Source organism: uncultured Rothia sp., assembly GCF_963544205.1.
Taxonomy (GTDB): domain Bacteria; phylum Actinomycetota; class Actinomycetes; order Actinomycetales; family Micrococcaceae; genus Rothia.
This window is the reverse complement of sequence record NZ_CAUUDY010000012.1, coordinates 1-57,671: the sequence shown is the minus strand read 5'-3', so window position 1 is coordinate 57,671 and position 57,671 is coordinate 1. Positions and strand designations below refer to the sequence as shown.

The following is a 57,671-nucleotide window of genomic DNA, read 5'->3' as shown; positions in this document are numbered from 1 at the left end:
CTTTTCTCGGGTCGAGAAATTCTTGAACGCGCTCGGGTGGAATGACCCACAGTCCGTTCGGTTTACTACCGGTGGACGCCATTTTGGCGAGTAGTTTATTGGGCGCCACCCCCGCGGAGGAGGGCAGGGAGAGCTCCTGCACGATGCGGTCGCGAGCGCGCTGCGCCAGGGCGACGGGGTCTTGGCCGTGCAGGTAGGCGCCGGTGAGGTCCACGAAGGCTTCATCCACGCTGACCTGCTCAACGTAGGGGCTCAGGTCATGAAGGATTGCCATGACGGCGCGGGAGTAGTGCCGGTAGTCGCCACGCAGCGGCAGGACGGTGGCGTTGGGGCTGAGGTTCCGGGCGCGGCTGAGCGGCATCCCGGAGCGCACTCCGTGAGCGCGCGCCTCGTAGGAGGCGGAGCATACGACCGAGCGGGGGCCCAGGGGCGCCACGATAATGGGCTCGCCGCGCAGAGCGGGGTTTTCGAGGAGTTCGACGTTGACGAAGAAGGCGTCCATGTCCAGGTGCATAATGACGCGGCCGTTCCTTACGCCGCTATTCTTGCCGGTTCGCGTCTGCCCCATGTCGCCTCCTCTCATAGCTTCTACGCCCGCCTACCGAAAATATAGCACATTTCTACGAACAATAGGGGCAATATATCGTAAACGTGTTCGTAAATGCGTTCTCTTGGGCTTTTCTCCACTAAGCTAGAAGAAGTGCACACCGCACGGCATCAGGACCGTACATAGCGACCATCAGCGAGGATAGTATGACTCCCCCTTCTCCTTCCGGAGCACCCACTCCCCAGGCGACCGAGAGCCTCACCGTAGCGGCACCGAATATCCCGGCGGCTTCTGCGCACCTCGCTGAGCGTATTGCTGAAGAGCAGCGAGCCTACCTGCACGCTTTTGACACTCTCATGGCTGAGTTTTTTACCCGCCAGCGCGAGCTACTTGAGGGTATCTCTTCCGAAACTCTGCCCCTGTTGGAGGCTATTGAGTCCCTCTCCACCGGCGGCAAGCGCCTGCGTGCCCTGCTGAGCTACTGGGGTTGGCGAGGTGCCGGCGGCGCACCCGTAACCGAGAACCGCGCGTCCTGGTCTATTGTGAAGGCCGGCATGGCGGTGGAGCTGTTCCAGACCTCCGCACTGATTCACGATGACATTATCGACCGCTCCGATACCCGCCGCGGCGCTCCCTCCGTGCATAAGCGTTTCGAGGCGGCGCACGAGCAGAATGGTTGGCGCGGCGATGCTTTCAATTACGGTCTGACCGGCGGTATTCTTGCCGGCGATCTGACCCTGGCGTGGTCTGCCGAGGTTTTCGCGTCCCTGGGTGAGGGCGCAATCTATGGCGCTCCGGCGCGCACCATTTTTGACCGGATGCGCACCGAGGTTCTGGCGGGTCAGTACCTGGACGTCTACTCTGAGGTTCTCGAGACCGAGGACGCTCAGGCGGCTCTGCAGCGTGCCCTGAACGTGATTCGCTTCAAGTCCGCCAAGTACTCCTGCGAGCACCCTTTCACGATTGGTGGCGCTCTGGCTTTGCAGGCTGCCGCGCTGGAGAATGGTGCCGGTGCCGTGAGTGAGCAGCACCCGGTACTTGTCGGTTACCGCGCGTTCGGCCTGCCGCTGGGTGAGGGCTTCCAGCTGCGCGATGATGAGCTGGGCGTTTTCGGTCAGCCCGAGGTGACCGGCAAGCCCGCCGGTGATGACCTGCGCGAGGGTAAGCGTACCGTGCTGGTGGCACTCACCTCCGCCGCGCTCAGCGAGCAGGAGGCGGCGCTTCTGCACGATAGCCTGGGCGACCCCGAGCTGAGCGATGAGCAGGTGGAGCGCATCCGCGAGCTGATGGTCTCTTCGGGTGCTTTCGCCAAGCACGAGCAGCTAATCGAGCAGAAGTCTCAGGCGGTGTTTGAGGCGCTGGAGGCGATGAACCTGAACGAGCTGGTGCACGCTGCGCTGACCGATATTGTGGGTCGCGCGCTGCGCCGCAAGGCTTAGAGATTCTACACAGTCATAAACATTAAATAAGTTGAGGCGGCATACCGAAGTATGCCGCCTCAACTCTTGAGTTATAGTACCGAGCCGGTGTTACCAGGCTAGTATTACCAAGCCAGTGCCTGCGCACGGCGACGAATCTCAGTCTTACGACCGTCAATCAGTGCGTCGATCGGGCGGCCGGGCAGAGAGTCGTCGTTGGTGTACAGCCACACGATGGCTTCTTCATCGCTGAAGCCGGAGTCCTTCAGGACCACGAGGGTGCCCTTGAGGGATTCGAGCACGCGCGAGCCGTTCAGGAACAGCGCGGGAACCTTGCGCACGTTGGTTTCCGGGTCGCGCAGAGCGATGAGCGTACCGTCAGAAATCAGGTTGTGAACGCGGGTCACCTTCAGGTCGAGGGCCTGCGCAATTTCGGGGATGGTTACCCACTCGCCGACGAGGGCGAAGGTCTGAGCAATATTTTCGTTAGTCACCTTTTAAGAGTGCCAGAGCTGGCACGTATTTACCACTTTTGACCCGCCGCAGGTTCGGGGCCCATGCCACGTATCTTTCGTTCCTGTGTGTTGCCCGCTGTTCGTGCGTTGGAACCGGAACCGCCAGCACTTCTTAAGAATTCGCTGAGTGTTCACCTGCTCGGCGCTCTTTGGCATCGCGTCTGCCCAGGTGGGCGGGCTAAAATGTTGAGACGTATGAATACTCCCAGCCCACGCCGAATTTCTCCCGTGAACCCCCGTTCTTCTAATACTTCTGTTCCTCCCGCCACTCGTCCCGCTGCCCCGGATACCGCTATTGGTTCTTCGCAGTGGCTCAGTGGCGCCATTATTGAGGGTCACTACCAGGTGGGTTCGCTCATTGGCCGCGGCGGCATGAGCGAGGTGTATTACGCGCTGGACCTGTGGTCGAATAACCCGGTCGCGCTCAAGGTCCTCTCCCCCGCCCTCGCTGAGGATGCGGCAAACCGCCAGAAATTCCACCGTGAAGAGCGTTCGATGCGCCAGGTGGGCGGCGGCGGACATACGGTGGGCGTGATTTCTTCGGGTACCGAGTATTTTTCGGGTCAGATGGTCATGTACATCGTGCTCGAGTACGTACACGGTTGTACCCTGAGCCAGCTGTTGCGTGTGCGTAACGCACTTTCTCTAGGCGAGGCGCTGGACATCCTCATTCCGGTTGTGGAGGCGCTCTCCGAGGTTCACGCCAACCGCTACCTGCACGGCGATATTAAGCCGGGCAATATTCTTCTCGACGCTAACGGCCAGGTAAAGCTCACGGACTTTGGGCTCTCCCGCCGTGACGATCAGGTGGATGCGGGCGCCCCCATGGGTACCCCCGCCTACGTGGCGCCGGAGGTTCTGGATCCGAAGGTGAAGGTCGGCGCGCAGGCTGATATTTTTGCGCTCGGCGTGATGATGTACCGCATGCTTTCCGGCCGCCTGCCCTTTGTGGGCTTGGAGAATGACCAGCAGGTGCTCTACCATAACGCCAATATTGAGATGCCCGCACTGACCGATGTTGCACCGGGGGCGGACCGCGATATTGCGGGGCTGATTTCGTGGTGTACCCGCAAGCAGCCTCACGCCCGCCCCGAGGATGCGACCGAACTTTTCACGGCTCTGCTGGAGATTTCTGAGTCGCTGGGTGAGTCCGAGCGTGCCTGGCGTGCACCCTCGTGCCCGGAGCCGGAGCTTCCTCTCTGGGAGGCTGTTGCCGATATTGCGGAGCGTAGCGGTGCCGCGCAGATGGTGCGTAACACCCCGATTAGCGCGTTTAGCGATGCCCGCGACCTCCTGGCATATGACGTCTACTCCCCCGACAGCCTCGTGTACGATGCTTCGGCGGCGGGTCAGGGCGTGCACCTTGCCGACGTGGACGCGGAGGACTCGGTGCTGAACCGCCAGGGCATTCCGCCGCTGGTGCGTTCCGCCTCCGACGATGACGAATCTGACGCTGACCAGGAGCACGACGGCGCAAAGGGCAAGTCCGGTAAACGAGGCATAGGGTCGTTCATGGGCCGCCGCGCCTCCGCGGCGAAGGGCCCGCTGACTCAGTCCGTCGGCATTGGTCCGCAGACGGAGCAGGAGTTCATCTCGGCTAACGGCGAGTACGCCCCGATTCACGCGGAGCGTTCCTTGAACCCCTCGGGTGCGCGCCGCCCGAAGTCTAAGGGGTCGGCGAGCGCCGCTGAGGCTTCACCGGATGAGGAGACCGTTTCTTCACAGGAATCCGAGCAGTCTTCGCAGAAGGATCCTCGCCTGCCCGCTAAGCAGTTTAGGACTCCGCCCTCTGGTATGGCGGTGGGCGGCTGGGCTCTGGCGCTCATTCTGATGGGTATGGGGTCGAGCTTCACCGGCTGGTGGCTTGCGACCTCGCTCGTGCAGTCGCAGTGGTGGCGCAATATTGAGGCGTTCCTGACCTTCTAAACTTTGTCTTCGCGCTACATACCGCGCGCAGGTTAAAAGCAATTGCCCGGGTCTTCACTCAGTGTGGGTGAAGACCCGGGCATCGTTTTTGCTATTCCCCGCCGACTAGTACCCACCGACTAGTACGGTGAGGCGCATCAACGTTTTATGCGCGGTTCTTGAGGTACTCGGAGACCAGGAACGCGATTTCCAGGGACTGCGAGTGGTTCAGGCGCGGGTCGCACAGGGACTCGTAGCGGTCAGCCAGTGCTGCCTCGTCGATGGCGTCGGAGCCACCCAGGCACTCGGTCACGTCGTCGCCGGTCATTTCCACGTGGATACCGCCGGGGAACGAACCCAGAGCCTCGTGCACCTCGAAGAAGCCGCGAACCTCGTCGAGCACGTCGTCGAAGCGGCGGGTCTTGTAGCCGGAGGGCACGGAGATGGTGTTGCCGTGCATCGGGTCGGTTACCCAAACAACCTTCGCGCCTTCAGCCTGCACGCCCTCAACGATCGAGGGCAGCTTCTCGCGAATGTTCTTCGCGCCCATGCGGGTGATGAAGGTCAGGCGGCCGGGCTCGCGGTTCGGGTCGAGCTTGTCGATCAGTGCGAGTGCATCCTCTGCGGTGGTGGTCGGGCCGAGCTTCACGCCGATGGGGTTGCGGACCTTGGAGAGGAAGTCCACGTGTGCATCGTCGACGCCGCGGGTGCGCTCGCCAATCCACAGGAAGTGTGCGGAGGTGTCGTAGGGCAGCTGGGTGCGCGAGTCGATTCGGGTGAGGGCACGCTCGTAGTCCAGAACCAGTGCCTCGTGACCGACGTACAAGTCGGTGGTCTTGAGAGCTTCGAAGTTCACGCCGCAGGCTTCCATGAACTTGAGGGCGCGACCGATTTCGTTAGCGGTCTTCTCGTAACGCTCGTGCGCGGGGTTGGAGGTGAAGCCGCGGTTCCACTGGTGCACGGCACGCAGGTCTGCGAAGCCGCCCTTGGTGAAGGCGCGCACCAGGTTCAGGGTGGAGGCGCTGGTGTGGTAGCCGCGCAGCATGCGCTTGGGGTCGTGCACGCGGGCTTCGGGGGTGAAGTCGAAACCGTTGACGGTCTCGCCACGGAAGGAGGGCAGAGTAACATCGCCGCGGGTTTCCATGTCTGCGGAACGCGGCTTGGAGAACTGACCCGCCATGCGGCCCATCTTCACCACGGGCATGGAGGCGCCGTAGGTGAGCACTGCAGACATCTGCAGGATGGTCTTGACGCGGCCGGAGATCTTGTCGGCGGTTGCGCCCGCGAAGGTTTCTGCGCAGTCGCCGCCCTGCAGCAGGAATGCGCGGCCTTCAGCAACCTCACCGAGTGCCTGGCGCATTGCGTCGACCTCACCGGCGAAGACGAGCGGCGGTACCGAGTTCAGCTCGGCGATGGTGCTCTCAAAATCTTCGTGCTCGCTCCAGGTGGGCTGCTGGTCAATGTGCAGCTGACGCCAGGTGTCCAGGCCGTGGTCGGGGGCCTGCGAGGTGCTGAGGTTTTGATTGCTCATCTTCACTCCATCGGGATGGTCTTGTGCGTTTTCTGGTTCAGCCTTCGTTTCGGGTGCTCGGCGCGCCGGGTGCGGCGTTCGGGCTTGCGATTCTTCAGGCTGAATAGACCTAATTGTACTCTTGCTTGCTTCAACACCTAACCCTGCAGTCAGGTACATCTCACATGTTTAGATAGCACCCCCTGCCTCAGCGATAAGCGGGTTGAAAAGCACCGTTGCAGAACGGCATACGAAAGGGCGGGATGCGGCGTGTACCGCATCCCGCCCCTTGACGTATGTGCTGGCGTATGTGTGCACCCGAAGGTGCTGTCTCAATGTTTAGTGCTGCAGGTGTGCAATTGCTTCGTCAGCGCTCATGTTCTTATCAGCCATGAGCTTCTTGACGCGGTCGGCGTACACGTCTACGTATTCCTGGCCGCTCAGAGCACGAATCTCAGCACCGATACGGTCGGCGATTTCACGCTGAACGCGGTGGCTCATATCTGCACCGTCGCTGTATTTCTCGAAGGTGAGGGGCTTGCCGATAATGGTGCGCACCTGAATGGGTTTGCCGTCGTGGCGCAGGTGGATACGGTTCGAGCCGGAGGGCTGAATCAGGTCGGTACCAATCTGGCCGACGGGTACTACGGGCACGCCGGTTTCTAGGGCGAGGCGGGCTACACCAACCTTGGGGCGGTAGCCTCGTCCGTCAGGGCTGCGGGTACCTTCAGGGTAGATACCGATCACGCCGCCGTCTTTGAGGACCTGCGCGCCGGTGTTGAGAGATTCCTGGCTCTTCTGGCCGCCGGAGCGGTCCATGGGAAGCTGGCCGACACCGCGGAAGAATGCCGCCATGGTGCGGCCCTTCACGCCGGGAGTGGTGAAGTAGTCGCTCTTGGCGAGGAAGTTTACGGGGCGCGGCATGGCGAGAGGAATAAAAATGGAGTCGCAGAACGCCAGGTGGTTACTGGCAACGATGTAGGGTCCCTCGGGCAGATTTTCGAGGCCCACCACATCATGGTGGTACAGTCCCTGCAGCAGGGGGGAGCCAAGAATCTTGAGCGTTGAGTAGAGGGCGGTGTTAGGCATGGGGTCTCCTCTCTGAATGTTCCCGGCTCAATTCTAGCGTGTCTGGAGAGGCGCGAGAGAACGCGCGATAATTAAAGAAAAGAGAACGATTTTTCTGCGCACCGGTGTATCGGGTGCGCTGGCGGCGATATACCAGCACCGACGCTGTATCTGTGATAGCCGGTCAGGGTACGCTATAGAGCCTCACCTGCACTCACACTCTCGCAGGTTGGCGAAGGAGGACCATGAGCATTTTCGATAATTCGTTGGAACCGCTCAAGCGGATGCGCCGCAAGGCTCGCGAGCGCAGGCTTCTAGCGACCCAGAATGTTAAGGATTCTCTGGCGCGTCGCCTCGAGGGCGACCAGGAGACATTCGATCATTCCCCCGTTTCTTTTAGTCCTGACCCTGCGCAGCATTCTGTGGGTATTCTGCTGGTGCACGGTTTTACGGGTTCGCCGCACAGTATGCGCCCGTTGGCTCAGCATTTTATGGAGCTCGGGTTTGCGGTGGAGATGCCGTTGCTGACCGGTCACGGCACCCGTTGGCAGGATTTGCGTGATAGCACGTACCAGCAGTGGCTGGATTCTGCCGAGCAGGGGTACCGCCGTCTAACCGATCAGGGTCTGCGTGTGGTGGTCATTGGCATGTCGATGGGTGGTACGGTGGCCACTCATCTGTCGGCGCGTCTGCCGGTGGCGGGTACGGTGCTGATCAACCCCTACATGGTGGATGTGAACCCGCTGATGCGCCACGCGGGCAAGGTCTCTAAGGTTCTGCCGATGCTCAAGGCTATTGGTTCCGATATTGCGGTTCCTGGTGTGAGCGAGGGCGCGTATTCTATCGTTCCGACGGCGGCGGTGCATCAGCTGCATCTTTTGGGTGCTGAGACGCGTGCGTTGATTCCGCAGTTGAAGGCGCCGGTTCTGTATGCGCGTTCATTGGGCGATCATACTGTGTCGGATAGCTCCCATAAATATTTTCTCGAACATTGTTCAGTTCCTGTAGAATTTAGGTGGCTGACCCGCAGCTACCATGTGGCAACGCTCGACTACGACGCCGAGTATCTTCTCTCCACCGTTCAAGCTTTTGTCGCATCCCTAAACCACTAAATTCTGAAGGTTCTGCCCGCTATCAACCGGCGACTGCATCACCCGCCGTAGCGTGCAGGGCTTCAGAGAGCCATCACGGCACCTCGAGCCATCGAGGACAGCCCGCGGCACCGGACCGCCACGGGCTCACGCCCTGATTTGAAAGGCGCATTATGAAAGTCTTCTCCACCCCCGCCGAGGTTCTTGTCGACCCCTCCCTTAACCTGACGAGCATTGTTGAGCGCCACCGAGCCGATAGCTCCAACCCTGTGCTGTACCGCCGTCAGATGTCTCCGGGTAACTGGCAGCCGGTTCGCGCTCAGCAGTTCCACCAGATGGTGACCGACCTGGCGAAGGGCATGATTGCTGCGGGTATCCGCCCGGGTGACCGTGTGGGTATTATGAGCCGCACCCGTTTCGAGTGGACTGTTATTGACTTCGCGATTTGGTACGCGGGCGCTATTTCGGTTCCGGTGTATGAGACGAACGCCCCCGCGCAGGCGGCATGGGCGCTCGCGCACTCGGAGGCAACCGCTATCTTTGTTGAGGATGAGAAGCTTCTGGCACGCATCGCCGAGGCTGAGGAGTTCGCCTCCACGACTGACGAGCCCATGCAGCTGAAGCACCACTGGGTTATTGAAAACGGCGACCTTGACACTCTGAGCGCCCGCGCCTCCGAGGTGAGCGATGAGCAGCTGGAGCAGGTGCGTTCCGCCGCCGGCTGCGATGACCTCGCGACCATTGTGTACACCTCCGGCACGACCGGCCGCCCGAAGGGTTGCGCACTGACTCACGGCCACTTCCTGAACCTGAGCGTCAACACCAAGCTGGTTGAGCCCGAGATTGCCAACCCCCGCAACTCCTCCATTCTTTTCTTGCCGCTCGCGCACGTTCTGGCGCGCCTGATTCAGGTTCTGGCGCTGGATGCCGGCCTGGTCATCGGCCACTCCCCCAACATTAAGAACCTCGCTTCTGATCTGGATAGCTTCAAGCCGACCATGCTGCTGGTGGTGCCCCGCGTCTTCGAGAAGGTGTACGAGGGCGCCATGGCTAAGGCGGCTAAGGGCGGCAAGTTCAATAAGGCTCTCTTCGAGCGTTCCACCGACATCGCGGTGCGCTGGTCGCAGGCAAAGGTTGAGGGCCGTGTACCCCTCAAGCTGGCGGCTCAGTACGCCCTGTACGACAAGCTGGTCTACTCGAAGCTGCGTGCCGCCCTGGGTGGCGAGCTTCGCTACGCGGTTTCCGGTGGCGGCCCCCTCGGCGAGCGCCTGGCGCACTTCTTCCACGCGGTGGGTGTGCAGGTGGTCGAGGGTTACGGCCTGACCGAGACCTGCGCCCCGATTGCGGCCGGCCGCATCAACCCGTACCAGATCGGCATGATTGGCCCGTTCATCCCCGGTTCCGAAGGCTACATCGCTGAGGACGGCGAGCTTCTGGTCCGCGGCGTGGGCGTGATTAGCAGCTACTACAAGAACCCCGAAGAGGACGCTCAGGCGTTCACCGAGGACGGCTGGTTCCGCACCGGTGACCTGGCTCGTTTCGATGAGCGGGGCTACCTGAAGATTGTGGGCCGCAAGAAGGAAATCATCGTCACCGCCGGCGGTAAGAACGTGATTCCGGGCATTGCGGAGAACCATCTGCGCACCTCTCCCCTGGTGTCGCAGGCGATGCTGGTTGGCGATGAGAAGCCGTTCATTGCGGCTCTGGTGACCTTGGATCCGGATACTCTGCCCGAGCAGCTGGAGCACCTGGGTCTGCCGCGTTCGCTCTCCATTCCGGAGGCTGCCGTTCACCCGGCGGTGCGTGCCGCGATTCAGAAGCTTGTGGATGAGGCGAACCAGCTGGTTTCCCGCGCCGAGGGTATTCGCGAGTTCCGCATTATGAGCCGTGACCTGACCGAGGAAGACGGCTACCTGACTCCTTCGCAGAAGCTGCGCCGCGCAAAGATTCTGCAGGATTTCTCCTCCTACGTGGATGAGATGTACGGCAAGGTTTCCGATAGCACTTCGGATTCGCTGGCTCGCCTGCAGGAGTACGCGGCGGAGCAGTCCGAGAAGTTCGCTGAGCTGCGTGAGCAGGCGGCGGAACGTCTGCACGAGTACGCTGACCAGCAGACGGAGCGTCTTGCCGAGCTGCGCGAGCAGGCGGCTGAGAAGTTCGAGGAGCTACGCGAGCAGGCGGCGGAGCGTATGCAGAAGCCGCAGGAAGATAAGGCCGAGGCGAAGGAAGATTCCAAGGCTTCGGAAGACTCTTCCGCGGATGTTCCCACGGAGAAGCCCGCTCAGGCTGAGAAGAAGTCTGAAAGCGACAACGCCTAACGGGCTCTGGCTACCGAAACGAGAGGAGGGGGTCGTACCACGTAGGTACGACCCCCTCCTTACGTATTTAACCGTTCAACGCCTCAGCATTTAGGCATTGTGACCCAGTCAGAGTTAGTTGGCGGGCTCGTCGAATTCCAGGCCGAGCAGGGCGTTCTCGACGATCTCGGTCAGTGCCGGGTGGATCCAGTACTGGCCGCGTGCGAGGGTGCGCGCGTCCATGCCGAAGCTCATTGCCTGCAGCAGCGGCTGGATGAGCACGGAGGACTCTTCACCGACCAGGTGCGCGCCGAGCAGCTCGCCGTTATCCTTGCGGGCAATCAGCTTGCACAGGCCGATCTTGTCTTCCATTGCCCAGCCGTAGGCGGTGTCACCAAAGTTCTGTGCCTTGACGGTAATCTCATAGCCTTCACGCTCAGCAGCCTCGCGTGCCTGCTCTTCGGTCATGCCGACCACGGCAATCTGCGGGTTGGTGAAGACAGCACCGGGTACGTAGCGGTGGTCGCTGGCGCGCAGGTCCTCGGGGTGGCTGAGGTTGTGCTGCACGACGCGTGCCTCGTGGTTTGCCACGTGCTTGAGCTGGTAGCGGCTGGACACGTCACCGAGGGCGAAGACGCCGGGTACGGGTGCGCCGTTGTAGAGCACGCGCTGGTACTTGTCGACGCTGAGCTGACCGCCATCCTGCACGTCGAAGTAGTTCTTCGCGTTGAGGGTGTCGGTATTGGGGCGACGACCGGTTGCCACGAGCACGGCATCCGCCGGGATTTCGAGCAGTTCCTCGCCGTTCTCGGTGGTGCGCTTCGCTACGACGGTCACGCTGCCGTCGGCGTTCTCACGGATTTCGGAGAGGCCAGCATTCTTGACGATGTTCCACTGCTTGCTTGCGGCTTCTTCGAAGCGTTCCACGACCTCTTCATCCACGCCGCGCAGCAGGCGGGAGGAGCGGTTCAGCTGGGTTACTTCGGTGCCGAATGCGGAGAAGACGTGGGAGAACTCTGCCGCAATCACGCCGCCGCCGATGACGACCATGCGGGCGGGCAGCTCGTCCATGCGCATGACGTTGTCGTTGGTGTAGACCTTAGAGGAGTCGATACCGGGCACGGGAGGCAGCACGGCGCGGGAGCCTGCCGCAATCACAATCTGGCGGCCCTGTAAGCGGGTGCCGTCGGTCAGCTCGATGGTGTGGGAGCCGACGAAGCGCGCGTACTGGTCGTAGAAGTCGACGTTGGGCAGGCCGGCGCGCCAGTTGCGGCCGCCTTCAGAAATCTGGTCAATGCGGGAGGCAAAGATGCGGTCACGAATCTGTGCCCAGTGCACGGCGTCTACGTGCGCATCGACGCCCAGGTGCTTAACCTCGCGGGTCTTCTGCGCGATAGTCGCCGGGTAGACGTACATCTTGGTGGGGATGCAGCCGACGTTGAGGCAAGTGCCACCGAAGATACCGCCGTCGATGAGGGCGACCTTCTTGTCGTCCCATTCGGGGCCGATGAGGGTGTTGCCGGATCCGGAGCCGATGACGATGAGGTCGTACTGTGCTACGCCGTCAATGCGTTCTACGTTCTCGATGCTCATGTGGTCCTCTCGTTGATGGTGTTGAGGCTGGGCTCGTTCCCAGCATGCCCCCTCGATGGCGGGGTTATTTCTGTTACTGCCACTATAACGCGTGGAAGCTACCGGCTATTCCCACTTCTGGTGTCAATGTTGCCGGATATGCGAAAGTGCGCCATCCCAAAGAACACAGCACTGAGAACACAGCGGTTCTTTGAGAAGACGCACTCAAGCGTTGAGACCTCAAGCGTTGAAACTATGTGAGCCCGCGGATTAGTGACGCGTAGATATCTGCGATTAGAGGTCAGCGCTTAGATATCAGCCATCAGTCCAGCCAGCAGGCGGGTGAAGTCAATGGCGGGATCAACCGACTCTTCGTCGGGCCAAAAATGAATCGGGTACGCGGCGCCCTGGGCGCGCTGCAGCACGGGGCTTTCGGCGAGTACGGGTTCTGCCACGAGCTCGCCAAAGAGGGAGCGCATTTCGTCGCGGCGGTAGCGGTGTTCACTGTCGTTGGGACGCATCTTGTTGATAATGACGCCCGCACCGTCGATGCTGATGCCGCTTTCCTGCTGAAAACGTACGATGGCGCGCAGGGTTCGTTCGGTACCCGCCACGGAGAAGAGGGAAGGCTCAGCAACCGAGAGGATACGCTGGCTGACCGCCCAGCCCATCGAAGATAGGGTGCCGAGGAATGGCGGGCAGTCAATCAGGATGACGTCGTAGGCGTCCGCTGCCGCTTCCACCATGCGCTTGAATCGGCGGATGAACGGCGCGGCTTCTTGCCGGTCCACGAGGGTGGAGCGCGCCGAGCCTCGCGCCACCTTCACGCTACCGGTGGTCACGGGGTTATTGGTCAGCAGGGTGGGTTTGCCGACGAGCGAGTTCCAGGAGGAGCTACCGGCTTCCTCCACGAAGGCGCGCTCATTGGAGCTGGCGATTAGGGAGGCGACGTCGGGGATGGTTTCATCCACTGCCAGGCCGGTGCTGGCGTCGCCGTGGGGGTCGAGGTCAATAACGAGTGTGGAGAGTCCGCTGTGTAATGCCGCGGAGGCGAGCCCCAAAGTGATGGACGTTTTGCCGACGCCACCTTTGAGGCTGCTGATACTGACGATGCGGGGCATGCAGGTCCCTTTTTTGAGTGAGGTGTAATGCCCCTTTATTTTAGCGAATCTTCGCTTTTCTTCCGGCTCTGACAGGGGTGTTCTTAAGTTTTTTCTCAAGTAACCCTTGAACTTTGCATCATGTTTAAAGCTTCTACCCACGCTCACCACCTAGGTTGGCAGCAAACGCGGGCAGATTTACGTTTTATGTTTTATGCCTGTGCGCGGCGGGCACGACGGGCGGCGAGTTCGTCGCCTTCGAAGTTCTCATGCATTTCTTCGCCGGGCTGGCCGTTGAGGTTCATTTCAATTTCGCGCCAGACGCGGCCGATAGCGATACCGAAGACGCCCTGTCCCGCCTGAACCAGGTCAATAACCTCGCTCGGGGAAGTGCATTCGTAGACGGTGGTGCCATCACTCATCAGGGTGATGTTCGCGAGGTCGTCAATGCCGCGGGTACGCAGGTGCTCGATGGAGGTGCGAATCTGCTGCAGGGACACGCCGGTGTCGAGCAGTCGCTTCACAATCTTGAGTACGAGTACGTCGCGGAAGCTGTAGAGGCGCTGGGTACCGGAGCCAGATGCGCCACGCACGGTGGGGACAACCAGGTCGGTGCGTGCCCAGTAGTCGAGCTGACGATAGGTGATGCCGGCTGCCTTGCAGGCGACGGCGCCACGGTAGCCGAGGTTTTCCTCGACCACGGAGACAGGGTCAGTGAAGAGCACGCCCTGCTCACCGCGCGGAGGCGGTGCTACGGGGAAGAGGGTATCGAAGCCGTCCAGGGGCTGGTCAAACCCCTGGGGTGCGTGCGTGGTTGCGGCCTCGCCTGCATTTTCGGCTACATGCTGCTCTAGCACGGTCCCTCCTTTTTCGTTAAACCCTTTTAAGTGCTTCACCGCGCCCTATCAAATGCGGTCGATATCGTTCCGGTGTAGCCCCGATTGTCGGGGTGAGATTCTAGGGTTGAAATCTAGAATCTGCGTCTATGACTCGCGTGGTCCCTCTCGGTTCCGGCGCGGTTTTCAATGCTACACATTGGTTCGACAATACGATTCGCGGAACACGTCTCGATAGTGCGACCGATGCGCGATAGGCGCGGTTGTTCAATCTATTTTAACTGATAGAGGGCTCTACTTAAAATTGAACCCACCGGAGCAAATGATCTTTTCAGATTCATTCTCCTGCATTAACACCGTATGAGGCGAGCCCCTCCCCCGCCATTCGATTCGCTTTCCCCCATCTCCGCTGCGTGGCGGGAGTTTAAAAAGTAAATGCGTACGGATAGGTAGTCCGTACGCATTTACAGCTGAGTTGAGTGAATAGCCTTGGCAGGCCGGGAGCCCCCTGGTGAGAAAGCTCTTCGTGTTGGACGAAGGGGTAGAAATTCCGAGCGTGCCAGCGTCGGCTTCGTCCAAGTCTAGAGGCCGCTACCCGTTGGTGCGAGTAGGGACTATAGAGGGAATCACCGTGGTCAGCAGTGTTTCCCGACAGGAAAACCCCATGTGGGGTGCGGTAGAACCGCAAGAGTTGTGAAGGGTAGACGGTCCGGTTGTCTGGGCCTTCGTTCACCTACTCGTAGGTAGGCATTGCCGATTCAACGAGAGTTGCGTGCAACTGCAGGCACAACTTGCGAATCTTGTCGGCACGTTCCTGCGCCTGAGCCTGGGAGGCTGCGTCGCGGCGCGATGCCAGCGGAGCCACTGCGATTTCCACGAGGGAGATTTCGCGGTCTGCCGCAGACTTGAATGCGCGCAGGTGGCGGGGCTGAATGCCGTGCTGGGTCAGCTCTGCGCTCACGCGGGCAATCAGCACGTCGTAGTCGGTGTATTCAACATCCGAGCCATCTTCGAGCAGTCCGAAATCAATCAGTTCACGGATCAGCTCGGGGGTGGTGTTAGCGTACTCTGCCAGCTCGCGCAGGGTGTAGGTGCGACCTTCCTGCTCATCCGGTCCGAGGACGGTATCCAGGACGTCTTCACTTACGGTGGCGGGCATGGAGTTCAGCACGCGACCAGCTTCCAGGTCCTCCAGATGCTGACGGATAACCTTGAGCGGCATGTAGTGATCGCGCTGCATGGTGAGAATGTAGCGCAGGCGCTCAATGTCCGTCTGGGAGTACTTACGGTAACCGGTTTCGGTACGGCTGGGGTGCACCAGGCCGCGCTCCTCCAGGAAGCGAATCTTGGAGGCGCTAATTCCGGGGAACTCCAGGTCGAGCTGGCTAAGAACCTGACCAATGGTCCGGCTCTTAACGTCACGCGGGTTACGGTCAGAGTCGCCGTTCTCCACGTCCTCTAGTTCAACCTCAGCGTTAGTGAGGTTTTCATCGATGCGTGAGGTCATCTATGTCTTTCGGGTACTTTGTTCAGCCGATGTCGATACGAGCCGAAGTTTGAGTGAGTGGCTCGTTCCTCCGGTTGAGGGTCTCGCTTCGTGCCGAACATCTTTGCTTAGTGTTGAGAGTGTGATAGATAAGTTCAGTTGTTTATCACGAAATGATAAACCGCAAACCTTCGAGACAATCTTATAGCCTCACAAGGCATTTTGCTATTTAGTTCGCCCTTTTCAGGGGCTTTTTGAACCCAAAAATAGCCACACAATCAAACACTATTCTGTAGAGACAATACCAATTTTAGCAAAATTCCAATATTGCTAACACTCATACCCCATATTGGACTGCTTTACAGAGAAAATTTTATCTTCTCGCGATAGTTGAAGTTTTCATCACATTTAACTTGAAAGAGGCCCCCACTAGGGGTTTAGCCATATTTCAAGCCCCTTCGACGGCTTCGGTGACCCTCAAGATGAACCTTACATGCACCCGTTTATTTGCGTTTGTGTGCACTTTAAATGAAAAACGGCGAGACCAATCGGTCTCGCCGTTTTATCAGTACGTACCTCTTATTTTGAGGAACGTCAGGGCTATAGAGTCTATCGACTTAGAGCTTAGCCAGCTCAGCCTTGTATGCCTCTGCATCCAGCAGGTTAGCCAGGTCGTCAGCGTTCTCGGGGCGAATCTCAACGATCCAGCCCTCACCGTAAGGATCGGAGTTAACCAGTGCGGGGTCATCCTCCAGACCCTCGTTGACAGCAACAATCTCACCGGAGATGGGAGCGAAGAGGTCAGAGACAGACTTGGTGGACTCAATCTCACCGAAGCTATCCTCAGCAGCTACAGAGTCGCCAACGGAGGGAAGGTCGACGTAGACGACGTCACCCAGTGCATCCTGAGCGTGGTCGGTAATACCAACACGGACGGTGCCCTCAGCGGTGAGAGCGGAAACCCACTCGTGCTCAGAAGTGTAAGAGAGTTCTGCGGGAACGTTGCTCATAGCAGCGGTGTCCTTTCAGTGTGTTCTTGCGTAGCGCGGACCTTCCCGCGCACGGTTCCGTTCCGCGTGTGGGATTGCGAAACGTCCTACACCAATTATCACATAAGAAGTAACGCGGGGCACGTCTAAACACCCCCGTACCATTTCTATGACGCTATTTTTCCTCTTCTTACCCGTGCACCTAAGCATCCGTCTCTTATCGGCCTCTAGGCGCCTCTCTATTAATCACCTTCACGCCCACAGCCTTGGGCCCACTCCCCTATATCAGGGAGTAGCAGAGACGCAAAAAGCCCAGGACCCCACACCATGAAGGTGCAGGGCCCTGAGCCTTAGGCTAGAGAGCTAAACTCTCACAGCGCCTTAGCGGGAAGAAATGACGCGCTCGGAGAAGCGGTTCGGGTTACCGAAACGGTGTGCGGTAATCGAAACAGCCTGCTCGCGGAGGAAGGGCAGCATCTCGATACGGCCAGCCTCGGTGACCGGTGCGAAGTACACTGCAACATCCGGGCGACCACCCAGTGCCGAGTAGATGGACTTCACATCGTTACCGATGTAGCGGATACGGGTGCCTTCCAGCGGGGTACCAGCCAGTGCGCGAACCGGGGTCTTAGCGTTCGAAGCCAGGTACTCGCGGAACTGAGCGTCCGACTTGACCTCGTACTTGACACCCTTGTTCTCCAGGACGCCACGGACGTCGACCGGCAGGTCCTTACCGACGGACAGAGCAACCGGTGCGTTAGCTGCCAGACCGGCGAGCACAACGCGCAGGGTCTCTGCGGGCGATGCGGACTCGTCTGCACGAACCAGAACCTGGGTGGGTACGTAGCGCAGGATGTTGCGCTCGACGCCCAGCTTCGAGGGATCGTGGCCGAAGCCGAACTCGGTGTCCCAAGCGTGTGCGTCAGAGGAGACACCGCGCTTGATGAATGCGAAGTCCTCGCGCTTGCCCAGCTCGGAGTTCTCGATGGTAGCCAGGGTCTCGCGGACGGTCACCGACTGGGTGGTTGCGGTCGCGGTTGCCTGTGCGGGCTCCCAATCGGACAGAGCGATCAGGTAGCTGGGGCCACCAGCCTTGGTACCGGAACCCACGGTGGACTTCTTCCAACCACCGAAGGGCTGACGCTGAACGATTGCACCGGTAATTGCACGGTTGACGTACAGGTTACCTGCCTGGACCTTGGAGAGCCACAGCTCGAGCTCGTCAGCATCCAGCGAGTGCAGGCCTGCGGTCAGACCGTAGTCGGGTGCGTTCTGCAGCTCGATTGCCTCTTCCAGGGTGTCAGCGGTCATGATGCCCAGGATGGGGCCGAAGTACTCGGTCATGTGGTACTCGGAACCGGGCTTGACGCCTTCGCGAACACCGGGGCTCCAGAGGCGACCGGTCTCGTCCAGTTCCTTGGGCTGAACGAGCCAGCGCTCGCCCGGGCCGAGGGTGGTCAGACCGCGCAGCAGCTTCTCTTCCGGCTTCTGAACAACGGGGCCCATCTGGGACTCGATGTCCTGCGGGTGTGCCACGTGCAGCGAGTTGACGGAGTCAAGCAGCTGACGGCGGAAACGCTCGGACTGTGCCACGGAGCCAACCAGGATAACGGTCGAACCAGCGGAGCACTTCTGACCTGCGTGGCCGAATGCCGAGTAGACGACGTCCTTGACGGCGAGGTCGATGTCAGCGTTCGGGGTGACGATGATGGAGTTCTTACCCGAGGTCTCACCGAACAGGGGCAGGTCATCACGCCAGGAGCGGAAGAGCTCAGCGGTCTCGTAACCACCGGTCAGGATCAGGCGGTCAACCTCGGGGTGCGAGATGAGCAGCTTACCTGCAGCACGGTCAACAACCTTGACGAGCTTCAGAACTTCCTTGGGAACGCCTGCATCCCACATGATCTCTGCGATCAGGGCACCGGTGCGAGCGGTGATGGTTGCGGGCTTGAAGATGACAGCAGAACCTGCAGCCAGACCAGCCAGAACACCACCGGCGGGGATAGCGGTCGGGAAGTTCCACGGGGGAACAACCAGGGTCAGGTCAACGGACTTGGGCTTTGCGCCGTCGATCTTCTCGAGGTCCTCAGCCAGCATTGCGTAGTAGTATGCGAAGTCGATTGCCTCGGAGACCTCGGTGTCACCCTGCTCCAGGGTCTTGCCAGCCTCAGCTGCCATGACCTCCAGCAGGTCGCCACGACGCAGGGCGATAGCCTTACCGACCTTGCGCAGAATCTCTGCACGCTCGTGGCCGGAGAGCTTACCCCATGCCTTGCCAGCCTCTTCGGTTTCCTTGATCAGCTTCTCTGCGTCAGCTTCGCTGGTCAGCTCGTTAGCCTTGAGGGTGTCAATGCCCAGCTTGGTGGTCTTGGAGCGCTCGAGGATTGCGCGGCCCCACTCGCGGTTGCCCGCCAGTGCGGGGTCGGTGTCGGGGGTGTTCTCGAAGCGGCCAGCCGGTACGAAGACGTTGTCCTCGTTCTCGGTCAGACGGTTCTGGGTACGCTTGGATGCGGGAACCTCGTCGGTGACGGAGTTCAGTGCACGCATGAAGCGGTCCTCTTCGCGCTTGAAGATGGACTCGTCGGTTGCCAGGTCGAAGATACCGGACATGAAGTTCTCGGAGGAAGCGTTCTCCTCGAGACGACGGATCAGGTATGCGATAGCAACGTCGAATTCCTTGGGGTTCACGACGGGCACGTACAGCAGCAGGTGGCCAACGCGGCGGCGGATAATCTCTGCCTGCTGCTCAGCCATACCAATCAGCATCTCGAACTCGACGCGGTCCTTGACACCGCGGTCCTCGGACAGCAGCAGTGCGAATGCAACGTCGAAGAGGTTGTGACCTGCAATACCGAGGCGGATGTTCTTCACGTGCTCGGGGCGCAGTGCGTAGTCCAGAACGCGCTTGTAGTTGGTGTCAGCAGCCTGCTTGGTGTCCCAGGTGGTCAGCGGCCAGCCGTGCATAACAGCTTCCACGATCTCCATGGAGAGGTTTGCACCCTTAACCAGGCGGACCTTGATGCCTGCGCCGCCAGCAGCAACGCGCTTAGCAGCCCACTCCTGCAGGTGCTGCATTGCAGCCAGGGTGTCGGGCAGGTATGCCTGGAGCACGATACCGGCTTCCAGGTCCTTCAGGTGAGGCTGGTCCAGAATCTTGGTGAACACCTCGATGGTCAGGTCGAGGTCCTTGTACTCCTCCATGTCCAGGTTGATGAACTTCTTGGGGGAGGAAGAAGCAGCCAGCTCGTACAGCGGGGTCAGGCGGCGAACAGCGGTCTCGACAACCTCGTCGAATGCCCAGTGCTGGTGGGGGCCGGAAACAGCGGACACCTTAATGGAGACGTAGTCAACGTCGTCACGTGCCAGCAGGCGCTTGGTCTCAGCCAGGCGGTGCTCTGCTTCCTTGTCACCCAGAACTGCCTCACCGAGCAGGTTGACGTTCAGGCGGTTACCGGTCTTGGTCAGCTCTGCAATTGCGTCGCCCAGCTTCTCCTCGGAAGCGTCGACAATCAGGTGACCGACCATCTCGCGCAGCACGCGGCGTGCAACGGGAACGGTAGGCCATGCGACCTTGCCAGCCAGCTTGCCACCGAAGCCAACAGCGGACTTCATGTACCAGGGCAGGAAGGAGGGTGCCAGACCGGAAATACGGGAAAGGTTGCGGCCGGAGACGTTGTCGTCTTCGGGGCGAATAACGCCATCAACAAAGCCGACGGTGAAGGGAAGACCATTGGGGTCCTTCAGAACACCGGCGAGCTGCTCAGCCGCGAAGGTGGGCTTGATCGACTGGGACTCGTTTACCCACTGACGAACAAGCTGACGAGCTTCCAGAGCCATCTTCTGGTAGTGCTCAGATGCGAAAGGATGGGTCATCCTTGACTCCTAACTATCTTACTGTGTGCGGTGCACACCACGTTTGGCGATGTCTCTATTTCACCACAAAAGGGTAATAAATACCTCATTAGAAAAACTGAATGTTTTTTCCAAAATCCATTTAGTTTTTCTAAATGATTGTGTAGCGTGGTTCCCGCCCGGCAACCCTCCGAACACCGAGCCCAAAGAGAAGAAACGAAGACCATAGCAACACCGCTATCCATCCCTCTCAGGCTAGCACTTTCAGAACGCAAATACCGAACCCATCTCGTAACAATCGAACACTTCAAAACCATTCCCAAAAGCATCTATAGAACTAAGGTTCACCACACTCTCCCGGAATACCCGCCGTACAAGCCAACATGCGCCTCCGAAGGCCTCCCCGTCTCAAAAAGAGCCGCAACAAAGCCCACGCGGTACCATAGACAAGAGTCCACAATGAGAGACGCACCACGGAAGAGTTCGGGAGCGCAACCCACCCGAACAACCGGGCGCACCAGGGAGAAAAACGTGTCAATCTACGACATCCGACGCATGCAAATGCTCCTCGAAATCCAAGAACGCGGCACCATCATCGCCGCCGCAGAAGCGCTCAGCCTCACCCCCTCCGCCGTCTCCCAGCAGATTGCCACCCTCGAAAAAGAAACCGGCACCCCGCTGTTGCAGCGCATCGGCAGGCGCGTACAGCTCACCAGCGCCGGACTCATCATCGTCGACAGCGCCCGTAGCATCCTGCGCGAACTCGACCGCATGCAAACCTCCGTCGCCAACCTCACCGGCGAACCCGCCGGCATGGTGCGCCTCGCCATCTTCCAGTCCGCCGCCTTCGCGTTGCTACCGGAAACCCTCAGCTACCTCGCCGAGCACGCCCCCTCGCTCACCCTGCAGGTACTGCAAATCGACCCCGAAACCGGCACCTCCCTGACCCGAAGCCGCGAATACGACATGGTGCTCTCCGAAGCCTACCCGCACCACCACATCCCCGAATACCCCGAGCTGCACTCCGAACTGCTCACCGAAGACCCGCTCAGCCTGATTGTGCCCAGCACCTCCACCATCACCTCCATTGAAGAGGCTCACGCACTCCCCTGGGTCCTCGAAATGGAACAGAACACCTCCCGCAGCTGGGCACTCAACCAGTGCCGCACCGCCGGGTTCGAACCGGTCATCCGATACAGCGCCAACGACATGATCACGAACTCCAACCTCGTCAAGGCTGGATTCGCCGTCACCATCGTGCCCGGCTTCATCCTCTCTTCCCTCTCCACCACCGAGGGGCTACGCATCGTGGAGCTACCCGGCAAACCCTCCCGCAAAATCTTCACCGCGGTACGCCGCGAATCCGCCGCCAACCCCGCCATCGCCATGGTGCGCGAAGCACTGCACCACGCGGTCAAGGTAGCATTCGGCGAGCATGAAAAGACCGAAACCGCATAGGAAAACTCAGCCGCCGCCCATGCCGGCACACCAGACAAAGCAAAGGTCGGGGCCGTTCCCACGAACGACCCCGACCTTTCACTATGCCTTTTTGAACAGGCGCCTATATATAGAGGTATAAAAGTACAGGCAGCGGAGCTACTCCCCCGCCGCGCCCATCCTTAGTAGGAGCCATAGGGGCCAGCGCAACCGCTAGTTCAGCGCAGCAACCACAGCCGGGCTCTGCACCTCATAGAACGAAGAGGACAGACCAGCCGCCGCCATATCCAGCACAGCGCTCACGTGCACATTCTTCAACGCAGAACCGGCAACACCAGAAGCCACTTGATAATTCAGCTGAACATCCAGACGGTGACCGCGAGGAATAGCAGTACGCAACTCCAGAACGTTCTCACTGCCGGAACCAGCCTGACCGGTCTGTTCGCTACGGCGCACCGCATCAAGATTCAGAGCATCCACCGGAGCCACCAGGGCCGAAGCACCCAAGTTGCCCGAAGGCAGCACCGCCTGACCAGAGGTCACGCGAAGAGTCACCGCAGGATTCAGCAACAAGCCGGTCTTCGGATCCTGCGCGCGAGCGCGCACCATCAGGCGAGTACCCACCGGCAGGGTCGAATTACCCTCATTAATAATGCTCAGGCGAGTCGGCAGATTCTTGAACGCAACAGTACGCGCAGGCTGGCTCTGCATAGACACAGCCTGTACACCGGACGCCGCCTTCAACTCCAGGCGGATGCACGACTCGTTATAACGCATCGGCACCTGCACCAGCGCGGAGCTCGCCGCGCCGCCATGCTGTCCACGCTGGCCACCACGATGTCCGCCGGGACGCTGAGTCACCGGAGTACCGTGCGCGCCGCGCCTGCCGCCCGAACGAGTTGCCGCCTCCGCAGCGCTCACGCCACCAGCTACCAGGGCAGCCGAAGCACCCGCAACCTTCAACGCGGTACGGCGAGAAGCGTTCATCAGATTATTCTTAGTCATTTTCTACTCCCCTAAGCCTTCGCGATACGGTACACGCCGCTAATCGTGCCTTGCCACCAGGTGCCGTAACGGTCAATCGTGCCCACCATCTGCAGGGTGTCACCGCCACCAAGCAGCAGACTCACATGCTGAGGCAGGCGTTGCTCGTGCACAGTCTTACCGGTTTCCATATCAATCGCGACAGCCCACGCGTAAGCACCATTCGCCAAACCAGCCGGGCCGCGGCGACGCTCACAGGTGTAAATCAGCCCGTCAGCAGTGGAATAGCGCGGAACAGCAGAAGAGTAAACGTCCCTACGGTCCCAGATCTTACGCAGACCGCGACCGGTAATATCCCAACGCTCCATACCGGGAGCAAAAAGCGCGTTCGCGGGAACCGAAGGGCCGGCACCCTCAGGGTACTTCGGGTAGGGGTAGCCGTAGGTACTTGCGCCCACCATCGTGTTACCCACACCAATCATGGAGTTCTCGGTGCCAGAGGTGCCAGCGTTAAACAAGCCGGCGCTACCGACCTTCGCACCGTTATCGGTGCGGTACACAATGACCGACTCCTGAATATCAGAGTTATCGGTCAGCATCACGTAATCGGAGCCGTTCGGACCAAAGAAGGTCGGGGAGGCGCCAGAACCCCACGCGAGCTTACCCGGCTTACGGGCGCTACCGCGGTCGTACGCATGCCACCACTTAAGGGTGGGCGCACCGGTTGCCGTAGCGTTCAGCATATAAATCGCGTGGGAGGTCACCACGCTCACGCCCTGCGGGCACGCCGAAATCGAGTTATCGATACGCTCACCAGCAATCGACGCCTTATTCAAGCGCATCGAGCGAATCGTGCCGCGGGCAGAATCAATCACCGCAATGTAGCCGTTCTTCGTCGCAACCCAAATGCGACCGGCCCAGTCGGGCACCAGACCAACCACAGCGTCGTTGGCGCTCTGGGCGAGCATGCGGCTCAGGTCAATGCGCTCATCAACCCGGATGCTGCGTCCGTCCGCCGAGTGGGAGAGGCGCAGCAGGCACTGGGAGCCATCCACTAGAACCATGCGGTCCTGCGCGTCAAGGTAAGCGTACACGCCGCCCAGCAGCGCGCCCTTCGGAATGTCCAGGTGCGAAAGTTCACGACCCGTATGCGGGTCAAGAATGGAGAGCTTCGGGGTAATGAACTCGCCGTGGGCGAAGACCTGGGTACAGAGCACCTGGATGAAGCCGTCACGCCCGGCAAGAATCGTCGGGCAGGCGCCACCGAGCTTCGTGCCGGTAATCGTCCAGTTACCAGCGCCGGGGCCAGCAAGAGGAGTAGCGTCAGAGGACTGGGCATCACCGTGCATCGTGGTAATGCCGGGAGCACCCAGATGCGGATTCACCTGGGCGTTATAGGTCGGGGTCATTGGTTGGTTCTTTCTAACGGTGAGTGGCGCACACATTCAACGGAGTGCACAAATATGCGCTTTCACATGCGCAAACGTTTCACATTGTAGGGCTAGAAATCAGTTTTTGACGACACTAAAGGGCACCTTGAAGCATCACTCAGGCAATGCTTGAAAGCTTCCTCTAGAAAACTCTCACGCACCACCCTTTAGCTTCAAGGTGCCCTTCCATCCAGGGGATTAGTTTTAGCTACTTCTCCATCAGCGCCTTTGCCAGCGCATCGTCAAGCACCAAATCAGTAATCGCGCCCGTACGCAATGCGCCACGCAAAGCACGCACACGGTGCGTACCAGACGCAACACAAATACGTCGCGGAATACGAGCCAGCTCCTTAGGAGTAGGACCCGACGCACGCTTATTCAACTCAAGATCAGCCCAGGAACCATCCTCACGCAGAAGAATCGTACACATATCCCCCACAACACCCAGCTCACGCAACTGACGCTGCTCCTGCGCTTCAAAATAGCCACCCGAATACACGTGAGAAGGAATAGGGCCACCAAAAGCACCCACACCAAAAATAGCGAGGTCAACATTGTGCTGGGCATGCAGGTTCTTCTGAACGCTACGCTCACGCCACATGGCGGTCTTCGTGTCCGCATAGTCAAAGAACGCGGGAACCGGGAAGTGAATCGCCTGCGCATCATAGGCATTCACCAGCTGCCCCAGCAGAGAGCCCAGGTACGGAATACCCGAATGATGCGCGTTACCGGCGCCATTCATCTGCACGACAGTCACACCCTTCAGAGGGCGGCGCGGCAGGTGACGAGAAATCTCAGTCATGGTCGAACCCCACGCCACACCCAGGCTCGTGCCGTTATCAACCAGGGAATCAAGCAACGCCGCGGCAGTACGAGACACCTGGCTCATGCGGGCGATGGGGGTCGCGTCCGAGCGCACATTCACGAGGGTGACGCGCACCTTATAGCGCTCACCAATGCGGCGCTCCAGTTCGCTACGGGTACGGAAAGATTCATCCAGGCGAATCTGCACCATACCACTCTCGCGGGCGCTCTTGAGCAGACGCGACACCGTAGCGCGAGACACCCCAAGTCGAGCCGCAATAGCGTCCATCGTCATGTTGTGAATGTAGTAAAGCTGCGCCGCCTCGTAGGTTTGGTTAGCGCGTTCGTTCATTGCTCGCAGACCCCCAGTGAAAATCCGTTCATGTGGTTTGGTTATTATTTCACCATTGGGTTTTACTATTTGCAAGATGAAACCCCACGCCGCTCACGCGGCACGACAAGAAAGAGCACTACATGAGCTCCCAGCACTTTGCACAGCAGTCTCAGCTGACTGCTGAGTCCCGCGCCCAGGCACTCAAGAGCATGGTCAACGAAGAACTCGACGTCCTGGTCGTCGGCGGCGGCATTACCGGTGCAGGTATTGCCCTCGACGCAGCAACCCGCGGTCTGCGCACCGGCATCGTCGAAGCAGGCGACTGGGCAGCAGGCACCAGTGCATGGTCCTCCAAGCTTGTCCACGGCGGCCTCCGTTACCTCTACAACCTCGACTTCAAGCTCGTGACCGAAGCACTGACCGAGCGCGGCCTGTTGCTGAACAAGATCGCTCCCCACCTGGTGCACGCACAGCCCTTCCTGTGGCCCCTGAAGATGCCCGTCATCGAGCGCGCATACTCCGCAATCGGCATCGGCATGTACGACACCCTGGCATTCCTCGGTTCTCGCGGCCACAAGGGTGTTCCCTCCCAGCGCCACTTCACCAAGGCAGGCACCAAGACCGTCTTCCCCGACATCAAGGACTCCGCATTCAGCGGCGCAATCCAGTTCTACGACGCACGCGTTGACGACGCGCGCCTCGTCATCGACGTCGTCCGCACCGCTGCAGGCTACGGCGCACTGGCTGCATCCCGCACCCAGGTTGTCGGCTTCACCAAGGACGCATCCGGCCGCGTCATCGGGGCTGAGCTGGCAGACCTGGAAACCGGCGAGCGCCTGAACGTGCGCGCAAAGCACGTCATCAACGCAACCGGCGTGTGGACCGAAGAGTCCGAGTCCCTCGCTAACCCCGAGGGTGGCCTGGAGGTTCTGGCGTCCAAGGGTATCCACATCGTGGTTCCCCGCGACCGCATCAACGCAACCAGCGGTATCTTCACCAAGACCGAGAAGTCCGTTCTCTTCATCATCCCCTGGCAGCGTTACTGGATCATCGGCACCACCGACACCCCCTACTCCGAGGACCGCGAGCGCCCCGTCGCAACCAGCAAGGACATCGACTACGTGCTGATGCAGGCTAACAAGCTGATCGCTAACCCGCTGACCCGCGAGGACATCATCGGCACCTACACCGGTCTGCGCCCGCTGCTGCAGCCCAAGGTCAAGGACGGCGCAGCATCCACCAAGGTTTCCCGCGAGCATACCGTGACCGAGGTTGCACCCGGCATGAGCGCAATCGCAGGCGGCAAGCTCACCACCTACCGTGTCATGGCTGCCGACGCTGTCGACTTCGCACTGGGCGAGCAGGCTAAGCAGAACCCCTCCGTGACCGCAAACATCGGCCTGGTCGGTGCAGACGGCTACCACGCAATCGCCGCTAACCGCGCACGCTACGCAGAGCGTTACGGCTGGGACGAGGACCGCATCACCCACCTGCTCGAGCGTTACGGTGCACAGATTGAGGACCTCGGCGCTCTCATCGACGCTGACCCGTCCCTCGGCGCTCCCCTGGCTAAGGCACCCCAGTTCCTGCGCGCAGACGTCGTCTTCGCAATCCGCTACGAAGGTGCCCTGCACCTGGAGGACGTGCTGGTCCGCCGCGTACGCCTCGACCTCGAGCAGCGCGACCGCGGCCTGGCAGCGGCAGAGGAAATCCTCGACATCATGCGTTCCGAGCTCGGCTGGGACGACCAGAAGGTCAAGGAAGAGCGCGACCTCTACGCAGCACGCGTACAGGCCATCCGCGAGGCAGAGTCCACCTCCACCGATGCTGAAGCATCCGCAAAGATTGAGGCTGTCACCCCCGTGGCACCCCGCGTGAAGCTCTAATCCTTAGAGATTCCGCATACCTTTCGTAACCGATTATTTGGTACGAACCGACTGTTCGCCCCTCACCGGTATGGGCTAACTCATATTTTTTGGTGAGGGGTGGACGGACGGTTAAATAACCGTTTACGATAAACCCCCTGCACAAGAAGCAGAGCGCTAAATACAGGGTTAGCCCACTGGTACGTTCTGCTTCTCATCCAGAAACATCCATCAACTTTTCGTAGCAATCCGCTACACATTTCAGCACAGCGTTGTGCCCCGATCCGCCCGTGCGGTGAGGATGCACGGGAACATGCAAGCAAAGGTTCGCTTGCCTTCCAGACGCTTCGTCTTCAAGGAGCAACAATGTCTCTTCTTGCTTCCGCAGGAACTGTACTTACAGCCGGCTCATCCGCTCTCGTGGATGCATCCGGCGCCCCCACCGCCCTCGGAATCTTCGCTTCCGAGTTCTTCGGCACCTTCATCCTGATTCTGCTCGGTGCCGGCGTATGTGCCGCAGTGACCCTCAAGAAGTCCTACGCTAAGGACGCAGGCTGGGTTGTTATCACCTTCGGCTGGGGTCTGGCAGTGTTCACCGCCGTGTACCTCTCCTTCCTCTCCGGTGCGCATCTGAACCCCGCAGTGACCGTTGGCCTGGCAACCGCAGGCAAGGACCTGGCAACCGGCGTTCCCGCAACCCCCGGCAACATTGCCCTGTACATCGTCGCTCAGATGCTCGGCGCAATGGCCGGCGCAACCGGAGCGTACCTCACCTACAAGAAGCACTTCGATGAGGACCCGGGCGACCGCCTCGGCATCTTCTCCACCGGCCCCGCCATCAAGTCCTACGGCTGGAACGTCATCACCGAGATTTTCGGTACCTTCGTCCTGATTGGCTGGATCATCGCATCCGGTAAGACCCCCAGCGAGCTCGGCCCCCTGGCTGTTGCCCTGGTCGTTGTATCCATCGGTATGAGCCTCGGTGGCGCAACCGGTTACGCTATCAACCCCGCACGTGACCTCGGCCCCCGTATCGCCTACACCTTCCTGCCCATCCCCGGTAAGACCGGCTCCAACTGGGCTTACGCATGGGTTCCGGTTGTTGGCCCGATCATCGGCGCAATCCTCGCTGGCCTGATCGTTCCGGCAGTCCTGCCCCTCTAAACCTCTCACATAACCCCCGTTCTTTTGTTCTAAGGAAAAATCAATGACGACTTCTCTGCACTCCGCAACCCTCGACACCGAGCGCAAGTACATCCTCTCCATCGACCAGGGCACCACCAGCTCCCGCGCGATCCTGTTCAACAAGGCAGGCGAGAACGTAGCATACGGTCAGCTCGAGCACGAGCAGATCTTCCCCAAGGCAGGCTGGGTCGAGCATAACGCAACCGAGATTTGGCAGAACGTCCGTAAGGTCGTAGCAACCGCCATGGCAAATGGCGAAGTCAACCACCACGAAATCGCTGCAGTCGGCATCACCAACCAGCGCGAAACCACCGTCGTGTGGGACAAGAACACCGGTGAGCCCGTCTACAACGCAATCGTCTGGCAGGACACCCGCACCCAGGAGATTGTGGACGAACTCGCAGGCGAAGAGGGCGTCGGCAAGTACCACGACATCGTCGGTCTGAACCTCTCCACCTACTTCTCCGGCCCCAAGATCAAGTGGATCCTGGACAACGTCGAGGGCGCACGCGAGCGCGCCGAGCGCGGCGACCTGCTCTTCGGCAACACCGACACCTGGCTGGTCTGGAACCTGACCGGTGGTGTTGACGGCGGCGTGCACGTCACCGACGTGACCAACGCATCCCGCACCCTGCTGATGAACATCCGCACCCTGCAGTGGGATCCGCAGATTGCTGCCGACATGGGCATCCCCATGAGCATGCTGCCCGAGATTAAGTCCTCCTCCGAGGTGTACGGCTTCGGTCGCCCCACCGGTCTGCTCAGCGGCACCCCCATCGCGGGTATTCTGGGCGACCAGCAGGCTGCCACCTTCGGCCAGGCTTGCTTCGAGAAGGGCATGGCGAAGAACACCTATGGCACTGGTAACTTCATGCTCATGAACACCGGCACCGAGCCTGTCTTCTCCGACAACGGTCTACTGACCACCGTCGCCTACAAGATTGGCGACGCGGCACCCGTCTACGCTCTGGAAGGTTCGGTTGCAATGAGCGGCTCCCTGATCCAGTGGCTGCGCGACAACCTGCGCATGATCGAGAACGCTGCTGAGTCTGAGGAGCTGGCTACCTCCGTTGAGGATTCTGGTGGCTGCTACGTCGTTCCCGCATTCTCCGGCCTGTTCGCACCTCACTGGCGTTCCGACGCTCGCGGCGTGATCGTTGGTCTGACCCGCTACGTGAACCGTGCACACATCGTGCGTGCGGCACTGGAAGCAACCGCATTCCAGACCCGCGAGGTTCTCGACGCAATGAACGCTGACTCCGGTGTTGAGCTCTCCGAGCTGCGCGTGGACGGCGGCATGACCGCTAACGAGTTCCTCATGCAGTTCCAGGCTGACATCCTCGGCGTTCCCGTAATCCGCCCGAAGGTTATTGAGACCACCGCCCTGGGTGCAGCATACGCTGCAGGTATCGCTGTTGGTTTCTGGACCGGCGAGCAGGACGTTGTGGACAACTGGGTTGAGGACAAGCGCTGGCTGCCCTCCATGGAGCCGGCAGAGGTCGACCGCCAGTACCGCCTGTGGAAGAAGGCTGTCTCCCGTACCCTCGAGTGGGTTGACGAGGACGTTCAGACCGCCTAATCGCAGTACCCGCCGCCTAACGGCACGGCCCGCGTACTAACGAAGCCCCGGCTGCTTCTCCCCCGCTATGGGGTTGAGGTAGCCGGGGCTTCTCGCTGTTTTATGACGCATCTATTAGCTTTTATTGCGGCGTGATTTCTACAAAAATTAGTGCTGGGGTACGGTGGGTGATTGTAAATGCAGTATCTTCCGCCGGCTGCTTCCCGCGGTATTGTTCGTGAGGTGTCAGTACCGTGCAGGATCCCGTTGACATATTCTGGGTCTCCTCGCGCAACCAGCGGTTCGCGCTGATACTTATTTACGCTCCTATCACCGTCCGCCGTGGTTCCGAATACCGCGGCGGACGGTGAGTTTTTATCGTTTCTTACACAGTTCGTAGCGTGAATGAGAGGGCATGGAGTACCCATCTTTTGTGTAAGAATTACGCATTTTATACCTCATATTGAGATATCCGTTCACCTGTTATGTGGGGTTGCTCTAATGGTGTTTGTAAACCTTTGATGTCTACTTCAAGCGCCGTATCATAGATATATAGGCTTATTGGTCCTGCTCTAACCGCGAAGATGGCGGTTGGTTAAGCATATGGCACCTTCCGGTGCTCGTGAGAACGGAGACATACTCCGTTGGAAGGAGGGAGCGGGTTATCCCGCACCGATTATGGTTGATGTCCGTCGCCGCAAGCTTGCAATTATTGCTATGAACGTTTCGGTTCTTGCAGCTGCTCTCTCCTGGTTGTTGGTGCTCTTCTCCGCCCTGTACTCTGCCGCGGCTGTGCCGTGGGCTCTGGGCGTTGCTATCGTGCTGACGGTGATTGGTGCTTACGCACTGTACCGCTACTACTCCAAGTACTCGCACGTGCTCCCGAACGAGGACCCGGATGCGCACGATGTGCTCGGTCACGACCTGCACTCGACCCATCTGCCGCATCTGCACCACACGGAGGGCAATACCAACGGAGTAGCCGCTAAGTAGCGAGCTCCTCATCCCCCCAGACAATATAATTGTGCCGCCTCACTGGTATTGGTAAGGCGGCACGTTTGCATTAAAATCGCGGTTCAGAGTCCGGCCCTGCACTCAAGATTATTTCTGGTTTGAGTCAGTGCTCCGCTGCGCTTCAGCTTCGGTTCTGGCTAGTTCTATCTTTTTGTTCTTTTCGACTATCAGAGCGTTATATTTCCAACCGGGGATTCGCTCAACAAGCCACCCAACCCAGATGAGCGCAACGATAATGAGAGCGGCCGGAATCAGGTAAATGAGGACGCTCGGGTTGCGGGTGTGGTCTGAGGTGCTCCCCGCGCTGAGTTCCCACAGCGCAAGGATTGGTAGCACCATTGTAGGCATCACTATAAAAAAGATGAAGGCATAGTAAATGCCCATCATGCTACCGGGCCTACCTCTATTTATACGATCTTGGGTAACGGCTCTGTCCAGGCGGTTGTATTCCTCCAGAGTTTCGCCATCTAGAAGCGAAGCATCAGGGATCTTGGCCATGACGTACTGTACGGCTTCAAAATCTGAGGGCGCGCAAATAAAGATATGCCCCTGGGACGTAACGGTATATTCTTTCGCGATGTCAAGACACGCCTGCGCGTAACGGTTATTGAGTTCTCGACTCTCCGGGTTTTCCTTGAGCTGCCGGCGGAGGTCTTTCAGGTCTTCCATGTTTCTCCTTGCAATTTCAGTCGTCGTTGAACCCATCGTTGGGGCACGAGAAACACAGGTCATCCCCCACCCGGTGCGGGGTGGAGAAGCCGGAGTATTGAATTGCGGTGTATCGGTGTGCACTTCACAGAATGCCAGGTCTTCGGGCTCAATCAAAATTGGCGGGACCTCGTGAGATATTTCAAGGGCGGCGTATAAATCTCATAGATAGCGGTTAGTTATAGACAAAACCCGCCGCGGGTACGGTACGGAGGCGCCCCTCCCCTATGATGGTTGAAAGGGGTATTTACCCCTACCATCATCTGCAGTACACGCCCACGAGCCTACGAGGAAGAGCATGACCAAAGCGACCGATTCGCCGCAGCCACCGGAAGCGCTCGCGCGCTGGTACACGCGCTACGCAAGCCCCGTGGGCACGCTCTACATCGCCGCCCGCGCGGATGCGATTGTGGGCATCTGGTACGAGGATCAGGCGCATTTTCCGCTCCCCCATGAGCTCGGCGAGCTGATTGAGAACCCCGGCACCTACCTGCGGGAGCACGGTACGGCGGAAGATGAAGAGCCCCTAGGCGAATATGCGGCGGCGCAACTTCTTGCGATGGCTACCGTGCAGCTTTCCGAGTATTTTGACCGCAAGCGCACGACCTTTACTCTTCCCCTCGCCCCTGATGGTACTGATTTTCAGCTTATCGTGTGGGAACATCTGAAGACTGTTCCTGCCGGGTACACCACGACTTATGGCGAGATTTCGCGTGCGGTTGGCCCCGGCGCCCCCGCACAGGCTGTGGGTCAGGCGGTTGGCCGTAACAAAATTTCCATTATGATTCCTTGTCACCGCGTTATTGGTGCCGATGGAAGCCTCACCGGTTATGCCGGCGGTGTTGAGCGTAAACAATTCCTCCTTGATTTGGAGGAGCCGGAAGAAGTGCGGGAGGCGCGGCTCTTCTAGCGCCTGCCGGCTGGCGTTCGAAGCTCATGACGGGGTGGGGTATGCATCGGATGCGTATCCCACCCTTTTTGTACCTGTTTTCGGTTTCGATGCTCTACAACACGACACGAAATCGAATATAGTTGCGATTATTCCATGTTGTGGTTAGTGTTTAAGTAGAACATTATTCCTAAGACTTCGAATCAGATACAGACTTCTCAGAGAGGAGAACCCATGACCTCGCAACCTACTATTCCCACTGACCCCCTCGAAAATACCCCGAGCTACCCCACGTGGGTGACCGATGAGCTTCTGTGCGATTACTACGACGCCGAATGGGGCATGCCCGTCACCAACGAGCGAGGACTCTTCGAAGCCCTGAGCCTCGAAACGTTCCAGGTCGGGCTCTCCTGGCGAACTATTCTTGCCCGCCGTGAGGCGTTCCGTCGCGCTTTCGAGGGGTTCAATCTCGAACGCGTAGCTGCATTCACCGACCAGGACGTTACGCGCCTCCTTCAGGATGAAGAGATTATCCGTAACGAGCGGAAGATTCGCGCGGTCATCTCCAATGCACGCCTGACCCTTCAGATGCGTGAGCTTGCCGCAACGCCCCGTGACGCCTCCACGGCGGATATTCGCCTTCCTCTTATCGCCCTCTCTTCTACCCCGGCCAAAGAGGATAGCACCGAGGCGGCAAATACTCGCCGCCGTCGAGTTCGTACGCTAAGCCACGAAGACCTGAACCGGATGCGCGAGCGCACCCTATCTGACGGCACGCGCATACCGGGCGGGCTACCGGCGTGGCTGTGGTCTTTCGCGCCCAGCGAGACTATTGCGCCGCGCACTCTGGAGGATATTCCCACCGATACGCCCGAGTCCGCGCTTCTTGCCAAATCTTTTAAGGCATTAGGTGGAGTGTTCTTGGGGCCGGTGACCGCCTACGCACTCATGTGTGCGGTCGGAATGGTGGACGCTCACCTGGTGGGTTCGCATCGGCGCGGCTGTTCGGGTCTCTTCGCCTAAGCCCCCCTCGCTGGGTGTGCGCGTACCCAAGGACATGAAAAAGCCGCGTGCTACTTCCTGGGAAGCAGCACGCGGCTCCAAAAACTCGGAGGCTCCTCTCCGCATAGCTAGGTTGCTGGCTCTATTAAATCGTCACAAAGAGGAAAATCAGGGACAGCAGCGGCGGGGTCAGCTGGATTAGCGCCGGCTTGCGCTTTGCCGGGGAGGTGAGGAACAGGTAGATACCTGCAATCGCCATGGAGCCCAGGCCTGCGAACATGAGTGCTACACCGACCTGCGGGGAGCCGAACCAGAAGGCAAGTAGACCGGTTGCGGCAATCCAGGCGAGCATCAGGTTGTACAGGCCCTGGTTTGCTGCCATCTCCTTGGTGGATTCGGCGAATTCTTCGGTCATGCCGAAGGTTTCGCGGCCCTTGGGCTTAGTCCAGAGGAAGGATTCGATGATCCAGATGTACACGTGAATAGCGATTGCTACGAAGGCAAAAACGGTGGTGACCGTTGCGAGTGCCTGCATTATTTCTCCTTAAGCAGTAGGTGTTCTATTAGGCACCTGCCCGTTCTTTATTCTGGAGCACAACAACCTGTGGTGATGTTCAGAATCATGCAGGAGCAAGCACAAGAAGTAATTCTACGCTTCTTCCCGGTTTATCGGAATTTCCCTGAATATGCGTGAAACCCCTCGATTCGTCGTCTGCAGAGAAAATTGCAGGGTTCTCATCGAGGGGTTTCTTACGCGGGGTTACGCCGAATCCGGTATCGGTCTTTAGCCCATCATGAGTGACAGAGCAAAGGACCAGACGCATACCAGGCCCAGCAGAATAGCGCTGTACTTGATGGACATGGAGGTAATCTTCGATTCCTCTCCAGCGCTGTTCACAGCCGCCGCCGCAATCGCGATGGACTGCGGGGAAACAATCTTACCCATCACGCCACCGGCAGTGTTTGCGGCAACGAGCAGGGTCGGGTCAACAGCAATCTGGGCTGCGGTGGTGGACTGCAGGCCCGCGAAGAGCACGTTAGCGTTGGTCACGGAGCCGGTCACGAACACGCCAATCCAACCGATAATCGGGGACAGCAGCGGGAAGACCGGTCCGGCTGCAGCGAGCGCCAGGGCAATCGAGGTGGTCATACCAGCGTAGTTCATCACGTTAGCCACGGACATGACCAGGCAGATCATGAGGATCGGCATCTTCAGCTGGTTCCAGGTGCCGCCGAGTTCTTCGAAGGCTTCGCCCCAGCTGATCTTCGAGGTCAGGACGGTAATGATTGCAGCCACCAGAATTGCGGTGCCGGATGCGCCCAGGGTGTTCCAGGAGAACATCGCGGTCACGGTCTTGCCGGCGCCGGTGGTAATAGCCTGGTGAATACCGGGGATGGGGAAGCTCAGGATTGCGGCACCGAGCAGGCCGTTGGTTGCGAAGATCGGCTTCAGTGCGGTTGACCAGAGCAGGATGGTTGCGGAGAGGAAGATGAAGGGGCTCCACGCCTTAACGATCTCAGCGCCGGTGTGCTTGACGCTCTGCTGAGCCTGGGCTTCTTCGAGGCTGGGTGCGGTGGATTCGCGGTAGATGTGCTTGGGCTGCCACTTCTGCATCACGAGCGCCAGCGCCACCAGGGACAGCAGCGGCGGGATGATATCGACCAGTTCGGGAGAGCCGAGCAACATCAGGATAGCTGCCTGACCGCCGGAGAAGATTACGCCGGTCATGAGTGCTACCAGGCCGACTTCGCGAATGCCGCGGATGCCGTCCTGGATTGCAACCATCAGTAGCGGCACGATTGCCACGAAAATCTGCAGTACCGGAACCATACCTGCGGCCAGGTGTGCAGTGTCTAGGCCGCCGACCTTAGCTGCGGTGGTCACGGGAATACCGATAGCGCCGTAGGCGCCGGAAGCGGCATTCGCTACCAGTGCGAGCATGGATGCCTTGAGGGGGTTGAAGCCCAGGGATACCAGCAGTGCCGCGGAGATAGCGATCGGGATACCAAAGCCTGCGGCACCTTCGATGAAGCCGCCGAAGCAGAAGGCAATCAGCAGCACCTGGATGCGCTGGTCGTTCGAGATGGAGGAGACGGAGGAGCGCACGATGTCGAAGTTACCGGCGCGTACAGCAATGCGGTAGAGCCACACCGCCATGAGCACAATCCAGCCGATGGGCCATGCGCCGGAGAGGAAGCCGGAGAGGATGGAGCCGGCGCCTGCGGTGATGGGCAGGCCAAAGACTGCGCAACCGATGATGAGGGTGGTGCCGAGGGTCAGCAGTGCTGATTTGAGGCCGCTGAGTTTCAGGACGGTCAGGCCCAGCAGGAAGAGGATGATGGGTACTGCTGCGACCAGTGCGGAGAGCACCGGTGAGTTCAGCGGGTCGTAGGTTTGCTGCCACATGGGGCGGGGTGTTCCTTTCGGTCTGTGCTTTAGGCAGTTGCTTCTTCCGGTACGGCGTCTGCTCTGTATGGAAGCGTTTGGGCCGCATAAAAACCGATGGGCCCGTCCTGTGTCTCGTGGACGGGTCCATCGGCGAAGCGTGATGGTCTTGAGCTGCCGGGCATTTGGTAATTTGCTGTGGCGATATGCCGAGGCAATATACCGCTGGAATATACCGTAGCGCGGCGGCGGTGAGCGGAACATTTCCCCCTCACTAGGTGCTCTTGACTTTATCTGTCTAAGCTAACAGGTCTCTCCTTAGACTTCAGGATAGGGTGACCTTAAGTGTGCACAAATGAAACTTATATGCATATTTGCACCCGGCGCCGCTCTCCCCGGCTCTCTCCCCACCCTCCGCCCCCGTCCCTCCCCCAGCACCCAATCCTAGATACGCGAAAGCCCCCTCCTACTTCACGTAGAAGGGGGCTTTCGCCAAACCGTGTTGCGGAGTACCTTACTCTCGCAGAAAGTGAGTTACACGCATCGGGGTTTCACGCTGTTTAGGAAACAACCAGGGACAGAACGTAACTCCAAACACAGGTGATAGCCAGCAGGATTGCGCTGTACTTGATTGCCATGGAGGTAATCTTGGATTCCTCGCCGGCGCTGTTTACTGCAGCAGCTGCAATTGCGATGGACTGCGGGGAAACAATCTTCGCCATCACACCACCGGCGGTGTTAGATGCAATCAGCAGGGTCTGGCTGACACCAATCTGATGTGCGGTGGTAGCCTGCAGGCCAGCGAAGAGGATGTTGCTGTTCACCACAGAGCCGGTCACGAACACGCCGATCCAACCGATGATCGGGGACAGTAGCGGGAAGATTGCGCCCACAGCGGCAACAGCCAGTGCGATGGAGGTAATCATACCTGCGTAGTTCATGACGTTAGCAACGGACATGACCAGGCAGATCATGATGATCGGGGTCTGCAGCTGCTTCCAGGTTGCACCGAGTTCCTCGATAGCCTCGCCCCAGCTGATGGAGGAGGTCAGGATGGTGATGATTGCAGCGACCAGAATTGCGGTACCGGAAGCACCAAGGATGTTCCAGGTGAAGGCCACGTCGATAGGCTTGGGGGTTGCAACGATCGGCGCTGCCTGCTGGATGCTCTGGTGCAGACCCGGGATGTTGAAGGTGATGTTGCTGAAGGCGAGCAGACCGTTCTTAGCGAAGAGCGGCTTCATCGCGGTGGACCAGAGCAGGATCACGACGGACAGGTAGACGAAGGGGCTCCACGCCTTGAGAATCTCGCCGCCGGTGTGCTTGACGCTCTGCTGAGCCTGAACTTCTTCCAGGGAGGGAGCGGTGGGCTCGCGGAAGATGTGCTTGGGCTGCCACTTCTGCATGATGAGTGCCAGAGCAATCAGAGCCAGTAGCGGCGGGATGATGTCGACGAGCTCGGGGTTACCGAGGCCTGCCAGCAGCACGGACTGGCCGCCGGAGTAAATCAGGCCAACGATCAGTGCCACCAGACCGACTTCGCGGATACCGCGGATGCCATCCTGAATAGCAACGAGCAGAACGGGGATGAGAGCCGCCATGATCTGGAGAACCAGGACCATTTCGATGGACAGCGCGTGCAGGTCCACGCCACCGCGGGTTGCTGCGGTGGTCACGGGGATACCGATAGCGCCGTATGCACCGGAGCTCACGTTAGCGATCAGCGCGAACATTGCGGCCTTGAGCGGGTTGAAGCCCAGGGACACGAGCAGTGCAGCACAGATAGCAATCGGGATACCGAAGCCTGCAGCGCCTTCAAGGAAGCCGCCGAAGCAGAATGCGATCAGCAGCATCTGGATGCGCTGGTCGTTCGAGATGGAAGAGATGGAGGAGCGAACGATTTCGAAGCCGCCGGAACGCACGGAAATGCGGTAGAGCCACACTGCCATGAGCACGATCCAGCCAATGGGCCACATGCCCGAGAGGAAGCCATGGAGGATGGAGCCTACACCGGCGGTGACGGGCATGCCGAAGACGCCGCAACCGATGACCAGTGCAATAGCGAGGGAGATGACGGCAGATTTAATACCGCTGAGCTTCAGGACGGTGAGGCCCAGAAGGAAGAAAATAATCGGGACTGCTGCCACGAGTGCAGAGAGAGCGCTCGAGTGTAGCGGGTCGTAGACTTGCTGCCACATGATGTACTGTGTTCCTTTCCAGCCCACGGGGGCGGGATCGAGTTGCGCCGTAAAACCTTCCCAGCGACGCGTGTGGCGGCGTGTGTGCCGTGTGCTTTAGGCCTGTTTCCCCGGTGCTTTGTGCCTTGGGGAGGATATCCCACCGGGATATTTGCCTTCGCTTGGGTTCGTGTTGGTTTTGCGGCTATGAAATTCAGTGTGTATGAAGTCGTGTTTTAGTCACAGAAACCTAAATATTCCTTGATTTGTCAAGGGAAATTCAGTGCCAAAGCTAAAATTTCTGACCGCTAAAACGCGATTCCTTGTGTACCCAATGTACCACCCATCACCCACAAAATCGGGCATATTCCAACATTTAGATTGAAGCTCATAATTGCAACCTAACCTAAAGCCCCACCGCTTTACAGGTGCGAGACCGACCTCTCCCCCGCCAACTCAAGGAAGAGAGCGCACTTCGGTGCTTCCAGCCGTGTTTTTGGCGCCGACTCCCGTATTTCCCCCATCCAAGCAAGCAAAACAAAAACCACTAAACGGCATACAAAAAAGCTCCGGAAGGAAAACCTTCCGGAGCTTTATCTGTCGGGTTGACAGGATTTGAACCTGCGACCCCTTGACCCCCAGTCAAGTGCGCTACCAAGCTGCGCCACAACCCGATTCGTTATTCACGATATTGTTTTCAAGGTTTCCCCTGAACACTCGAATAACTATACCGGGGTTTTAACCCCCGCGCAAGCCAGAATCCCGATTTTTAGAAAAAATCTTAAAAATCTTTTCCTCTCAGATTTTCCTCTCAGATTTTCCGCACAGAATCCTGCGCGCGGGGGCCAACCCTAACAAGAGGCCAAGCCAGCCTAGCAAGGGGCCAGCCCAGCAACACGGCATCATGCAGACACACCCCGCTACTAGCGGCGGCCGCCCTTACCCTTCTTAGCCTTCGCGCTCTGACGCTCACCCAGGGAGCGGCGCTCACGCACACGCATCGAAATCTCAATCGGAGTACCCGTGAAATCAAAAGTCTCACGCAGACGACGCATAATGAAGCGGCGGTAACCCGGATCCAAGAAGCCGGTAGTAAACAGAACGAACTTCGGCGGACGCGAAGACACCTGAGTACCGAAAAGAATACGCGGCTGCTTACCGCCACGCAGCGGGTGCGGATGCGCGGCCACAATCTCGCCCAGGAACGCGTTCAGGCGACCGGTCGGAATACGCGAATCCCACGACTCCAGCGAGTGCTCCAGGGCGGGCACCAGCTTGTCCTTGTGCCAGCCGGTCTTCGCCGAAATGTTCACGCGAGGCGCCCACTGCACGTGCGCCAGGTCGCGCTCAATCTCGCGCTCAAGCATGTAGCGGCGGTCCTCATCGAGGGTATCCCACTTATTGAATGCCAGAACCATCGCACGACCCGAATCAATCACGGTCTGCACGATACGCACGTCCTGCTCAGAGATCGGCTCGGAAACATCCAGCAGCACCACGGCAACCTCAGAACGCTCCAGAGCAGTCTGAGTACGCAGCGAAGAGTAGAACTCCGCACCCTTAGCCATGTGCTGGCGACGGCGAATACCCGCGGTATCCACAAAACGCCAGGGGTAGCCGCCCAGCTCAATAATCTCGTCAATCGGGTCACGAGTCGTACCAGCCAGGTCGTTCACCACGGCACGCTCAGAACCAGCCAGCTTGTTCAGCAGCGACGACTTACCCACGTTCGGGCGACCCACCAGAGCCACACGACGCGGGCCACCCAGCGCCTCCGGCTGTGCGAACTGCGAGTGCTCCGGCATGACCTCAAGGATCTCGTCCAGAGCATCCGCCAGGCCACGACCGTGCAGACCCGACACCGGGAACGGCTGACCCATGCCCAGCGACCAGAGGTTATAAATCTCCGGCTCCAGGTGAGCATCGTCAATCTTGTTAGCAATCAGAATGATCGGCTTCTTCACGCGGCGCAGCATACGCACAATCTGCTCGTCCGAAGCAGTCACACCCACGCGGGCATCCACCACCAGGACCACAACATCGGCCTGCTCTACAGCAATCTCAGCCTGCTCAGCAACCTGAGCATCAATACCGCGAGCGTCAGACTCCCAACCACCGGTATCAACCAGGGTGAAGCTCTTACCCAGCCACTCAGCCTTATAGGACACGCGGTCACGAGTCACACCCGGCTTATCCTCAACCACCGCTTCACGGCGGCCCAGAATACGGTTAATGATGGTCGACTTACCCACGTTCGGGCGGCCAACAATCGCCACTACCGGATCAGCGAGCTGCTCTTCCTCTTCCTCAATGTCGAAGCCCCAAGCACCCAGCAGGGCGCGGTCCTCTTCATCCAGGTCGTAGTCCTCAAGACCCTCAAGAAGAGCCTGAGCACGCTGATCAGCGGTCTCATCATCAATCTCAGCGAGGCGCTCGATAACGTCGTCCTCGCCACCGCCCAGGTACTTATCTTCGTAATCGTCGCGGATAGCGTCCTCAGCCATGCGCATTCCTTTCTCTACCCGCCCCACGCCCAACCCAAGGGTCAGCACGCGAGCGCGGCTCAACGTCTTCTCGGGAGCGGATGCACCACTCCCCCAGCGTTTCGGCGGGGCCTAGCCCGCGCGCTTCGCCTTCAACTGGTCATTCACAGCGTTAATCACTGCAGAGACCGTCGCATTAAAATCAAGATCCGAGCTGTCCACCAGGGTCACACCCTCGGCAGCTTCCATAAAGTTATTGACCTTCGAATCCTTCGCATCACGCTCAGCGATCTGCTTGCTCAAGTCACCCGAAGCGCCGGACTTCTCCGCGTTCTCCAGACCGCGGCGCGCCATGCGCACCTCTTCAGAAGCAGTCAGCAGGATGCGCGCATCAGCGTCGGGAGCGACCACGGTAGTGATGTCGCGGCCCTCAGCGACCATGCCGTTAATAGCGTGGTCAATCATCCAACGCTGCAGGCCAATCAGGTGCTCACGAACCGCCGGAACCGAAGCCACAGCAGACACAGCCGAAGAAATGCGCTCGCTACGAATCTCCTCACGGATATCGGTCGAGCCCATCAAAATCTCTTCTTCCTTAATGTTCGTACCGAACACCAGGGGCATCTCCTCGACAGCCTTCGCAATCGCCTCAGCGTCGTTCAGGTCAATGCCAAGTTCCAGCACACGGTAGGTTGCGGCACGGTACATTGCACCGGTGTCCAGGTACGCCAGACCAAAGTGGCGTGCAACTTCCTTAGACACAGACGACTTACCGGAACCGGAGGGACCGTCAATAGCAATCGTCAGTTTAGGGTTCTCGTGCATCAGCACTCCTTAAAATTCGTCTCAAACTTTATGCCGGAAAATACAGCTTTAACTCTACTTCACAACACGCCAACCGCGAGCCGACAAATCGCGGACCAGCGCCTCATGAATAGACGGATTGACCGAGATTTCAGCCATACCCACCGGGGCACCCGTCGAGTGCTCCAGACGCAAATCCTCAAGGTTCGCGCCCAACTCACCAATCTCGGCAAGCAAACGAGCCAGCGTGCCGGGGGTGTCGTCCACCAGCACCGTCATCTTTGCAAACGCGGCGGGGGCAGTACCGTGCTTACCCGGAATACGGCTCACGCCCGCATTGCCTTCGCTCATTAGCTGCGCCAAATCCAGGCGAGCGCCGGAAGCTGTCGGGTTCTCCAGCGTCGCGATGAGGCGGTTCAAGTCATCACGCACCCCGTAGAGGGTCTGCACAATCGGGTCAGCGTTCGCCGCAAAAATCTGCACCCACAGCGTCGGGTCCGAGGCCGCAATACGCACCGTATCGCGCAAACCCTGACCCGCCAGGGACAGCGCATACAGCGGAGTGTCCTGCAGACGCGAAGCCAACAGCGAGCTCATCGCCTGCGGCACATGAGAGATTAGGGCAACCGTCTGATCATGTTCCTCAACGCCCAGAGAAGTCACAATCGCGCCCAGCTCCACCGCCACAGAACGCACCAGACGCACACACTCGGGGCGAACCGAATCGTGCTCGCAGATAATCCACGGACGCGCCTGGAACAGCTCACCGCGAGCAGCCACCGGGCCCGACTTCTCACGCCCAGCCATCGGATGCGAACCCACGTAACGGGACGCATCCGCACCCGAGGCAAGCACATCAGCCAGCGGCTGCACCTTCACCGAGGCAACATCCGTCACCACGGCGCCGGGGTAGCCCGCCTCCGGTCGAGGCGCATAGGTGTTCAACGCGCGAGCGCACACGGCACCGGCACTATCCGGAGGCGCAGCCACCACCACCAGCTGCGGGGCGAACGCGGCGCGCTCCTGCTCCGACAGGGTGGAGAAGCTTGTACCGGCGCCGATATCCTGCGCCACAGCCTCGGCGGTGGGTGAGATATCTTGGACGTACACGTCCTCGCATCCTGCCGCACGCAACCCCAAACCGATGGAGGCGCCCAGCAGACCCGAGCCGATAATGAGTACCGGCCCGGTCAGCGTTGAGTCCATGTGCAGCTCAGATGCGGAAAGCTCAGCGGGCGAGCTCATGACAACTCCTTAGCGTTATTACATGTCCACCGAAGCGAGCAGGTGACCGATCTCAACCTTGGAGAGGTTACGGACGGTGCCCTGCTTCTGCGAACCAATACGGATCGGGCCCATCTCAACGCGCACCAGGCGCTCAACCGGGTAGCCGACGGCGTCGAAGAGGCGGCGCACGATGCGGTTCTTACCGGAGTGGATGGTCACCTCAACGAGCACGTGGCCGGGGGTGGAGTCCACCAGCTTGAACTCGTCCACGCGGGTCACACCGTCTTCCAAGCGAATACCCTTCTTCATGGCTGCGCCGACGCCGGGCTCCATCGGGCCGGGAACCTGCACCAGGTAGGTCTTGGGCACCTCGTAGGAGGGGTGGGTGAGGCGGTTCGCCAGTTCACCGTCGTTGGTCAGCAGCAACAGACCCTCGGTTTCGACGTCCAGGCGGCCCACGTGGAACACACGCTCGCTCATGGAGGAACGCAGGAAGTCAGAGATGCAGGGGCGACCTTCGGGGTCTTCCATGGTGGAGACCACGCCGGCGGGCTTGTTGAATGCCATGTAGACGAGCTTGTCGTTGGTCTGAACGGTCATGCCGTCCACCTGCACGGTCACCTTGGAGGGGTCCACGCGCACACCCAGCTCGGTCACGACTTCACCGTTGACGGTGACGCGACCTTCGGTAATCATTTCTTCGCAGACGCGGCGGGATGCCACACCGGCCTGAGCCAGCAGCTTCTGCAGGCGCACGCCGTCGTGGTCGTAGAACTCGTAGTGGTCTACCGGGGCGTTACGGGGGCGGCGGGGGCGGTGCGGACCAGCGTAATTGCTGACGCGGTACTCGCCGCGCTCGTTTGCGAAGGCTTCGCCGGAGCGGTAGGGACGGCCCGGTGCGCGGCGTTCGCGCTTGGGCAGTTCGGTACCGCGGCCGCGACCTGCACGACCTGCGCCGAACTTCTTGTCACCGAGTTTCTTCTCGCCGAAGCCCTTTGCGCCGCCCTTGCCTGCGCCGCTCTTGCCTGCGCCGCTCTTGCCTGCGCCGGGGCGACCGCCGCGTGCGGATGCGCCCTTAGCGCCGGGCTTACCGCCCTGACCGGGACGACCGGCGCCGGGACGGCCACCGCGGGAGTTCTGGGGGCGACCGGATGCAGAGCGGCCGCCGCGGGAGGAGTTTCCATATGCCATGGTGTTCTTCTCTTTTCTGTCGTATAGTGCGAACGTTTCGGGCATTTCCCGAACGTTCGTTCGTCTTATTGGTTCGTTGTCGTTGTCTTAGTCGTTGCCCTCGGCAAGCACGGCGGCTTCCGTATCATCGGGCAGGAAAGGCGCGAGCGCCGGTAGCTCCTCCAGGGAGTTCAACCCGAGCTTCGCCAGCAGCAGCTCCGTTGTTTCGTAGAGGGTCGCGCCGCTTCCGGCTTCTCGACCCGCCTCACGAATCAGCTGCCGTTGCAGCAGCTGGCGGATTGCCGCATCCGCGTTCACGCCACGAATGGAGGCGACCCTCGCGCGGGTCACCGGCTGCTGGTAGGCAATCACGGCGAGCGTCTCATAGGCGGGCTTGCTCAGGGTCGCGCTCTTGGAGCGGGTTACGAAGCGCGCCACCCAGGGGGCAAAGTCGTCGCGGGCGTAGAGTTTCCAGCCTCCGGCGATATTCCGCAGCTGGAATCCGCGCGGTTCGGGTGCCACCCAGTTTTCGTCTTCTCCGTAGCCGCTTTCTTCGCCGTTGTACTCGCGGTACAGCTGGTCGAGCGCGTGCTCGACGGCTCGCTCATTGACGATGAGCGCGGCGGAGAGTTCTTTGACGCTCACAGGTGCTTCAGCAACGGCAAGGATCGCTTCGATGGCGCTTTTGACACCGCCGGGGATTGCCTCGACCTTGGAAAACTCGGCTTCGGCATCGACCGCCACACTGGGTGCGGTGGAGGGGCCTCCCGCCGGAATCTTCGCGGTTTTCGTTGCCGGTTTCTTCGACTCGCGGGGTGCAGGTTCCTGCGCTTCTTCCGTCTCTGGTTCCCCAGCTACATCAGTAGCCTCAGCTTCTTCAGCAGCCTGGGCTTCTTCGGTAGCCTCCGCTTCCAGAGGCGCTGCGGCTACCTCGTGCTCAGCCGGTTCAGATTCCGCAACAGTAAGCTCTACATCCTCTGCTACCGGCACCGAGTCAGCCGAGTCATCATCCGCGTTCGGGTCCCAGTAGCCCAGGTTCACGATGGCAAGGTCGTCAGGGGTAAATTCACGGTCAAACCGTGCTCCGTGATCACTCATGATCCTCCTCTACCTCGTGGGCTTCTTGGTCCTCGCGTACGCTATCCGATTCGCCCGTTTCTGCAGGTGCTTCACCGATTTCGTGCGCACCCTGTGTGCCTGCGGTGTCTGCAGTTTCTTCACGGATCACGAACTGTGCCGCGCTCGCGCTCGCACGTACCCGAATAGCTCCGAGCGGTGCGTCCTGTTCCATGTGCAGGGCACCTTCTTTGTAGAGCTCAAGCAGGGCGAGAAAACGAACCACCACGATTTCTAGTTCGCCGGATCCTTGAACCAGTTCGGCGAAGCTCAGTTCCCGCGCCGCGGTATCGAGCAGGCTGTGCAAAATGTAGTGTTCTTCAGCCGCGATGGTGGTTAGCGGAACGTGCAGGTGCTCGTTGAGTTCTTCAACGATTTCTTCGGGTTCCGGTTCGGGCTCTTTGGGGGTTCGGCTCAGCGCTGCTGCGGCGATGCGGGCGAACTCTTCGGCGCCTCCGGTGAAAACCAGCTCGGGAAGTGCCTGGGCGAATCGTTCTTCGAGGGCTACCGCACGGGGAAAACGCTGCGCTTCTTGCGACCAGCGTTCAGCAAAAATATCGGCGACTTCGCGGTAGGCACGGTATTGCAGCAGACGGGCGAAAAGCAGGTCGCGTGCCTCCAACAGTGCAACGTCCTCTTCGAGGGGTTCACGATGTTGCGGGAGCAGGCGTGCGGTTTTGAGTTCCAGCAGGGTTGCGGCGGTGACCAGAAATTCGCTGGCTTCGTCGAGTGCGCGTTCGGTGCCTTCAGCGTAGAGGGCGTGCAGGTATGCGAGGAACTCGTCGGTGACCTCTGCGAGCGCCACCTCGGTAATGTCGAGTTTGCGGCGCGAAATCAGGGTCAGTAGAAGATCAAAGGGACCCTCAAAATTACTGAGGGTGAGGGTGAAACCGCGTTCCGGGTTCTGCAGGCCGCGGCCCTCAGTCCGGGCGTTCGCGGCGGTGTCTGCATTCGGTGTCGGTACCCTCACGGCAGCGACGTTCGTGGTCATAAACGACCTATTCTCCTTAGGTTTATTCTCCCCGGCTTTTGTTGGTGCCGTCTCAGATGCGGCTTCTGCTTCGCCTATTTTTCGCGGCAAGCAGTACACGGGGTCTTTAGAATCCACACAATTATACGCCCTCTACCGGTGCGACTCAAGGGTGAGAGTCACCTCAGCAGAGGGCGTATAGGTGCAGGGGGCTTTAGCGTGCGCCGCCCTTGTAGATCAGTTCGCGTGCCACCTGGCGGTATGCTTCCGCCCCGGGGTGGCTGGAGGCGTAGCTGAGAATCGGCTCAGCGGACACCGATGCGTCCGGGAACTTCACGGTGCGCTTGATGACGGTGTCGAAGACCTTGTCGCCGAATGCGTCCACGATGCGTGCCAGAACTTCCTTGGAGTGGATGGTGCGGGCATCGAACATGGTGGCAAGCACGCCGGAGATTTCGAGGTCGGGGTTCAGACGGTCCTGAACCTTCTCGATGGAGTCGACCAGCAGCGCGACGGCGCGCAGTGCGAAGAACTCACAAATCAGCGGAATAATCACGCCCTCGGAGGCGGTCAGCGCGTTGACGGTCAGCAGACCCAGGGAAGGCTGGCAGTCGATGAGGATGACGTCGTATTCGTCGCGGACCTTGCGCAGTGCCGAGGCGAGAACCTGCTCGCGAGCCACTTCGTTGACCAGCTGAACTTCAGCTGCGGAAAGGTCAATGTTGGCGGGCAGCAGGTCGATGTTCTCCACGCCGGTGGGCAGGATGACGTCCTTGATGTCGACCTTGCGGTCCATCATGACGTTGTAGACGGTCAGGTCCAGTTCGTGCGGGTTCGCACCGAAACCTGCAGAGAGAGCACCCTGCGGGTCGAAGTCGACCAGCAGCACCTTACGGCCGCATTCTGCCAGTGCCGCGCCCAGGTTAATGGTGGAGGTGGTCTTACCCACGCCGCCCTTCTGATTCACCATAGAGATAATGCGGGCGGGACCGTGGCTACTCAGCGGAGCCGGGTCGGGGTATACGCGCAGGGGTCGGCCGGTGGGGCCGAGTTCTTGAGCCTGAGCTTCAGTCAATGGTTCACCTTCATCAATGAATTCGAAGTTTTAAAGTTTAAGCGTTGTCTATAAGGTTACCTCAAGAGCGGCTGTTCCGCGGATTGACGGGGTTTTATCCCCTCTCGTGAGCACGCGGATGCGCCATGCGGTACACCTCCATAAGCCCCTCGGGCGTGACCTTGGTGTACACCTGCGTGGTGGCGATGGAGGCGTGCCCGAGTAGTTCTTGCACCACACGAATATCGGCACCGCCCTGTAGCAGGTGCGTTGCGAAGCTGTGGCGCATGGAGTGCGGCGAGAAGTCGGAGCTGAGTCCGGCAGCTTCGGCGGCTTCTTTGAGGATGAGCCATGCGCCTTGGCGTCCAAGCCTGCCGCCTCGTCCGTTGACGAAGAGCGCGGCGGTGCCTTTACCGTGCGCTACAAGGGAGGGGCGGGCACGCACCAGGTAGTCTTGAATCGCTTTTTGGGCGTAGCTACCGATGGGTACGAGTCGTTCTTTGTTTCCCTTGCCGAAGAGACGAACGTAGCCAGGCAGGGTAATCTGGTTGCCGTCTTCGTCGGTGAGGGTCCCTTCAAAGTGTACGTCGTCAATATCGGCGTTGAGCATTTCACTCACGCGTGCGCCGGTGGCGTAGAGGAATTCGAGCATGGCTCGGTTGCGTAGCCCGGTGGCGGTTTCGCGGTCGGGTACGACAAGTAGCCGCTGAATATCTTCTACGCTGACTGCTTTGGGTAGGCGCTTGACGTTTTTGGGCGGGGTGACCGGTGCCGCCGGGTCGGTGGGCACAATGAGAGCGGAGACCCAGAAGGCGTGCGCTCCGCGGACTGCCGCCATGGTGCGGGCGATGGAGTTCGGGCCCAGCGGCAGGGGCAGGCTCGGCGCACCTTCAGCGGTTGGCGTTTCTGGCTCGCCAGCTTTCTCCTGCTTCCCAGTGCCCCTTTTTCCAGCGCGCCCGCTTCCTGTACCTCGCCCCGATTCGGAGGCAATCATCAGCGCCAGCGATTCTGCGGCTTCTTCCTGTGCATCCTGCTCGTTCTGGTTGTGTTTCTCCCCCGCGTCGAATCCGGCAAGGGGCACGGTGGGGGCAGCGAGTTCACGCATGAAGGAGCGTACCTGCGCGGTGGTGATGCGTTCGGGGTCAATGACGCCAAGAGTCGCCATGTAGGCGCTGTATCGCCGCAAATCGCGTGTGTAGGAGGCGATGGTGTGTTCGCTGCTTCCTCGCTCCACGCGCAGGTGGATGAGGTACTGCTCGATTGCTCTCTGCAACGGAGTCTGCGCCTCCTGGTGGGAAGCGCCCAGGGCAGAAGAACCCCTGCTAGAAGAACCCAGCGCGGAGGAACCGGCAGAAGAAGGCACGCCAAGCAGACCCGCGCCGCGGGATGTCTTGCTCGCCATGCTTTTAGCCTGCTTCACGCTATCTCCTCTGTCGGCTCTCTCTGTTGTTCAGGGTTGCCCCCAGGTAGGGGCTACTCCCCTCCCTTGTATTTGTTCTTAGTAATTGCGGAAGTTCTCCGGCTTTTCGCGGCGCTTGCCCATGTAGGGGTGGAACTCCCAGCCGCCCTCGGCAGGGCGCAAGCCTTCAAAGTTGTTCTGCGCCGCCGCGTAGGTGGCAAGCACCGCCTGGATAGCGAGCGCGTTGTGCACCTTTCCGCCCAGTACCAGCTGTACCGCCTCGTCGAGGGGCACCCAGCGGTAGGTCATTTCGGCTTCTTCTTCGGTGCGTTCGCTACGTTCTTCGGCGGGCAGCTCCGAAAGGTCGCGTGCCAGGTAGACGCGGCCTGCTTCGCTGGTTGCGCCGGGGCTGCTGAAGTAGTCGGTCAGAGCGTTCCAAGTCTTAGCCTGCAGGTCGGCTTCTTCGGCGAGTTCGCGCTGCGCGGCGACCAGGGGGTCTTCGCCGTCGATGTCGAGTAGCCCGGCGGGTACTTCCCAGAGATTCATGCGCACCGGGTGGCGGTACTGGTTGAGCATCAGCAGTTCGTTGTCCTCGTTGAGAACCGCTACGGCGACGGCGCCGGGCATCTCCACAACGTCGCGGGTGAGCACGGTTTTCTCGTTGAGTTCGTACTCTTCAACGGTCGTTTCGATCACGTAGCCGCTGTACTTCACGGTGCGGGTGCGGATAGTGCGTTCGGAGGGGGTGTCGATAATCTGCTGGTTATTGCTCATTCTTTCATTGTAGGCGGCTTCTTTGCCCGGTTACGTTTGACTCGTCAGCGGGTGCCGCAAGATAAAACACGCTTAAACGGAAGCATCCCGTTCTCCCCTGCGCGGGGTGAGCGGGATGCTGAACGTTTGTGCCTAAATCTTAGGCGCCGCGGCGCTCCAGGGCAGCCTTAATCAGGCCGGAGAAGAGCGGGTGCGGGCGGGTCGGACGCGAACGGTACTCGGGGTGTGCCTGAGTTGCCACGTAGTAGGGGTGTGCCTCTGCGGGCAGCTCTACGTACTCGACCAGCGAGGAGTCCGGGGAGGTACCGGAGATGAGCAGACCTGCTTCTTCAAGCTGCTCGCGGTACTCGTTGTTCACCTCGTAGCGGTGGCGGTGACGCTCTGCAACCTCGGTTGCACCGTATGCCTTAGCAACCTGAGAACCGGGAACAAGGTTTGCCTTGTACAGGCCCAGGCGCATGGTGCCGCCCAGATCGCCTGCACCTTCGACGAACTGCTTCTGCTCTTCGATGGTTGCGATGACCGGTACGGAGGTTTCCGGATCAAACTCGGTGGAGGATGCTTCGCGCAGGCCCAGTACGTTGCGTGCGTACTCAATGACCATGGACTGCAGGCCGAGGCAGATACCCAGGGTCGGGATCTTGTGCTCGCGTGCGTACTTGAGGGCGCCGATCTTGCCGTCCAGGCCGCGGATGCCGAAGCCGCCGGGCACGAGGATTGCGTCCATGTTGCGCAGCTGGTGGTCTGCATCTTCGTCGGTTGCGCACAGGTCGGCTGCAACCCACTTGATGTTGACCTTCACGTTGTTTGCGAAGCCGCCGGCGCGCAGAGCCTCGGAGACGGACAGGTATGCGTCGGGCAGGTCGATGTACTTACCGACCAGGCCAACGTTGACCTCTGCTGCGGGGCGGTGCACTGCGTCGAGCAGGCGGTCCCACTGGGTGAAGTCCGGTGCGGGAGCTTCAATGCCGAAGTAGTCGAGGATGTAGTCGTCGAGCTTCTGGCTGTGCAGGGTCTTGGGGATGTCGTAGATGCTGGGTGCGTCGGCGCAGGAGATGACTGCGTCGGTGTCCACGTCGCATGCGTTACCGATCTTGGAGCGGTGCGATGCGGGGACCTCACGCTCACAGCGCAGAATCAGACCGTCAGGCTGAATGCCCAGGCCGCGCAGTGCTGCGACGGAGTGCTGGGTCGGCTTGGTCTTGAGCTCGCCGGAGGGGCCGATGAAGGGCACCAGGGAGACGTGCAGGAAGAAGACGTTCTTGCGACCAACATCGCGGCGTACCTGGCGTGCTGCTTCCATGAAGGGCAGGGACTCGATATCGCCGACGGTACCACCGATTTCGGTGATGATGATGTCGGGTGCGTTGTCAATTTCCGCTGCGTGACGCATGCGGGCCTTGATTTCGTCAGTAATGTGAGGGATGACCTGGACGGTGTCACCGAGGTATTCGCCGCGGCGTTCCTTTGCGATGACGGAGGAGTAGACCTGGCCGGTGGTCACGTTAGCGGACTGGTCGAGGTTTTCGTCCAGGAAGCGCTCGTAGTGTCCGATGTCGAGGTCGGTTTCAGCACCGTCGTCGGTGACAAAGACTTCACCGTGCTGGAAGGGGTTCATCGTACCGGGGTCGACGTTCAGGTAGGGGTCGAACTTCTGCATGGTCACAGAGAGGCCACGTGCGCGAAGAAGCTGACCGAGGGAAGAGGCCGACAGGCCCTTACCGAGAGAAGATGCAACGCCGCCGGTCACGAAAATCTGGCGGGTTACCTTGTCGTTAGAGGACGCGTTCAGAGCGTTATTTTTTTCATTCACCACGGAATTTAAGCCTACCATTTTCTTGTCTGCTATCCAAGCAGAGGGTTATGCCGCGAGAGGATTCTCTCAGGCGGCTCTCCCTCCCCTATTTATCCTTATCACCACTGTAAACGGAGCTGGGGCTTTAATATTCCCGCCGCGCCGTGTAGAAGAACGTGTTGGAGCATTCACAGAGTATCTCACATCCTCTGCGCTCCATGCGTCGCTATCGGCCACCGGTGTGGGATGCACCGACAACTTTCTGAGGCGTTTTCGCGCTCCTCAATATCTTTAGTGGTCTATTCGCCGAAAGGTACCTCTTCCGAGCATTCGGTCGTCGCTATTATTCGCCGAGGTTTAGCGTCCTTGCGGCACTTCTCGACCGGCTGCCAGCAGCTCTCGGGCGTGTTCTCGCGCCGATTCTGATTGATCGTGACCGGAGAGCATGCGTGCCAGTTCCACCACGCGCTCCTCTTCGGAAAGTACCTTGACCTTCGAAAGGGACGCATCATCGTTCTTCAGCACCAGGATGTGCTGATCCGCGAAGGCGGCAACCTGCGGCAGGTGGGTGACCACCAGAACCTGCACGTGTCGGGCGAGCATGGCGAGGCGCCGACCAATCTCGATGGCAGCCTTACCGCCCACGCCGGAGTCCACCTCGTCGAAGATGAAGGTCGGGACCGGGTCTACTTCGGCAAGCACTACTTCCAGGGCGAGCATGACTCGGGAGAGCTCACCGCCGGAGGCACCCTTACCGAGCGGGCGCGGTACGGCGGTTCGGTGCGGTGCCAGCATGAAGGTCACGGTGTCTCGACCGTGCACCGAGAACTTTTCAGCTTCGGCGACCTCCACAACCAGGGAGGCGTTCGGCATGGCAAGAGCGGTGAGCTCTTCACTGACGGCGTCCGCCAGTTTCTGCGCGGCGGCACGGCGCAGGGCGGTCAGCTCTTCTGCTTGGGCGCCGAGCACCTTGCGTAGCTGCACCAGCTCGGTTTCGAGAGTTTCCTGTCGCTGCGGGTCGTCCACCAGAGTCTCCAGGCGTGCGCGGGATTCTTCCGCCCATTCGAGGACCTCGGCAATGTCGGCACCGTATTTGCGGGTAAGGATTGCCAGCTGGGCGCGGCGAGTTTGTACCTGCGCCAGGCGCTCGGGACCTTCAACATCCAGGGACGCCATGTAGGAGGACAGGTCCGAGGAAATATCGGTGGTCAGAATCAGCAGCTCGTTAACGCGCGCGGCGAGGGAGGCAAGCTCTTCATCAGCATCTGCCTGTGCCTGTAGCGCGGAGCGGCTTGCATCGAGCAGGCTCATGACGCTCTGCTCATCGCCGGTGGAGTATTCGCTACCGCTCAGTGCCGCGGAGGCGGTTGCCGACGCAATGCGTAGCGCCTCCACGTTCATGAGCTTCACCATCTCGGCTTTGAGCTCTTCTTCTTCCCCTGCCTGCGGGTTGACGGCACTGATTTCTTCGAGGGCGCCCTGCAGGGTCTGCGCTTCGAGGGCGCGTGCCCGAGAATTTTCGCGCACCTCCTTCAGCTCCGCAGCGGCAGCACGGTATCGCTCGTAGTTTTCGCGGTACTTCTCAAGCAGGTTGGCGAGCTCTTCACCGGCGTACAGGTCGAGGGACTGGCGCTGCTCCGCCGCAGATTTGAGGCGCAACTGATCGGACTGGCCATGGACTGCAACAAGAGTCTGACCAATCTGAGACAGAGTTCCGATGGGCGCGGAGCAGCCACCGACGTGAGCGCGGGAGCGTCCCGAGGCATTGACGGTGCGTGCCAGAAGCAGTTCGGAGGTCTGTTCGTCGATATCCTCAGCGGTGCCGCCGGCTTCTTCGGCAAGCTCGAGGGCGCGGTGCCCGTGGGGCAGACGAATCACTGCTTCGGCGAGGGCGCTCTTGGCACCGTTGCGCACGCTGGATGCGTCGGATCGGGCGCCCAGGAGCATGCCGAGGGCGGTGACGACCATGGTTTTACCTGCGCCGGTTTCACCGGTCAGCACGGAGAATCCGGGTTCGAGGGGGAGCCTCGCATCGGTGATGATGCCGAGGTCTCGAATATGGATTTCCTCAATCACGAACGTTCATTCCTTTTCTTTAGTGCTTCTCGGTATCCTGCGGGCCGCGCCAGCCACGGATCGGAAGCTCAAATTTACGCACCAGTCGCTCCGAGAAGGGAGCCGGGTGAATACGGGCGAGCAGCACCGACTTTTCGGAGCGTCGCACCTCAATACGGGAGCCAGGGTCCAGCTCCACGGTTCGGCGGCCATCGCACCAGAGCACGCCGGAGGCGCCGTTTCCGGGCATCATTTCTACCGCCAGGGTGGAGGTCGGCGCCGCTACCAGCGGACGCGCAAAGAGCGCGTGAGCCGAGAGCGGCACCATGAGAATCGCTTCAACTTCGGGCCAGACGACCGGGCCACCACCGGAGAAAGCGTAGGCAGTCGAACCGGTGGGGGTTCCCATGACCACGCCGTCACAGCCGAAGCTGCTGAGCGGGCGGCAGTCCACCTCAATAATGACTTCAATCATTTTTTCGCGGTTACCCTTTTCGACGCTGGCTTCATTCAGCGCCCAGTCGCTGTGCACGCGCTTACCGTCGTTCCAAACCTCCACGTCGATTGCCATGCGTTCTTCAACGGTGTATTCGTTGTTGACGATGCAGCGAACGGTTTCGTTCAGGTCGCTCTCTTCGGATTCGGCAAGGAAGCCGACGTGTCCCAAGTTCACGCCAATGAGCGGAATGCTGGTTCGGCGCACCATTTCGGCAGCGCGAAGAATTGAACCGTCACCGCCGAGCACCACACCGAGTTCGATATCGATGAGCGCCACGGATTCGTGCACGACCTGCACGGGGACGGGCTCGTCCCAGTTTTCACTCAGAGTCTCCAGATCAGAGCGAGTCATGACGGGCGCAAGTCCCGCTTCATAGAGCTGGGTGCACGCCTGGCGGGCGGCATCTCGTGCTTCTTTTCGTCCCACGTGGGCGAAGACAAGAATCTTTCGGTGATGCTGCCCTGCAGAGTCCCCGTAAGCATGGCGTGCGCCAGTAGCAGCTGCCTGCACGACCGCCTCCTGCGTTGCACGGCTTTCTTGTTCTGCCATTACGACTCTCTCCCATCGGGTGTTGAGATGGTGTATCTACACCTATCATACCGAATATGTTCTCGAAGATTTCCTAAAGTACCCTATTTTTAGAAAATTATTTCGAATAACATATAGCTGAGGTGTACTCCAAAAGTAACTATGAATAGCGCAGCAGCCTGAGAAAGCCGCGCCCTCAACACGTCTTGCGTTACCGGGCGGCTTTTCTCAGACTGCCTATAGCACTATTTATTTTCGGCACCAGAGGAAGTACTCCACGTTGCCGTCCTGTCCGGGGAGCGGGCTGGGTTCCATACCCATCACGCGCAATCCGTGACTCTCCGCAGACGCCTGGACCTTCTCCACTGCTTCACGGCGGGCGGACTCTTCGTACACCACTCCCCCGCGTCCGATGCGGTGCTTACCGACCTCGAACTGCGGTTTGACCATGAGCACCAGGTCGCCGCCGGTTTCGGTAGCGTTCGCTAGCGCCTCCATGACCAGGGTCAGCGAGATGAACGACAGATCGGAGACCGTCAGCTCAACCTGCCCGCCAATATCTTCGGGCTTCATATAGCGAACGTTGAGTCCCTCGTACACGCCGACTCGGGGTTCTTCGCGTAGTGCATCCACGAGCTGTCCGTGTCCCACATCCACGGCAGCCACGTGGGCGGCTCCTCGACGAAGCAGCACGTCGGTAAAGCCTCCGGTGGAGGCACCCGCGTCCAGGCAACGCTTGCCTTCCACCTCAATATCGGGGAACGCGTCGAGGGCACCGGCGAGCTTGTGGCCTGCGCGGCTGACGTATTCGGTCAGCTCGCTCTGGCGCACGTAGAGGGTGTCCTCCGGGCCCACGATCATAGATGCCTTGCGTGCAACCTTGCCGTTGACTTGCACGTCTCCTGCCGCGATGAGTTTTGCGGCGAGGGTTCGGGAGCTCACGAATCCGGCTTCGACCAGGTATTTATCGAGGCGCACGTATCCTTGTCTTCTTTCTGTCGTCGTCTGGTGACGGGGTTATCTAGTAACGGTGAACCCTCAGACGATAACGTTCTGAGGGTTCACCGCCGCAAGCTAGGAGAGGTTTTCGAGGTCCTTTTCCAGTTGCTCGCTCATCGTTTCGAGGCGCTTGACGCGCTCTACAGGGTCCATGGCGAGGGTCGCCGCCAGCTGACGCTCGAATTCTGCGTCAAGCTCAGTGGTTTCCGCCGCTTTGTTGTTAGTGTCCTGGTTCTTAGGCACCGGGAATCCCCTGGATGTTCGGGCGTGCGCCCTGTTCGGGGTTTGCCGCCCACCATGCTGCGCAGGCTACGCGCCATGCTTCGGCTTCGCTCTCGCTGCCTGCGAATGCTTCGGCGTCTTCTACCTCGGGGCCGGTCAGGCTCAGGTTTTCTCCACGGACGCGTGCCTGCCAGGTGGGGCCGGTTGCGGTGACTTCGTAGCCTTCGTAGAGCACCTCAATTTCGGGGTAGGGTGCGAAGAAGTCCTCGAGGGTGCGAAGAACATAGGTCGGACGCTGGTTCGGTACGGCCTCAATGACGTCCTGGTAGGTCTGCACGCCGGTGAGGACGAGTGCGCCGTCCATCTTAGCGTTGTTGGCGCCGAGAATGTCGGTGTCCAGGCGGTCACCCACGATGACGGGGCGGCTGGAGTTCACGGCCTTTGCTGCGGTGTGGAAGATGGGCGCTTCGGGCTTGCCCGCGACAAGCGGAGTACGACGGGAGGCGGTTGCCACTGCTGCAACGAGGGTTCCGTTACCGGGCGCCTGACCGCGTTCCTTGGGGATGGTCTGGTCGGTGTTGGTCGCGATCCACAGCACCTCGGGGTTTGCGAGGGTGTAGGCGGCTTCCGCGAGGTCTTCCCAGCCCATCTTCGGGTTGAAGCCCTGGATGAGGGCTACGGGACCTTCGGCTTCGGTGCGTACGGGTTCCAGACCTGCGTCGCGCACACAGTCGGCAAGGGCATCGGTGCCGGTGATGAGCACCTTGGAGCCTGCGGGTACGTGCTGCGCGAGCAGCGCGGCGCCAGCCTGTGCAGAGCTGACGACTCGTTCTGCTCGGGTGTGTACGCCCAGTTCGCGCAGGTGTTCTGCTACGGATTCTACGGATCGGGATGCGTTGTTGGTGACGAAGATGACCGGTACGTTGAGCTCTTCTTCGGCGCGGTTGAGGGCTTCGGGTGCGCCTTCAATGGCGAAGGGGCCCGCGTAGACCACGCCGTCCAGATCGGAGAGGAGGGCATCGTAGCGGGATAGGAGTGCGTTCGTGGTCATAGAGTGTTCCTCTCGGGGTCTCTGGCGGTTGTCGCTATTAATCGTACCTGTTAGACACTCACCCGTAGGTGCCTTCCGGAGATTATGTGCAAAACCGCTGGACGCTCTCCCCTATTCAGGGGCGCGTCCAGCGGTTGCTGACACTTAGGTCAAGTATTCAGAATTCTTAGATTCTCTGCAGTCTTATTCTGCGGAAGTTTCCTCTGCTTCTTCAGCCTCGGGCTCAGCAGCTTCGGTCTTCTCGCCCTCAGCTGCCTCTTCCTGAGCCTCATGTGCTTCTTCTTCTGTGGAAGCTTCAACAGTCTCTTCTGCGGGCTCAGTGATTTCTACAGACTTCTCTTCCTTTTCGAAGAGGCCTGCTTCACCGAACATATCGAAGATTTCGGGTTCTGCGAAGTTACCCTGGCCCAGTGCTGCTTCCGCCATGAAGGCGAGGCGCGCCCAGCGTTCTGCTTCCTGGTTACGGCCTGCGTTAGCCAGCGCGTCGGAGTATGCGCTGAAGAGGCGGGGGCTGTATTCGAAGGCGCGCTTGGGGTTCAGCTGAGGAATCTGCAGCGCTACAACAGCTTCAGACTTCTTGCCCTGATCGCTGAGGATACCGGATTCAACGATGGCAAGCTCTACGCGCACGTTGGCGGGCAGCTCTTCCTTCTTGAATTCAGCAATCATTTCCTGTGCCTTGGGCAGGCGGCCGAGCGCACGTTCGCAGTCCACCAGCAGTGCCAGGTGGTCTACGGAGCCACTGATACGGCGGTGGGTGCGCAGTTCGCGCAGCGCCAGTTCGAAGTCTTCTGCCACGTATGCGGCTACGCCGACTGCTTCGCGTACTGCGGCAATACGGCCTGCACTGCGGGATGCAGCAACGGCGTGTTCCAGCGCGAATTCGGGGTCGATGTCGAGGTATCGACCGGCCATGGCGAGGTGCTTTGCAACGGTTTCAGCGTTGCGGGGCTCCAGGGCACGCAGCTGGCGGAAGGTTGCGCCGTCTAGCTCGCGACCGGTGATGTCGTCGTCAATTTCCGGTGCCTTGGGCTTTGCGGGGCGGTAGCCTGCACGGCCACCGATGCTGCGTACTTCTTCGCGGGGTGCTTCAGTCTCGGGACCGTTGGAGCGAGGTGCCTTGGATCGGGAGTCGGAGCGACGACCGTCGAACTTCTTGCCTCCGCGGTCGTTACGCTTGAAACCGCCCTTGCCGCCAAAGTTCTTGCCGCCCTTCTTGGAGCGGAAGTCCTTTCCTCCGCTGTTCTTGCGGTGCTGGCGGGGGCCGGAGCCGTTAGACTCGTGACGGGGGGTCTCAGACATGAATCTCCTTGGGAGGTATCCGCCAGTGTGGGCGGGTAGGGTATGCAGTCGATTCGGGCGAACCGCTGCCTGAGGCATCAACTCTATGAGGGGTGCTTAGATGCACCCGCTAATGCCTAAACATAAGCCATACCATTCTAGTATAGAGAACACCTTCCGTGCACCCGTACTGATGGGATGTTAAAGACAAATGGGGAGGCGGTTAGGCCTCCCCAAACAAAAATAGCCCCGGCAAAGCCGGGGCTACTCAACAATAAAGCGGCA

Annotated in this window: 44 protein-coding genes and 1 tRNA gene (1 of these 45 running past the window's edge); 11 read left to right on the top strand and 34 right to left on the bottom strand. The window is 59.8% G+C overall.

The genetic code is table 11. The features are described 5' to 3' along the window. Positions 1-568: the beginning of a DNA polymerase IV gene (gene dinB, locus RWZ58_RS06900; RefSeq protein WP_314658128.1), read on the bottom strand. The gene continues 827 nt to the left of window position 1, outside the view; the window shows 568 of its 1,395 coding nt (coding positions 1-568); the start codon lies at positions 566-568; the stop codon falls past the left edge of the window. A 185-nt stretch (positions 569-753) separates the two neighbouring features. Between dinB and RWZ58_RS06895 the strand changes: the two genes are divergently transcribed. Further along, positions 754-1,986: a polyprenyl synthetase family protein gene (locus tag RWZ58_RS06895; RefSeq protein ID WP_314658127.1), complete on the top strand. Its 1,233-nt coding sequence runs from the start codon at positions 754-756 to the stop codon at positions 1,984-1,986. Between the two features lie 104 nt (positions 1,987-2,090). Here the strand turns inward: RWZ58_RS06895 and RWZ58_RS06890 are convergent, their stop codons facing one another. Next, on the bottom strand, positions 2,091-2,459 hold the full coding sequence (locus tag RWZ58_RS06890) for an Rv2175c family DNA-binding protein (protein WP_314658126.1): 369 nt from the start codon (positions 2,457-2,459) through the stop codon (positions 2,091-2,093). 216 nt (positions 2,460-2,675) lie between these two features. On the opposite strand from RWZ58_RS06890, the gene RWZ58_RS06885 reads away from it, so the two are divergent. Further along, positions 2,676-4,406, top strand: a complete 1,731-nt coding sequence (locus RWZ58_RS06885) for a serine/threonine-protein kinase (RefSeq protein ID WP_314658125.1) — start codon at positions 2,676-2,678, stop codon at positions 4,404-4,406. A 145-nt stretch (positions 4,407-4,551) separates the two neighbouring features. Here RWZ58_RS06885 and RWZ58_RS06880 read toward each other — a convergent pair whose 3' ends face one another. Together RWZ58_RS06880 and RWZ58_RS06875 are read right to left on the bottom strand one after the other, a co-directional pair. Further along, positions 4,552-5,916, bottom strand: a complete 1,365-nt coding sequence (locus RWZ58_RS06880; RefSeq protein ID WP_314658124.1) for a class II 3-deoxy-7-phosphoheptulonate synthase — start codon at positions 5,914-5,916, stop codon at positions 4,552-4,554. A gap of 318 nt (positions 5,917-6,234) precedes the next feature. Next, positions 6,235-6,984 (bottom strand): lysophospholipid acyltransferase family protein, encoded by a 750-nt coding sequence (locus RWZ58_RS06875; RefSeq protein WP_314658123.1) that lies wholly within the window; start codon positions 6,982-6,984, stop codon positions 6,235-6,237. Positions 6,985-7,208: 224 nt separating this feature from the next. Here RWZ58_RS06875 and RWZ58_RS06870 point away from each other — a divergent pair, with 224 nt between their 5' ends. Both RWZ58_RS06870 and RWZ58_RS06865 read left to right on the top strand, forming a co-directional pair. Next, complete coding sequence (locus RWZ58_RS06870) at positions 7,209-8,075, top strand: alpha/beta fold hydrolase (protein ID WP_311448841.1); 867 nt, start codon at positions 7,209-7,211, stop codon at positions 8,073-8,075. A gap of 152 nt (positions 8,076-8,227) precedes the next feature. Then, positions 8,228-10,372 (top strand): AMP-binding protein, encoded by a 2,145-nt coding sequence (locus tag RWZ58_RS06865; RefSeq protein WP_314658122.1) that lies wholly within the window; start codon positions 8,228-8,230, stop codon positions 10,370-10,372. Between the two features lie 114 nt (positions 10,373-10,486). On the opposite strand, the gene RWZ58_RS06860 is transcribed toward RWZ58_RS06865, so the two are convergent. From RWZ58_RS06860 to RWZ58_RS06835, 6 genes are all read right to left on the bottom strand, one after another. Then, positions 10,487-11,944 (bottom strand): mycothione reductase, encoded by a 1,458-nt coding sequence (locus RWZ58_RS06860; RefSeq protein WP_314658121.1) that lies wholly within the window; start codon positions 11,942-11,944, stop codon positions 10,487-10,489. A gap of 287 nt (positions 11,945-12,231) precedes the next feature. Next, complete coding sequence (locus RWZ58_RS06855) at positions 12,232-13,044, bottom strand: ParA family protein (protein ID WP_314658120.1); 813 nt, start codon at positions 13,042-13,044, stop codon at positions 12,232-12,234. Between the two features lie 191 nt (positions 13,045-13,235). Next, positions 13,236-13,880 carry a MerR family transcriptional regulator gene (locus tag RWZ58_RS06850; protein ID WP_294627099.1) on the bottom strand — a complete coding sequence of 215 codons (645 nt, stop codon included), beginning with the start codon at positions 13,878-13,880 and terminating at the stop codon, positions 13,236-13,238. Positions 13,881-14,592: 712 nt separating this feature from the next. After that, positions 14,593-15,366 carry a MerR family transcriptional regulator gene (locus RWZ58_RS06845; protein ID WP_294603306.1) on the bottom strand — a complete coding sequence of 258 codons (774 nt, stop codon included), beginning with the start codon at positions 15,364-15,366 and terminating at the stop codon, positions 14,593-14,595. Between the two features lie 596 nt (positions 15,367-15,962). Further along, positions 15,963-16,355 carry a glycine cleavage system protein GcvH gene (gene gcvH / locus RWZ58_RS06840; protein WP_294627101.1) on the bottom strand — a complete coding sequence of 131 codons (393 nt, stop codon included), beginning with the start codon at positions 16,353-16,355 and terminating at the stop codon, positions 15,963-15,965. Positions 16,356-16,715: 360 nt separating this feature from the next. Next, positions 16,716-20,207, bottom strand: coding sequence for a bifunctional proline dehydrogenase/L-glutamate gamma-semialdehyde dehydrogenase (locus tag RWZ58_RS06835; protein WP_314658119.1), 3,492 nt, complete (start codon positions 20,205-20,207; stop codon positions 16,716-16,718). A 510-nt stretch (positions 20,208-20,717) separates the two neighbouring features. Between RWZ58_RS06835 and RWZ58_RS06830 the strand changes: the two genes are divergently transcribed. After that, positions 20,718-21,644: a LysR family transcriptional regulator gene (locus RWZ58_RS06830; RefSeq protein WP_298457352.1), complete on the top strand. Its 927-nt coding sequence runs from the start codon at positions 20,718-20,720 to the stop codon at positions 21,642-21,644. Positions 21,645-21,836: 192 nt separating this feature from the next. On the opposite strand, the gene RWZ58_RS06825 is transcribed toward RWZ58_RS06830, so the two are convergent. The 3 genes from RWZ58_RS06825 to RWZ58_RS06815 all read right to left on the bottom strand — a co-directional run bounded on the left by RWZ58_RS06825 (position 21,837) and on the right by RWZ58_RS06815 (position 25,193). After that, complete coding sequence (locus RWZ58_RS06825) at positions 21,837-22,628, bottom strand: transcriptional initiation protein Tat (RefSeq protein WP_298457349.1); 792 nt, start codon at positions 22,626-22,628, stop codon at positions 21,837-21,839. A gap of 11 nt (positions 22,629-22,639) precedes the next feature. After that, positions 22,640-24,016 (bottom strand): 6-pyruvoyl tetrahydrobiopterin synthase, encoded by a 1,377-nt coding sequence (locus tag RWZ58_RS06820; protein ID WP_314658118.1) that lies wholly within the window; start codon positions 24,014-24,016, stop codon positions 22,640-22,642. A 229-nt stretch (positions 24,017-24,245) separates the two neighbouring features. Continuing rightward, entirely contained in the window at positions 24,246-25,193 is a 948-nt protein-coding gene (locus RWZ58_RS06815) for a sugar-binding domain-containing protein (protein WP_314658117.1), read from the bottom strand. Between the two features lie 122 nt (positions 25,194-25,315). Between RWZ58_RS06815 and RWZ58_RS06810 the strand changes: the two genes are divergently transcribed. The 4 genes from RWZ58_RS06810 to RWZ58_RS06795 all read left to right on the top strand — a co-directional run bounded on the left by RWZ58_RS06810 (position 25,316) and on the right by RWZ58_RS06795 (position 30,776). Beyond that, positions 25,316-27,061 (top strand): glycerol-3-phosphate dehydrogenase/oxidase, encoded by a 1,746-nt coding sequence (locus tag RWZ58_RS06810; RefSeq protein WP_314423753.1) that lies wholly within the window; start codon positions 25,316-25,318, stop codon positions 27,059-27,061. A gap of 345 nt (positions 27,062-27,406) precedes the next feature. Beyond that, entirely contained in the window at positions 27,407-28,204 is a 798-nt protein-coding gene (locus RWZ58_RS06805) for an MIP/aquaporin family protein (protein WP_314658116.1), read from the top strand. Positions 28,205-28,247: 43 nt separating this feature from the next. After that, positions 28,248-29,804 carry a glycerol kinase GlpK gene (gene glpK, locus RWZ58_RS06800; protein WP_314658115.1) on the top strand — a complete coding sequence of 519 codons (1,557 nt, stop codon included), beginning with the start codon at positions 28,248-28,250 and terminating at the stop codon, positions 29,802-29,804. Positions 29,805-30,461: 657 nt separating this feature from the next. Next, positions 30,462-30,776, top strand: a complete 315-nt coding sequence (locus RWZ58_RS06795) for an N-acyl-D-glutamate deacylase (protein ID WP_246827224.1) — start codon at positions 30,462-30,464, stop codon at positions 30,774-30,776. Between the two features lie 108 nt (positions 30,777-30,884). Here RWZ58_RS06795 and RWZ58_RS06790 read toward each other — a convergent pair whose 3' ends face one another. Next, positions 30,885-31,466 carry a hypothetical protein gene (locus tag RWZ58_RS06790; protein WP_314658114.1) on the bottom strand — a complete coding sequence of 194 codons (582 nt, stop codon included), beginning with the start codon at positions 31,464-31,466 and terminating at the stop codon, positions 30,885-30,887. A 337-nt stretch (positions 31,467-31,803) separates the two neighbouring features. Between RWZ58_RS06790 and RWZ58_RS06785 the strand changes: the two genes are divergently transcribed. Both RWZ58_RS06785 and RWZ58_RS06780 read left to right on the top strand, forming a co-directional pair. Further along, positions 31,804-32,415 (top strand): methylated-DNA--[protein]-cysteine S-methyltransferase, encoded by a 612-nt coding sequence (locus tag RWZ58_RS06785; protein WP_314658113.1) that lies wholly within the window; start codon positions 31,804-31,806, stop codon positions 32,413-32,415. A gap of 213 nt (positions 32,416-32,628) precedes the next feature. Beyond that, positions 32,629-33,417, top strand: a complete 789-nt coding sequence (locus RWZ58_RS06780; RefSeq protein WP_314658112.1) for a DNA-3-methyladenine glycosylase I — start codon at positions 32,629-32,631, stop codon at positions 33,415-33,417. A 124-nt stretch (positions 33,418-33,541) separates the two neighbouring features. Here RWZ58_RS06780 and RWZ58_RS06775 read toward each other — a convergent pair whose 3' ends face one another. From RWZ58_RS06775 to RWZ58_RS06680, 20 genes are all read right to left on the bottom strand, one after another. Continuing rightward, positions 33,542-33,931 (bottom strand): DUF1304 domain-containing protein, encoded by a 390-nt coding sequence (locus RWZ58_RS06775; RefSeq protein WP_049337517.1) that lies wholly within the window; start codon positions 33,929-33,931, stop codon positions 33,542-33,544. Positions 33,932-34,180: 249 nt separating this feature from the next. Continuing rightward, positions 34,181-35,803 carry an L-lactate permease gene (locus RWZ58_RS06770; protein ID WP_314658111.1) on the bottom strand — a complete coding sequence of 541 codons (1,623 nt, stop codon included), beginning with the start codon at positions 35,801-35,803 and terminating at the stop codon, positions 34,181-34,183. 539 nt (positions 35,804-36,342) lie between these two features. After that, positions 36,343-37,980: an L-lactate permease gene (locus RWZ58_RS06765; protein ID WP_314658110.1), complete on the bottom strand. Its 1,638-nt coding sequence runs from the start codon at positions 37,978-37,980 to the stop codon at positions 36,343-36,345. Positions 37,981-38,559: 579 nt separating this feature from the next. Then, a tRNA-Pro gene (locus RWZ58_RS06760) sits at positions 38,560-38,633 on the bottom strand. 249 nt (positions 38,634-38,882) lie between these two features. Beyond that, the gene (gene der, locus RWZ58_RS06755; RefSeq protein WP_049358671.1) at positions 38,883-40,463 is read right to left on the bottom strand and encodes a ribosome biogenesis GTPase Der; all 1,581 of its coding nucleotides are present in this window, start codon (positions 40,461-40,463) and stop codon (positions 38,883-38,885) included. Between the two features lie 111 nt (positions 40,464-40,574). Then, positions 40,575-41,267 carry a (d)CMP kinase gene (gene cmk, locus RWZ58_RS06750; RefSeq protein ID WP_060823702.1) on the bottom strand — a complete coding sequence of 231 codons (693 nt, stop codon included), beginning with the start codon at positions 41,265-41,267 and terminating at the stop codon, positions 40,575-40,577. 54 nt (positions 41,268-41,321) lie between these two features. Beyond that, complete coding sequence (locus tag RWZ58_RS06745; RefSeq protein ID WP_314658109.1) at positions 41,322-42,491, bottom strand: prephenate dehydrogenase; 1,170 nt, start codon at positions 42,489-42,491, stop codon at positions 41,322-41,324. A gap of 18 nt (positions 42,492-42,509) precedes the next feature. Next, positions 42,510-43,664, bottom strand: coding sequence for a pseudouridine synthase (locus tag RWZ58_RS06740; protein WP_314658108.1), 1,155 nt, complete (start codon positions 43,662-43,664; stop codon positions 42,510-42,512). A gap of 87 nt (positions 43,665-43,751) precedes the next feature. Continuing rightward, positions 43,752-44,741, bottom strand: coding sequence for an SMC-Scp complex subunit ScpB (gene scpB, locus RWZ58_RS06735; protein ID WP_314658107.1), 990 nt, complete (start codon positions 44,739-44,741; stop codon positions 43,752-43,754). Continuing rightward, positions 44,734-45,750: a ScpA family protein gene (locus RWZ58_RS06730; RefSeq protein WP_314658106.1), complete on the bottom strand. Its 1,017-nt coding sequence runs from the start codon at positions 45,748-45,750 to the stop codon at positions 44,734-44,736. Before RWZ58_RS06730 ends, scpB begins: the two co-directional genes overlap by 8 nt. A gap of 193 nt (positions 45,751-45,943) precedes the next feature. Then, entirely contained in the window at positions 45,944-46,804 is an 861-nt protein-coding gene (locus RWZ58_RS06725) for a ParA family protein (protein ID WP_005506637.1), read from the bottom strand. A 94-nt stretch (positions 46,805-46,898) separates the two neighbouring features. Continuing rightward, complete coding sequence (locus tag RWZ58_RS06720; protein WP_314658105.1) at positions 46,899-48,203, bottom strand: tyrosine recombinase; 1,305 nt, start codon at positions 48,201-48,203, stop codon at positions 46,899-46,901. A 78-nt stretch (positions 48,204-48,281) separates the two neighbouring features. Beyond that, positions 48,282-48,956 (bottom strand): NUDIX hydrolase, encoded by a 675-nt coding sequence (locus RWZ58_RS06715; RefSeq protein WP_314658104.1) that lies wholly within the window; start codon positions 48,954-48,956, stop codon positions 48,282-48,284. Positions 48,957-49,095: 139 nt separating this feature from the next. Beyond that, complete coding sequence (locus RWZ58_RS06710; protein WP_314658103.1) at positions 49,096-50,790, bottom strand: CTP synthase; 1,695 nt, start codon at positions 50,788-50,790, stop codon at positions 49,096-49,098. A 318-nt stretch (positions 50,791-51,108) separates the two neighbouring features. Further along, a complete protein-coding gene (recN, locus tag RWZ58_RS06705) occupies positions 51,109-52,827 on the bottom strand; it encodes a DNA repair protein RecN (protein WP_314658102.1) in 1,719 nt (572 codons plus the stop codon). A 19-nt stretch (positions 52,828-52,846) separates the two neighbouring features. Continuing rightward, a complete protein-coding gene (locus RWZ58_RS06700; RefSeq protein ID WP_314658101.1) occupies positions 52,847-53,854 on the bottom strand; it encodes an NAD kinase in 1,008 nt (335 codons plus the stop codon). Positions 53,855-54,082: 228 nt separating this feature from the next. After that, positions 54,083-54,811, bottom strand: a complete 729-nt coding sequence (locus RWZ58_RS06695; RefSeq protein WP_314658100.1) for a TlyA family RNA methyltransferase — start codon at positions 54,809-54,811, stop codon at positions 54,083-54,085. Between the two features lie 96 nt (positions 54,812-54,907). Next, positions 54,908-55,075, bottom strand: coding sequence for a GTPase (locus RWZ58_RS06690; protein WP_314658099.1), 168 nt, complete (start codon positions 55,073-55,075; stop codon positions 54,908-54,910). Continuing rightward, entirely contained in the window at positions 55,068-56,105 is a 1,038-nt protein-coding gene (locus tag RWZ58_RS06685) for an HAD-IIA family hydrolase (RefSeq protein ID WP_314658098.1), read from the bottom strand. Before RWZ58_RS06685 ends, RWZ58_RS06690 begins: the two co-directional genes overlap by 8 nt. A 183-nt stretch (positions 56,106-56,288) precedes the next feature. Further along, positions 56,289-57,407 carry a hypothetical protein gene (locus tag RWZ58_RS06680; protein WP_314658097.1) on the bottom strand — a complete coding sequence of 373 codons (1,119 nt, stop codon included), beginning with the start codon at positions 57,405-57,407 and terminating at the stop codon, positions 56,289-56,291. Positions 57,408-57,671 lie beyond the last annotated feature (264 nt).

What these genes read in the sequence shown, in the direction of transcription:
- scpB (WP_314658107.1), bottom strand. Translation starts at nt 44,741, where the DNA reads ATGAGTGATCACGGAGCACGGTTTGACCGTGAATTTACCCCTGACGAC.
- RWZ58_RS06740 (WP_314658108.1), bottom strand. Translation starts at nt 43,664, where the DNA reads ATGGCATATGGAAACTCCTCCCGCGGCGGCCGCTCTGCATCCGGTCGC.
- RWZ58_RS06765 (WP_314658110.1), bottom strand. Translation starts at nt 37,980, where the DNA reads ATGTGGCAGCAAGTCTACGACCCGCTACACTCGAGCGCTCTCTCTGCA.
- RWZ58_RS06730 (WP_314658106.1), bottom strand. Translation starts at nt 45,750, where the DNA reads ATGACCACGAACGTCGCTGCCGTGAGGGTACCGACACCGAATGCAGAC.
- RWZ58_RS06700 (WP_314658101.1), bottom strand. Translation starts at nt 53,854, where the DNA reads ATGGCAGAACAAGAAAGCCGTGCAACGCAGGAGGCGGTCGTGCAGGCA.
- RWZ58_RS06680 (WP_314658097.1), bottom strand. Translation starts at nt 57,407, where the DNA reads ATGTCTGAGACCCCCCGTCACGAGTCTAACGGCTCCGGCCCCCGCCAG.
- gcvH (WP_294627101.1), bottom strand. Translation starts at nt 16,355, where the DNA reads ATGAGCAACGTTCCCGCAGAACTCTCTTACACTTCTGAGCACGAGTGG.
- RWZ58_RS06885 (WP_314658125.1), top strand. Translation starts at nt 2,676, where the DNA reads ATGAATACTCCCAGCCCACGCCGAATTTCTCCCGTGAACCCCCGTTCT.
- RWZ58_RS06875 (WP_314658123.1), bottom strand. Translation starts at nt 6,984, where the DNA reads ATGCCTAACACCGCCCTCTACTCAACGCTCAAGATTCTTGGCTCCCCC.
- RWZ58_RS06770 (WP_314658111.1), bottom strand. Translation starts at nt 35,803, where the DNA reads ATGTGGCAGCAAACCTACGACCCGCTGAACTCACCGGTGCTCTCCGCA.
- RWZ58_RS06785 (WP_314658113.1), top strand. Translation starts at nt 31,804, where the DNA reads ATGACCAAAGCGACCGATTCGCCGCAGCCACCGGAAGCGCTCGCGCGC.
- RWZ58_RS06775 (WP_049337517.1), bottom strand. Translation starts at nt 33,931, where the DNA reads ATGCAGGCACTCGCAACGGTCACCACCGTTTTTGCCTTCGTAGCAATC.
- RWZ58_RS06865 (WP_314658122.1), top strand. Translation starts at nt 8,228, where the DNA reads ATGAAAGTCTTCTCCACCCCCGCCGAGGTTCTTGTCGACCCCTCCCTT.
- der (WP_049358671.1), bottom strand. Translation starts at nt 40,463, where the DNA reads ATGGCTGAGGACGCTATCCGCGACGATTACGAAGATAAGTACCTGGGC.
- glpK (WP_314658115.1), top strand. Translation starts at nt 28,248, where the DNA reads ATGACGACTTCTCTGCACTCCGCAACCCTCGACACCGAGCGCAAGTAC.
- RWZ58_RS06845 (WP_294603306.1), bottom strand. Translation starts at nt 15,366, where the DNA reads ATGACCTCACGCATCGATGAAAACCTCACTAACGCTGAGGTTGAACTA.
- RWZ58_RS06745 (WP_314658109.1), bottom strand. Translation starts at nt 42,491, where the DNA reads ATGAGCTCGCCCGCTGAGCTTTCCGCATCTGAGCTGCACATGGACTCA.
- RWZ58_RS06715 (WP_314658104.1), bottom strand. Translation starts at nt 48,956, where the DNA reads ATGAGCAATAACCAGCAGATTATCGACACCCCCTCCGAACGCACTATC.
- RWZ58_RS06895 (WP_314658127.1), top strand. Translation starts at nt 754, where the DNA reads ATGACTCCCCCTTCTCCTTCCGGAGCACCCACTCCCCAGGCGACCGAG.
- RWZ58_RS06820 (WP_314658118.1), bottom strand. Translation starts at nt 24,016, where the DNA reads ATGACCCCGACCTATAACGCCCAGGTGAATCCGCATCTGGGTGCTCCC.
- RWZ58_RS06780 (WP_314658112.1), top strand. Translation starts at nt 32,629, where the DNA reads ATGACCTCGCAACCTACTATTCCCACTGACCCCCTCGAAAATACCCCG.
- RWZ58_RS06880 (WP_314658124.1), bottom strand. Translation starts at nt 5,916, where the DNA reads ATGAGCAATCAAAACCTCAGCACCTCGCAGGCCCCCGACCACGGCCTG.
- RWZ58_RS06790 (WP_314658114.1), bottom strand. Translation starts at nt 31,466, where the DNA reads ATGGAAGACCTGAAAGACCTCCGCCGGCAGCTCAAGGAAAACCCGGAG.
- RWZ58_RS06815 (WP_314658117.1), bottom strand. Translation starts at nt 25,193, where the DNA reads ATGAACGAACGCGCTAACCAAACCTACGAGGCGGCGCAGCTTTACTAC.
- RWZ58_RS06710 (WP_314658103.1), bottom strand. Translation starts at nt 50,790, where the DNA reads ATGGTAGGCTTAAATTCCGTGGTGAATGAAAAAAATAACGCTCTGAAC.
- RWZ58_RS06860 (WP_314658121.1), bottom strand. Translation starts at nt 11,944, where the DNA reads ATGAGCATCGAGAACGTAGAACGCATTGACGGCGTAGCACAGTACGAC.
- RWZ58_RS06795 (WP_246827224.1), top strand. Translation starts at nt 30,462, where the DNA reads ATGGTTGATGTCCGTCGCCGCAAGCTTGCAATTATTGCTATGAACGTT.
- RWZ58_RS06810 (WP_314423753.1), top strand. Translation starts at nt 25,316, where the DNA reads ATGAGCTCCCAGCACTTTGCACAGCAGTCTCAGCTGACTGCTGAGTCC.
- RWZ58_RS06870 (WP_311448841.1), top strand. Translation starts at nt 7,209, where the DNA reads ATGAGCATTTTCGATAATTCGTTGGAACCGCTCAAGCGGATGCGCCGC.
- RWZ58_RS06685 (WP_314658098.1), bottom strand. Translation starts at nt 56,105, where the DNA reads ATGACCACGAACGCACTCCTATCCCGCTACGATGCCCTCCTCTCCGAT.
- cmk (WP_060823702.1), bottom strand. Translation starts at nt 41,267, where the DNA reads ATGCACGAGAACCCTAAACTGACGATTGCTATTGACGGTCCCTCCGGT.
- RWZ58_RS06835 (WP_314658119.1), bottom strand. Translation starts at nt 20,207, where the DNA reads ATGACCCATCCTTTCGCATCTGAGCACTACCAGAAGATGGCTCTGGAA.
- RWZ58_RS06825 (WP_298457349.1), bottom strand. Translation starts at nt 22,628, where the DNA reads ATGACTAAGAATAATCTGATGAACGCTTCTCGCCGTACCGCGTTGAAG.
- RWZ58_RS06855 (WP_314658120.1), bottom strand. Translation starts at nt 13,044, where the DNA reads ATGCCCCGCATCGTCAGTATCAGCAGCCTCAAAGGTGGCGTCGGCAAA.
- RWZ58_RS06805 (WP_314658116.1), top strand. Translation starts at nt 27,407, where the DNA reads ATGTCTCTTCTTGCTTCCGCAGGAACTGTACTTACAGCCGGCTCATCC.